A 57,671-nucleotide genomic window follows, 5' to 3' on the forward strand; every position below is an offset into this window, starting at 1 on the left:
GAATATAATTTTCAAGCGTTTCACTGCGAGCACCCGGCCGTGCTGCCGATAAAGCATCAGCCGCTGCAACTAAAACCGCAATTACCGATGTCGGTTCTTCATCCCCATGATGGGAAGCAATGCTGTTGATGACAACAGGGTGTTCTTTATACTTCGTTGCCAGCTCCACGCCGATTTCAACATGGCTTCCTTCTACTTCGTGGTCAATGGCTTTTCCGATGTCGTGCAGAAGCCCTGCACGTCTTGCAAGGATTTGATCCTCACCTAATTCGGCAGCCATCAATCCGGTTAAAAAGGCAACCTCTATTGAATGCTTCAGCACGTTCTGGCCATAGCTCGTTCGAAATTTCAATCTGCCTAAAATTTTGATCAAATCCGGATGAAGACCGTGAACGCCTACTTCAAATGTCGTTTGTTCTCCGATTTCCCTAATATGCTCGTCCACTTCCCGCCGCGATTTTTCCACCATTTCTTCAATTCGCGCTGGATGAATGCGCCCGTCTTGAACAAGCTTGTCAAGCGCAATTCTTGCTGTTTCACGGCGAATCGGATCAAATCCTGATAAAATAACCGCTTCCGGTGTATCGTCGATGATGAGGTCGATCCCTGTCAACGTTTCAAGAGTGCGGATATTTCTTCCTTCTCTGCCGATAATTCTGCCTTTCATTTCGTCATTTGGCAAATTCACAACAGAAACGGTCGTTTCAGCCACATGATCTGCTGCACAGCGCTGTATAGCAAGGGAAAGAATTGCCTTTGCTTTTTTGTCTGCTTCTTCTTTCGCCTTTGTTTCTGCTTCTTTCACCATTACAGCAATATCATGAGAAAGTTCCTTTTCCACTCGTTCAAGGATGATTTGTTTCGCCTCTTCACGCGATAAACCCGAAATGCGTTCAAGCTCTATTTGTCCTTCTTGCACCATCTTTTCCACTTTGCTTTCCATCTCTTCAATATGCTGTTGTCTTTCATTTAGAGAATCTTCTTTTTTATCTAGCATCGCCTCACGCTTATCTAATGATTCATCTTTTCGATCGAGATTCTCCTCTTTTTGCATTAAACGGTTTTCTTGTTTTTGAAGTTCATTTCTTCTTTCGCGAATTTCTTTTTCTACTTCCAAACGAAGCTTATGAATTTCATCCTTTGCTTCCAGAAGCGCTTCTTTTTTCGTTGCTTCAGCTTCACGCTTAGCATCTTCAAGAATTTGTTCCGCGGCGTTTTTTGCACCCGCTATTTTCGCTTCAGCAATGGATTTTCGAACAAAATAACCAACAACTGCACCGACGATTAGGCCAAGCAAAATGGAGATGATTTCAATGAGTTCCATTCTTTCACCTCCTCTTGCTATGAACTTGTCACAAAGAAAGTGTCGGCATTACACATTTACTCTCCCGATAACATTTTCCAAAAAAATATGTTAAATATATTGCAAAAATGAAAAAATATACATATCCATTTTAAATGTGGGAATAACCCTTGTCAAGTTTTCATCTTGTCGAACAAAGGATGGGGCTTTTTTTGACCAAAAAAATAAGACCGGCTACTTCGCCAGCCTTACGCTAAGATGTGCGTACATTATTCATCCAAAAGCTCGAACGTTTCCTGCCCCTCTTGCACAGGTTCATTCGTTTCAAGGCCATATGCCTTGCGAATTTCTTGCTGAATGGCATCGCGAATATCCGGATTTTCGCGCAAAAATTGCTTTGCATTTTCTCTTCCTTGTCCTAAACGCTCCTCTTGGTAAGAATACCACGAACCGCTTTTTTGTATAATATCCAATTCCGTTCCCAGGTCGATGATTTCTCCTTCTTTTGAAATCCCTTCCCCGTACATGATATCAACTTCTGCCGTTCTAAAAGGAGGCGCTACTTTGTTTTTGACAACTTTAATTTTCGTTTTGTTTCCTACCATATCATTTCCTTGTTTCAGCTGTTCAGCTCTGCGCACTTCAAGGCGGACAGATGAGTAAAATTTCAGCGCGCGTCCCCCTGGAGTTGTCTCGGGATTTCCGAACATGACGCCCACTTTTTCCCTTATTTGATTAATAAAAATCGCAATGGTTTTCGACTTGCTGATGGCTCCTGAAAGCTTCCGAAGCGCTTGCGACATAAGACGCGCCTGCAATCCGACATGCGCATCGCCCATTTCGCCTTCAATTTCCGCTTTTGGGACGAGTGCTGCGACCGAGTCAATGACAATGATGTCGACTGCACCGCTGCGAACGAGAGCTTCTGCAATCTCAAGAGCCTGCTCGCCGGTATCGGGCTGCGACAAAAGCAGTTCATCAATATTAACACCTAAATTTTGCGCATAGACAGGGTCGAGCGCATGTTCCGCATCGATGAACGCTGCTTGCCCGCCTAGAGCTTGAACTTCAGCAATGGCATGAAGGGCCACTGTCGTTTTACCGGAGCTTTCCGGTCCATATATTTCAATAATCCGACCTCGAGGATATCCGCCGACGCCAAGAGCTGCATCCAATGCCAGCGATCCGCTTGGAACTGTTGAAACTTTTCGCTCAGCTTGTTCTCCAAGCTTCATTATCGAACCTTTTCCGAATTGTTTTTCAATCTGTTTTAACGCCATTTCCAAGGCAGCTTGACGATCATGATTCAATACAATTTCCTCCTTAAAAAATTGATAGCTTCAAAATAAATATACCGTGTTTTTTCCTGTTTGCCAAGAAAAAAGGGAACATTTATTCGTTTTTTAATTTTCATTATATAAAAATTAAAAAACCGGATGAAGACGCTCATAACCGGTTTTCCATTTCCTTTATTACATTCATTACATAGTAGCAGCCATAATTTGCCGTTCTGTGCCTGATCCCTTCCCGAGTACCGGAAAGATGAAGCTCAAAGACTGCTGTCGGCCGATCGTCGAATTGAATGCCGATATAGACAGTTCCAACTTCTTTTCCTTCAGAAGGATCAGGTCCTGCCACTCCCGTAAAGCTGATGCCGATATTGCTGCCGGTCAATTTTTTTATATTTTCCGCCATTTCTTTCGCACATTCAGAGCTAACGGCTCCTTTTGTTTTCAACGTTTCTTCCGACACGCCAAGAACATGCTGCTTCACTTCGTTTGTATAGCAGACAATTCCTCCAAGCACAATATTCGAAGCGCCCGGAAAATGGGTCAGCTGTTCGGAAAAAAGACCGCCCGTCAAACTTTCTGCAGCCGAAATAGTATATTGCTTTTCTTTTAAAAGCTTCATAAGCTGCTCTTGGATCGAAGTTTCACCGTGTCCATAAAAATATCGGCCGACACGGCTTAAAATCTTTTTTTCTGTTTCGTCAATCAGCTTCAGCGCAGTCGACTCATCTTCATGTTTTGCTGTCAGGCGCAATGTTACTTCGCCGTCTTTTGCCAGCGGCGCGATGGTCGGATTTGTTTGCTGATCAATCAGATCCTCTATATCTGTTTCAAGCTGAGATTCACCGATGCCAAAGAAACGAAGCACACGCGAGATGATTTTTTCTTTTAACCCGTAATGATATTGCAAAAACGGCACACCGTAGTTGATAAACATCGGCTTCATTTCTTTCGGAACACCCGGCATGAGCAAATATATAATTCCGTTCGCCTCTAACGCCATTCCTGGCGCCATTCCGTAATGATTTGGTAAAACAGTAGAACCTTCCAAAACTAATGCTTGTTTCCGATTGTTTTCCGACATTGTCCGTTTCGTCCGTTTAAAAAAATCCTCAATGTTTTTCATCGCCGCCTCGTCGATCACGAGGCGTTTATTCAAAATACGTGCAATCGTTTCTTTCGTCAAATCATCTTTTGTCGGGCCGAGCCCGCCGGTAAAAATGATGCAATTCGACCGTTTTTTTGCCGTTTTGATCGCATGCTCTAGCCTCTCAGCATTGTCTCCAACGACCGTATGATAAAAAACATTAACACCTATTTCAGCAAGCTTTTTTGATATAAATTGGGCGTTTGTGTTGGCGATCTGTCCAAGCAACAGTTCTGAACCGACAGCAATAATTTCAGCATTCACATTCATACAATATCCTCCACATGGTTATTTCGAATTGACAAACGCGTGTTTGTTTTTCATGAAATAGTCCCATCCAGATAAAATGGTAAAAAAGAGCGCAACCCACAAAGCAATGTCTGCAAATGGAAACGAAATCCATTCAAAAGGTATATTATGTAAAAGCAAAGCGGAAATAGCCACGATCTGCGTCCATGTTTTTATTTTGCCGAGCATGTTAGCTGCTACGACTTCTCCTTCACCAGCCAGAACTAAACGCAATCCGGTTACGGCAAATTCACGGCTGATGATCAGAATGACAATCCAAGACGGAGCAGCACCTATTTCCACCAATATGATAAGAGCTGAAGAAACGAGCAATTTATCGGCAAGAGGATCTAAAAACTTTCCTAAATTTGTCACAAGTCCAAGCTTGCGTGCATAATATCCATCAATCCAATCGGTCGTCGAAGCTAAAATAAAAATGAGGGCACCAACGACATGATTGACAGGAATAACTACTTCACCGACCGACCAATTTCCCCAGTTAAAATCGCCCAGCATCACAATCATAAATATTGGAATTAGCATAATTCTTGATACAGTGATTCGATTAGGCAAATTCATTTTGTACCTCCACTAGCATAAAGTAAGAAAGAATAAGCCATCTCGTACGATGACTTATTCATTCTTGTTATTTAAAATGATAATATCCTGCCGAACCATTTTATTCGGATCCGTTTCATAAGAAACGGCTTCTCCATTCACTTGAATGGTCGTAAATCGAGCATCGCCTATAACGATTTTTGCTTCTTCTTCCGCTGTTACATCAACCGTTTTCTGCTCATTTTGTCGCATCATTCCTGCAAAAAACGATTTTCCTTTTCCGTTCTTCACTTCTATCCACGAATTCCCATTGGTTGAAATATCGATCACCAATTTGTCCGCATTGGACAATTCATATACGGTTTCTTTCCCTCTTACTTCTTTTACCGTCAATGTTTGCTTCGTTTCATTTTCGGCGTTCTCATCTTTTTTCTCCTCTTGTTCTGTTTCTTCAACCGAACGGTCTTTTTCATCGACAATATTATTTTGCTCTTTTTTCTCAGGCTCCACGCCAGAGGTTTCTATTTTGACGGATTTTGTATCGTCCTCCGTCTGAACGCCTTCATCTGTGCTTCCACGCTGGGAAAGCACCCAAACGATAATCGCCACCAAAATAATAACAGCGATGACGGCAAGCTTCGGTAACAGCTCTAAAAATTTGGAAGCCGGCTTTGGAAGCTCTTTATGCGTTTGAACGCGGGACAATTTCTCAGGTATCTCATCATATGTACTTGGTATTTCATTTTTATACTGTTCAAATAAAACATCCGGATCAAGGTCAACCGCTTCCGCGTATTGTTTAATAAACGCACGCACATAAAAATTCCCCGGCATGATCGAGTAGTTTCCTTCCTCAATGCCGATTAAATAGCGCTTTTGAATTTTAGTTATTTCCTGCAAGTCATCGAGTGAAATGTTTTTTTCCAGCCTAGCTTGTCTCAGATGGTTACCTAACTCGCTCAAAACGCACCCACCTTTCTAAAAATCAAATCCATTATAAATTGAGTGGCCAAACGGCTGATGATTATTTTCTACAACGTCATACGTAATTTCTTCATCAGGGTGATGTCTTAGTTCAATAATGTAGTCGAAATCATCCAAAGTATATTCGGAGCTCTGAACGAAAATATCTGGATGCTCCACGACTTTCGTTGCCGGAAGCTGCATCACTTCCCGAACTAATTGCAAATGCTGTTCAGAGCCTCTTTTCATCGTGACGATTCCATCTAAAATAAACACGTTATCTGTCCGGTATTCATCAGCAATCAGCCTTTCCCGGACAGTTTGCTTCAGCATGGTTGAAGAGAGAAAAAGCCATCTTTTATTCGCACAGACGCTCGCCGCTACGATCGATTCTGTTTTTCCGACACGCGGCATTCCGCGTATGCCGATTAATTTATGACCGTCTTGTTTAAAGAGCTCGGCCATAAAATCAACGAGAATACCAAGCTCATCGCGAACAAAACGGAACGTCTTTTTATCATCTGCATCCCGTTGAATATAAAAGCCATGACGGACAGCAAGACGATCTCTCAGCTTAGGCTGCCGCAATTTTGTCACTGTTATGTTGTCCATCGTATTCAGAATAGATTCAAGCCTTTTAATTTGTTCAATCGTTTCGCAGCGCAGAAGCATCCCGCGGCGCATATCATCAACGCCGTTAATCGTAACGATATTAATGTTCAGCATACCGAGCAAAGACGAAACATCTCCCAGCAGCCCCGGCCGGTTTTTTTGAATTTTATATTCTAAATACCATTCAGTTTTTTCCACCTTCAAAGACCCCCAAATAACACACCTATAAATTTATAATAAATCATTTTAGATAAAGAAGAAAGGATAATTGCAAGGAAAAAATAAAGGGCATCTTGGTCATTTCACCAAGTGCCCTAACTTGACAGTAATAAATGAAAAACATCCTAATGGACGCTGTCATTTTGAACAAGTTTCACCATCATGTTGGCGATTGCATGTTGCTCCTCTTTTGAAGCGACACTCCACAGATCGTGAAGAATTTTTTCTTCAGGGTTTTTCGGCTCCACTTGCTTTGCTAAATAATCACCGATTTCATACGCTAAATTGGAAATAACCTCTTGGGACAATCCGCCTCTTTCTGCTTGCTGAAGGCGATCCGCCAAAAAATCTTTCCATTGATTCCAATTTTCCAATACTGACATATGTTCCCCTCCTTTATCGTTTAATCAATTTTTATTTTCCCTTGATCATGCAGTTTTTATACGGAGAGGGAATCAGCAGTACCATCCTCCATTGACAGAAATGACCTGACCTGTAATGTAGGAAGCTTGCTCGCTAATAAGGAATAAAACAACATTCGCCACTTCTTCAGGCTTTCCATTTCTTTCAAGGGGGATGCTGTTTTTAATATCTTCCAATTCTTCAGGAGAGAATCGATCATTCATACTTGTATCGATCATGCCTGGCGCAACGGCGTTGACGCGAATATTGGAAGGCGCTAATTCCTTCGCTAGTGCTTTCACAAAGGAAATTTGCCCCCCTTTTGCCATGGAATACAAAGCTTCACAGCTCGCTCCTGTCTGCCCCCATATAGAGGAGATAAAAAGAATGCTTCCTTTTTGTTTTCTTATCATTCCACTGACTACTTTTTGAGTAATAAAAAAGGGTGACGTGAGATGAAGCTGTATAATTTTTTGATAATCTTCCATCAAAACGTCTTGAATCAGTCCGTAGTGGGAAATACCGTTAGCAAAAATAAGAGCATCTATAGAAGATGGAATGTTTTCAAGTAATTGTTCCGTCCCGCTTTCCGATGACAAATCCGCATAAACTGGAATAATCTGATCATATAACTTCATTGCTTCTTTTAACGGTTCAATGTTTCGAAAGTATTGAGCATAAATTTGATATCCTTCCTGAGCCAATTTTTCTACAACCGCTTTTCCGATTCCTCCGCTGGCTCCAGTTACTAACGCTGTTTTCAAGATTTCCCCTCCGCAATATTATGATTTCGGCAAAACTTGGAAAACTGTTAAATAATCTTCATCAATCGCTTCTTTTAAAACTGCTTCAATCGTGTCCATGTTTACATTTTCTAAAGCTTGCACAACATCGAACAGATTCATTTCGTTAAATTGATACCGGGTAAATTGATTGGCGATAAATTCAGGAGAATTAAAAGCCCTTAAAAAAGAGCCGATTTTTTTCTTTTTGGCGGCTTCCAGCTGCTCATCGGTAAATAACGATTGCTTGCTTTTCATAAGAGCTTCTTTTATATATTCACTCAGCTCATCCGGCCGGTCGGTATCGCCGCCGACCATAGCAAAACCGAAGCTGTACTCCTCTGTATAATCGAAGCTGAACGTATCATCAATGAGCCCTTTTTCATACAATTCCAAATAAAGCTTTGAGCTTTTGCCAAAAAGCATTTCTAAAATTAAATTCATGGAAAGCTCATGCGTAAGCAGCTCTTCCCCTTTTCGGAAAGGATGTTTTGCCTTTAAGCCGACTAAGCATTTCGACGACTTGACATTCATATAAATTTTTTCACTCGTTTTAAACACTTCATCTCTTTCCTGTACTTGTTCACGAACAATATTGGTTGGCTTTTTAAAATCTTTTTTTGCCTGATTCTCTTCCACTTGCTTGATAATTTTTTCCGGTTGAACAGGCCCGATCACAAACAGGAGCATGTTGCTGGGATGGTAAAACGTTTCGTAGCATTCATAAAGCTGCTCTTTTGTAATTTGATTTATCGAATCAATTGTGCCGGCAATGTCAATCCGTACTGGATGGCTTTCATACATGTTTTGGATGAGTCCAAAATAAAGCCGCCAATCAGGATTGTCTTGGTACATGTTGATTTCTTGACCTATAATGCCTTTTTCTTTTTCAACGGATTGGTCAGTAAAATAAGGACTTTGGACAAAATCTACTAACGTTTCTAAATTTTTTTCAACATTTGCCGTGCTGGAAAAAAGATATGCCGTTCTCGTGAAGGATGTAAATGCATTGGCCGATGCCCCTTGTTCACTAAACTGTTGAAATACGTCCCCATCCTTTTTTTCAAAAAGCTTATGTTCCAAAAAGTGAGCAATGCCGTCCGGGACGTGAACGATTTCCTCTTTTCCAATTGGAACGAATTTATTGTCAATAGAACCGTATTTAGTGGTGAATGTCGCATACGTTTTATGAATCCCTTGTTTTGGAAGGACATAAACATCTAATCCATTTTCCATTTTCTTATAATAATACGTTTCTTTCAGTTGATCGAATGTAATTTCTTTTATCATAAAGATCCGCCCCCTTTCAAAAAATAAACCGTATCCAGTTGAATTTTTTCAGCAAGCTGGACGATTTCGTCTTTTTGGACCTTTTCTACCCCTTCGATCCATTCTTCAATAGTTCGGTTTGTTTTCGCAACAACATTGTGGTACAGCACTTCCGTCATTCCGTAAGGGGTATCGATTGTTTCCAGCAACTGATTTTTGATCACCGCTTTCGTTTGTTCCAATTCTTTATCTGTAAAATCTCCTTTTTTCATCGCTTCCATTTGTTCATGAATAATCGTGAGAGCGCGTTCGTAGTTCTTCATTTCAATTCCTGACATCACCATTAACAAGCCTTTATGGCTTTCCACTCTCGAGGAAGCATAATAAGCAAGACTGTTCTTTTCGCGAACGTTTAGAAACAGCTTCGAATGCGGAAATCCCCCAAAAATGCCGTTAAACACTTGCAATGCGTAATAATCATGATCACTATATGTTGTGTGCGTGCGGTATCCGATGTTCAATTTCCCTTGGGTAATGTCTTGTTCTTCGATAACTTCGTTAACCTTCTCAATTTTTTTTTCAACACTTTCAGCCCTAGCTTGTTGATTGGATTTTGTTAAACGGAAATATTTCCTGACAATATCAGCCACTTGTTCGTTTTCAATATCCCCGATCACAAATAAATCGACTTCATCATGCTGCAGCATGTTTGTATAATAATCTGTCAGCTGTTGAGGAGAAATTTGATCGATATGCTCTTTCTCTCCGTTGACATGCAGACGGTACGGCTCAGTTTTGCACATTTCTTGGATTAAACGTAAATTCGCATAACGCATTTTATCGTCATAAACCGCTTGAATGCGCTGTTTTAATGTCCGCTTTTCTTGTTCGATAATGCTTTGATTGAACACCCCTTCTTGCAGAGGAGGCGAAAGAAGTACTTCGGACAACAATTCGATCCCTTTTTCCAATAAAGGTGTCTTATCTTTTAAAAATTTTTCATTCGGGATTTCCATCCGGAACGTAATGATATGGTTTTCTCCCTTTTTGGCTAAATCGACTTGCAGTGTTGCACCGTACAAATCATCCAAATATTTCCTTAATTCAGTTGTGGATGGGTAGGATGCTGTACCTCTTTGCAAAACATGGGGAAGCAAAGCTCGAATGGTTACATCCTTTTCCGATAGCGGCGCCTTTAACCTTAAAATAAGTGAATTTGTTTTAAAAGCATTTGATGAAACGGTATGCAGCTGAATCCCGTTTATTTCGCTTACTTGCTCTTGTAAAAAACCCATTCTATCCCTCCTAAGCCTGAAAGCTTTCTATATGATATTGTTTCCAATCATGAAAAAACACGTTATTAGTAATTATATCAATCATAGGATATTGAAGGAAATCATAACAAAATGAAATACTATTTAAAGTTTACATAATTAAATTACTGTTAATTATTCAACAAAAAGCAGGGATGCCTCTAGCCAGATCAGCTGACTTATGACATCCTTCTTATGTATAAAATATGGGTATACTATACGATAACATGCAGGAATTAAAAAGTCTTTAGCAGATTCTCGGAGAAAACACACTATTGATCGTTGCCCAATACTTTTTTGTGTGTTTCAGTTTATTGTTCAATTTTAAGTAAAAAAATACCATATACTGAAAAAGACAACAGATAATGAATTCTGTTGTCTTTCATCATTATTTTTCAGGCACAGCTTTTAAAACAACCTTTATGTTCTTTTCTGTTGCCTTTTGTCCGCTGCAGCAGAGCGAGCCAATGCTTGAAGATCGTCCTTGTCGGCAAGCTCTCTTGAAAATTCAATACTTTTGCCGTCTGACTTCAAATTTTTTGGCACTTGCGGCAGCTTAGCTTTGTTTTTATCACGCGCTTTTTGCTTATGTGCTCTTCCCATTTTGCGCACCTCCGCAAAGAGGGTGTAGACAGTTGCTTTCACAACATGTCCTATCCATTAGGGTGACAAGTTCGGAGCATTTTATAATTGGCATTTTTATGCTTTAATGGCTTTCATGTTTTTCTGAAAAGCCTCCCGCTCTGTCAGCCATTTTAAACGCTCTCGAATAAGTGACTTCTTGGGCGCTGCTCAAACTGCTTTTTGCTTTTTTACGTTTCGCATCTTTTGCCATCCATCGATCTCTCACTTTCTAGTAAATGTAGTTTTAGTATGCCCGTTATTAAAATTTTTTTTGCATGAAAAACACGAAAATTTTTATGACAAACGTTCCTCCAGCTCTTCTTTAGAAATCAACACTTGGCGCGGCTTGCTTCCCTCATAAGGTCCGACTACTCCTCTCTCTTCCATGGCGTCAATTAATCTCGCAGCTCTTGAGTAGCCGATTCTAAATCTTCTTTGCAGCATGGATACACTTGCACTTTGCATGTCCACAACTAGTTGAACCGCTTCATTATATAATTCATCATCAACATCTCCATGATCCTCGGAATCTTCGTTTGGAATCATTTCTTCTTGATATTGCGCCTTTTGTTGTGAAATGACGTAATTCACGACTTTTTCCACTTCTTCATCTGATAAAAACGCTCCTTGAACACGAATCGGCTTTGATGATCCGACTGGCAAAAACAGCATATCTCCTCTTCCGAGCAGTTTCTCAGCTCCCCCCATATCCAAAATAGTGCGTGAATCGGTTTGGGAGGACACACTAAAGGCAATTCTCGATGGAATATTGGCTTTTATGACTCCTGTAATTACATCAACAGACGGACGTTGAGTCGCAATAATTAAATGAATGCCAGCAGCACGGGCCATTTGCGACAAGCGTGTAATCGAATCTTCTACATCAGAAGAAGCCACCATCATTAAATCAGCAAGCTCATCCACGATGACGACAATAAAAGGAAGCTCAGGCTGCTTCTCTTTTGACAGCGAATTTTGCCTTCTGATCATTTCATTATATCCTTCAATATTGCGCGTTCCAGTATGTGAAAACAGCTCGTATCTTCTTTCCATTTCATTTACTACTTTTTGCAATGCGAGCGACGCTTTTTTCGGATTTGTCACAACAGGAGCCAATAGATGCGGAATCCCATTGTAAACACTTAATTCGACCATTTTTGGATCGATCATCATCATTTTCACTTCATGAGGCTTCGCCCTCATCAAAATGCTTGTAATAATCCCGTTAATGCAGACGCTTTTTCCGCTGCCTGTTGCACCTGCGACAAGCAGATGCGGCATTTTGTTCAGTTCAGCCAGCACCGCTTCTCCAGTTATATCACGTCCTAAGCCGATCAGCAGCTTGGAATCAGGGCGATCGTTCATTTTGGATTCCAGCACCTCGCGCAATGACACCATCGCAATTTCTGAATTCGGCACCTCAATTCCAATTGCAGACTTTCCCGGAATCGGCGCTTCAATCCGAATATCTTTTGCTGCTAAAGCCAGCGCCAGGTCATCGCTTAAACTGACAATTTTGCTTACCTTCACCCCGACATCCGGGTACACTTCATATTTTGTTACAGCAGGCCCTAAATGTACTTGGGTAACCTTTGCCTTCACTCCAAAGCTTTGGAAAGTGCGCTCTAGTTTTCTCGCATTATCGTAAATATTCCGCTTATCGGCATGCTGACCGCTGTATTTTGGAAGAGACAGCAAATCAATCGGAGGCAATTTATAATCTTTGTTTTCTATCTCCTGAAAGGCGATCGGCTCATCCTTTTCTTCAAACGTAATTTGTTCCTGCTTTAAATTATTTTCGGGCTCTTTTTTATCATTTGTCATGATTTCCGGATGGTCTGTAAAACTGGAAATAATCGGTTCAGATGTATTTTCTTCTAAATGTTCATCTTCTTGTTCTTGATCGTCTTCAGCCTGAACCTTATTGGAGCGATGCTTCTTTTGCTTTTTCTTTTGTTTTTTTACTAAGGAAAATAAGTTCTTCATATCATCCACAAAGGCAAAAAATTGTTTTTTGAAAATCCGGCCGATGGACTCAACAATTTTGGAGAGGCTGTTTCCGAGTGATTTTCCGGAAATTAAGATGCAACCAATTATGATCAAGACAATGGAAATAATTCGAGTGCCCCCTGAAGAAAATAAATAGTATGATGCAGCAAAAAAAACGGCGCCGATCATTCCTCCTCCAAGATCTTGAGCGCTTGCCTCCCCGTTTAATTCCTTTAAATACATCTCCCAAGTATTCAATATAACGCTTGGAGAAGCAAAAACTCCTCCCTTTGACAAATTTTCAAACAGCTTCATATGGCTGAGAATTAAAATTGAGCCAACTATAAGATAGATCCCGAGCCATCTTCTCGTTAAAAAATGAGGGAATGTCTTTTTCCAAAATATATATATGGAAAACCATAATAATCCTAGCAAAAAGATAATAAACCATTCTCCAGCGAAGAACCGAAAAAAGGCGACAAGCGCTTTGCCAGCAAATCCAAATTCGCTTAAAGCGATTATCGACAATGATAATAGCAGAAGCCCCGCTATTTCAAATTTTAGTTTATTTTGCCAATCCGTTTTTCTCTTTTTTCGTTTCCTTTTCACTTTTGCCACTTTAATCCCACCTATGTATTATGTAAAACAAGAACGCAGCCACTATTTGGCTGCGAACGACTGTTTGTGTCCATATTATATCATACAAACTTGAATTTAGGTATGCTAGCAACGATGTTGTCTTTAAAAGGAATGTTAGCTTCGAAAAAAAGGTACTTTTTGACCGGGGAAAACAGATTCCAATAAATAATGGTTTGGATTGGTTGAAAGCACTCTGACGATTTGGCATTGATTATCTCCCGTTTCTTCTATTAATAATGAAATGCCGTTCATCTCAATAATGTGCCTTTTTTGAAAAGCTTCTTGATCTGATGGAAAAATGAGCTCTTCAGGAACAGTCGTGTATAAAATCATTGAAGGATGTCCCCTCCTTTTCCATTCTTTCTTTCCAAAATAAGTTCGTTCAATTTTTTCATCGCGCTTCCTACACCGCCTATTTCATCGATCAAGCCGTACTTAACCGCATCTTGACCGATAACATTTGTTCCAATATCCCTTGTTAAATTTCCTTTTGAAAACATCAGCTCTTTAAATTTATCTTCTGTAATATTGGAATGCTTCGTTACAAAACTAATAACCCGCTCCTGCATTTTATCAAGATATTCAAACGTTTGCGGAACACCAATGACCAAACCGGTTAACCTTATCGGGTGAATCGTCATCGTAGCCGTTTCCGCAATAAATGAATAATCGCATGACACAGCGATGGGCACACCGATAGAATGTCCGCCGCCAAGAACGATGGATACAGTCGGTTTCGTAAGCGAAGCAAGCATTTCAGCGATCGCAAGTCCTGCTTCAACATCGCCGCCGACAGTATTTAAAATGACGAGCAGTCCTTCTATTTTCATATTTTGTTCAATCGCCACAATTTGCGGAATGATATGTTCATATTTCGTTGTTTTATTTTGAGCAGGGAGCTGTATATGTCCTTCAATTTGACCGATAATGGTCAAACAATGAATGTTTGTTTCCTGATCCATTTGCGGAATGTTTGTTTGTCCTAACTGCTGAATTTTGTCAACTACATTTTCGCTTGCCTTTTCCACTGGTTGAACAGTCGGTTGATCAGCATTTCCGTTCATCCCAATCATCCTTTCTTCTTACCGTTATGATGTTAGTATGAACGGAATCCATTTTTTCATGCGGCCAGGAAACCGTTTTAAAAATGTGAAAAAAGCAGGCTTCGTCGGCCTGCTTTTTGTCTAAACCTCCATAATAATTGGCAAAATCATCGGGCGGCGCTTCGTTTGCTCATATAAAAATTGATTCAAGACGTCGCGAATGTTTTGTTTCATTGTTGACCAATCCATTGAAACATCTTCCATACAAGACGACAGTGTGTCATGCACCATTTTCGTAGCTTTGGAAATTAAACTTTCAGACTCACGAACATACACAAACCCTCTTGATATAATTTCAGGACCAGCGACAATTTTTTTCATCTCTTTGTTTAACGTAACAACAACAATTAAAATGCCGTCCTGAGATAACAAACGCCGGTCTCTTAGCACGATATTTCCAACATCTCCTACACCAAGCCCGTCAATGAGTACATTTCCAGAAGGTACTTTTGTAACCGTTTTGGCAGATTTAGGGGTGAATTCAACCACATCTCCTTGATCGAGCAAAAAAATGTTTTCTTCGCGTATTCCGATCGATTGCGCAATTTTAGCATGCGCTATTTGCATTTTAAATTCACCATGAACGGGAATAAAGTATTTTGGTTTCATTAAATGTAGCATAAGCTTCAGCTCTTCTTGGCAGCCATGACCAGAAAAAAACGCTTTTTTATCAATCGAAACAACATTGGCTCCTGCTCGAAACAGCAAATCAATCGTTTTCGAATAAATAAGTTCTTGTCCGGGTGTTGGGGTCTGAGCAATTAAAACCGTATCATCGGAAGTTATATGATGTTGCTTGTGAATGCCTTTGGCCATTTTTGAAATTTCCGCAAGCGGATCGAATGAATCGCTTGCACATAGTAGAACAGAGTTTTGTTTTTCAAGCTTTTTTAAATGCGACACCGGAATAAACAAATCATCGTCAGCCTTTAAATACCGTAATTGTCTTGCAAGCTCAATAATTTTGGCAAACGATTTCCCTATAATTGCTATTTTTCTTCCAGTCTCAACTGCGGCATTGAAAATTTGCTGAATTCGGTAAATATTCGTCTCTGCTACAGATACAACAACTCTTCCAGGCGAATTATACATAACATCGTTGATCATTTCTCCGGCAAGAGCTTCGGAACCAGAAAAGCCGGGTCTTTCTGCATTGATACTGTCGGAAAGCAAACAAAGAACTCCGCTATTACCGATTTCCGCCATTTTACCAAAATCAAGAAAATGACTTCCGATCGAGGATTGCTCTAATTTAAAATCGCCTGTATGCACGATCGCTCCCATTGACGTATGGAAACAAACTCCCATAGAATCAGGAATATTTGAGAATGTGCGAAAAAAAGAAACCGTCACTTGAGGAAAATGTACAGGCTTTCGCATATTCACTTCGCGAAAATCAGCGGTAACAGAATATTGCTTCATTCTTTCTTTTGTCAAGGCAATTGTCCATTTCGTTCCGTAAACTGGCGCATTGATATGTTTTAAAATGTAGAAAATCGCACCGATCCGATCCAATCTGCCATTTGTTAAGAAGATGGCCCGAACCCTATCTTTACGTTCAAGCAAATATGTAATATCCGGTATCACCACATCAATTCCGAGCATCTCGTTTTCAGGATATTTCAAGCCGGCATCCACAATAAAAATATCCGAGTCGATTTCGACGATGTACAGGTTTTTTCCGACTTCCCCAACCCCTCCTAAAGCAATAAGTTGAATTTTTTCAGCTTTTTTCATAAGTGTTAGTGATCCTCCCTAAATATCCCCGTCCAAAGCACTTAGCAATATTATACCTGATGAAAGAAATGGAATACAAGTTAATTTATATCAGGCACACTTATCCGAAAAATTAAGCCGCTAGACACAGCTGTTTTGAATGGGGCAGAGTGGAATTTTTAAAATAAAAAAAGGCTAATCACGATGATCAGCCTAATTCATGGATCACAGCGGCTAATGATGTTCGCTCATCTGTTGTTAACGGAACTAACGGCAAGCGCACCGGACCAACATCCAGACCTTTTATTTGCAGCGCTGCTTTCACTGGAACAGGGTTTGGCGCCTTAAACAGTTCTTTCATTAATGGGAGAAGTCTTCGATGAAGGCTTCCGGCTTTTTTCACATCACCTGACAAAAAGGCTTGAATCATTTCTTGCATTTCATCTCCTACAACATGGGAGGCTACAGATATGACGCCATCACCGCCTATTGATAATGTCGGCAGCGTTAAGCTGTCGTCCCCAGTGTATAAAGCAAAATCATCTGGCGTTTTCTCGATAATTTTGGCCATATTATCAAGATCTCCGCTAGCTTCTTTAATCGCAACGATATTGTCAATTTCCGATAGACGAATAACCGTTTCAGGCGCGATCGAGGACGATGTTCTGCCAGGCACATTGTAAAGCATCACAGGAAGATGCGTGCTTTCTGCTATCGCTTTAAAGTGCTGATAAATCCCTTCCTGATTCGGTTTGTTGTAGTATGGAGTGACAAGCATAATCGCATCGACGCCGGTTTGTTCCGCCTTTTTTGTCAGTTCTATGGAAGCTCTTGTATTGTTTGTACCTGTCCCTGCAATCACTGGAACTCTTTTATTGACAACAGAAACGACATGTTTAAATAAAGCGAGCTTTTCTTCCGTTGTTAAAGTTGGAGATTCACCCGTTGTTCCAGCCACAACAATTGAATCTGTTCCATGATGGATTAAATATTCTACTAATTTTTCTGTTTTTTGGAAATCAATATTCCCGTTATTGTCAAACGGGGTAACCATTGCAGTTGAAATTCTTCCAAACATACCCACTTGTTCCTCACACCTTTATCGATTATTTTCCAAGATCAAACGCTTTATGAAGTGCATTAACTGCTTGAATCATTTCACTTTCCTTCACAAGCACCCAAATTGTTGTATGGCTGTCTGCCGATTGCAAAATTTGTATCCCTTCCTCCGATAAAGCAGCAACGATTTTGGAAGCGACTCCAGGGACTCCTTGAATGCCTGCTCCTACAATTGAGACTTTTGCACAATGCCGCGTGATCATCGGATCATATCCGATCTCTTTCAAAATTCCAACAGCAAGATCCGTTACATCCCCATGAACAGTATATATGACACTCTTAGGGGTAATATTAAAGAAGTCGACGCTAATTCCGCTTGTAGCCATCGCTTTAAAAATTTCTTGATGAAAACGGAAATTCCCTTCTTTTGCATCTACTTTAATTTGCGTGACATCGGAAACATGAGCTATTCCAGTAATTAAACGTTCTTTTATGTCCGCACCTAGTTTATCCTGATGGTGAGAAGTGATGATCGTTCCTTTCGATTTAGAATAAGTGGAACGAATGCGAATCGGGATTTTGGCTTGCATAGCGATTTCAACCGCACGCGGATGAATCACCTTTGCTCCTTGATAGGCCAAATTGCAAATTTCCGTATACGTCACAAATGAAAGGGGCTTTGCATCCTTAACAATACGAGGATCCGCTGTCATAACTCCTTCCACATCTGTAAAAATGTCTACATATTCTGCTTTTAAAGCTGCTCCAAGTGCTGTTGCTGAAGTGTCACTGCCGCCGCGCCCAATTGTCGTCACATCTCCATTTGCTTGTGCTCCTTGAAAGCCTGCGACAACAACGACATCATTTGTTTCTAGAAGCCCGAGCAGGCGATCACATTTCAATTCTAATATTTTAGCATTTGTATGTTCACTTGTCGTCAAAAAACCTGCCTGCGCTCCGCTTAAAGCTGCCGCTTTTATTCCTTTCCCTTTTAGCATGCTAGTAAATACGACAGAAGAGATGATTTCTCCGCAGGACAGCAACATATCCTGTTCACGTTTGGAAATGGTGTCGATCCCGCCTTCCACAAGGCTGATCAGCGTATCTGTTGCGTACGGATCTCCTTTTCTCCCCATCGCTGATACGACGACGACCACTTTTTTTTTCTCAGACAAGGCTTCCTTTATATGTTCGTACGCATGTCTTCTGCCTTGTTCATCACGGACAGACGTTCCTCCAAACTTTTGAACAACAATGCTCATGATGTTCACCTCTATAAAATAACTAAACAGAAGAGAGCTGATGGCTTCAACTCTCTTCTTTTCACCTTATACTAGTTTCAGTTTAATTAAACTTTCGGCAATTTGTACAGAGTTTAATGCTGCCCCTTTTAATAAATTGTCGGATACAACCCAAAGGTGGAAGCCGTTTGGCCGATCTAAGTCTTTGCGAATTCGGCCTACAAATGTATCGTATTTGCCTTCTGCAAAAGCAGGCATTGGATAAATTTGATTTGCCGGATCATCTTCAAGCGTAACGCCAGGCGCATCTCTTAATACATTGCGAATATCATTTACAGTAACATCGTCCCTGTCGATTTCAATGTAGACTGATTCTGAATGCCCGATGACGACCGGCAAGCGGACGCAGGTCGCTGCAACTTCCAGATCCTTCATATGCATAATTTTTTTTGTTTCATTGATCATTTTCATTTCTTCAAATGTAAATCCATTTTCCTGGAACTTATCAATTTGCGGAATTGCATTAAACGCAATTTGATAATGTTTTTCGTCACTTTTAACAGGTAAAATTTCAGGTACAAACGGCTTTCCTTCTAAAATCGCTTTAGACTGTTCTTTCAATTCCTGAATCGCTTGTGCCCCCGCACCTGATACTGCTTGATAAGTGGAAACAATGACTTTTTTCAGCCCGAACGCTTTACGGATCGGCTGCAATGCAACAACCATTTGGATCGTCGAACAATTCGGGTTGGCAATAATACCGTTATGCCATTTTATATCCTCTTCGTTCACTTCCGGTACTACGAGAGGAACGTTTTCATCCATTCTAAATGCGCTCGTATTGTCGATCACGACCGCGCCTCTTTTAGCTGCTTCCGGTGCAAGCTGCTTCGACACGCTTCCTCCAGCGCTGAAAAGAGCGATATCAACCCCTTCAAAGCTCTCCGGTTCCGCTTTTTGTACTGTGATTGGTTTTCCTTTAAATGTAGCTGTCTTTCCTGCAGATCGTTCGGATGATAAGAGCGTTAAAGTTTCCACAGGAAAATTTCTTTTTTCCAATGTTTCGATCATTCGTGTTCCTACTGCTCCAGTTGCTCCGACAACTGCTACATGAAAACCTTTTTGAGCCATTTTCTATCTATCTCCTTCCAAAATGCATCAGAGTCGAATAATCATGTATTCGTATTACGTTTAATTGTATCACAGTAGCCAAAAAAAGTGATGAGCGATTTTTCATGAAAGCGTTTTATTTGTTTGATTATTTTTTATGTTCAATAATAACCGGCTGAAGCTGTCTATGTTCAAGCGCATGTTCAACTGTTTCCACTAACCGATCCATATTCGCCACCATTGAATTCGGTTTTTGGTGGGGTGCATCTTGGCCGAACGGAACAAAGAAAATATTTTTTGCCGCCATTAGCTTCATTAAATTTACGCCATTTAACCCGAGAGCATCGTTTGTAGAAATGGCTAGTACAACGGGGCGATGGTTTCTCATAGTCGCTTTTGCAGCCATCAATACAGGAGAGTCCGTCAAGGCATTCGCCAGTTTGCTCATCGAATTGCCGGTCATCGGCGCAATGACCATGCAATCAAGAGGAATTTTCGGACCTAAAGGCTCGGCATCCACGATCGAATCAATTACTTGATTTCCAGTCGCTTCTTCAATTCTTTTGACCCATTCTTCTCCTTCCCCGAATCTAGTTGTTGTCGTCTTTACGGTCGAGGTGACAATTGGCAAAACGTTTGCTCCTTTTTCAACGAGCTTTTGAATTTGCGGAAATACCGCATCATAAGTACAATGAGAGCCTGTTAAACCAAATCCGATCCGTTTACCTTTCACTTCCATTATCCATACTCCTTTCAAGCTGATGCTGTTCAGTTAAAAGGATTGTCAACGCATTCGCCAAAATTTGGCCCGCTGTCCTCGGTGCGACAATTCCTGGAAGACCAGGTGCTAAAATGGCTTTCATACCTCTTTTTTCAGCATAGTGGAAATCGGTTCCTCCCGGCTTTGATGCTAAATCGATAATAAGAGCGTGGACAGGCATAGCTGCCAAAACATTAGAAGACAACACCAACGCTGGAACTGTATTTATGCAAATATCGATCGACGACAATTCGTCCTTCAGTTCACTCAAATGAAACGGCTTCATTCCCATTTCCGTGATCCTGGCCAAATCTTTCTGTTTGCGAGCGCCTACCTTCACATTAGCTCCTAATGCTGCAAAAGTGCGGGCAACACTCATTCCTGTCCGTCCAAATCCGATAACGGCAATGTTGGAACCATGAATGGTAAAATCAGTATGTTGAATAACGAGCATTATGGTCCCTTCTACTGTCGGAATGGAATTATATATCGCTACATCATCACGGTCCAGTATCGGTACAAGCTTTCGTTTTTCTTTTTCCATTAACTCTTCTAAATATTTTGTGCGTATCCCAGAATAAAAGATGCAATGCTCAGGAGTGGAGGCCACCATTTCTCTTGTCAGTACGATTTCTTCAGCGGAAAAAACTGCTTCGACCTGTCCTTCGCTTCCGGTTCCTGAAACAGGCAATATTACTGCGTCCATTCCTTCCAGACTAATATTATGGCTGTTTATTTTTACTGATCCTGTATACCCATGTTCAAGCTGATCAAATCCGATTAAAAATAGATTGGCATCGTGCTCTGATAGCCTTCGGATCACCTCTAGCTGCCGGGCGTCACCGCCAATTACAGCAACGTTTAAGCCAGTTAACATCCTTTTTTTCACCTTCTTTATGGCAATTCAGTTCAGTTTCGAAAACCATAATTAGCTCCCTGTTTTAAGCATATTATGTAGGCGGCAGCCGATAGGTGAATCGCATCGAAAAATTGCCAAAAAAATAAAGCCGGCTTCTTTAGCCGGCGGATCTTCATTAGTCATCAATTTTATTTAAGGAATTTTCCGGTACGTCAATAATGATCATATCTTGACCAATTTTTTTGATATGCTCCCACGGTACTCGAATATCATGTCCTTGTTTCCTTAAACCGAACCACTTTAAAGAAGGAATAATAAGCGCCGTGATTTGTCCAGTTTCCGCATTGATTTCAAAGTCTGTTTGACCGAGCACGCCTAGACGTTCCGCTCGTTTTACATCGACGATTTCTTTTCCGCTTAACTCGGATAAACGCATAGTATTGGCTCCCCTCTTTCATTATAAATATACGAACATATTCACAGGCAGAGATTGATTCGAAACTGATGAACATAGCTTTCCATACATGTATACGTTTTTGGCAAATAAAAAATGCCCGCCAATCCATCATAGCAGGCATTTTAATTCTGGAATTGCAGAAGAAAGATTCTCTTCTGGACTAATTAAAGATACAGCATATTCATCTGTAAAAATATGTTGAATAAGTTCATTGACGCTCATGATATCAACACGGTTAACCGTTTCGATAATTTCATCCAAAGATCGATGTTTGCCTAAGAGCAGCTCATTTTTGCCGTTTCTGCTCATTCTTGCATTTGTACTTTCAAGACTAAGCATTAAATTCCCTTTAATTTGTTCTTTTGAATGCATTAATTCTTTTTCAGTAATACCGCTTTTTTTCAATTTTTCAATTGTTTGAAAAATCGTTTCAAATAAAATATTCAGCTGGTTTCTTCCAGTCCCACCGTAAATTGTGAGCACTCCGCTGTCTTCATATGAAGTGTGGTAAGAGAAAATAGAATAAGCAAGCCCTTTTTCTTCCCTCACCTCTTGGAATAAGCGGCTTGACATGCTCCCGCCCAAAATATTGTTTAACACAATTAAGCTGTAAATGTCGTCATGACCGACTCTCAACCCTTTAAACCCAATGCAGAGATGCGCTTGCTCCGTCTCTTTTTTCTTGGCGATTTTTTGGTCCAAAAAAACCGGTTCCTTATATTTTTCTTTTTTATGAGACGACTTAAAATTGCCGAACCATTTCTCAACCTCTTGAATAAAGCTTTCTTGAACGTTTCCAGCTACTGAAATGACGATATTGTCAGGAGTATAGTATTTTTCCATATAGCTTTTCAACGCATCGCCGGTAAAACTAGATAAAGTTTTTTCTGTGCCTAAAATCGGATAGCCAAGTGGATGATCGCCAAACGCAGCCTGGCTTAACAAATCGTGCACAATATCGTCTGGAGTATCTTCATACATTTTGATCTCTTCTAAAACAACATTTCGTTCTTTGTTTAATTCTTCTTCTTCAAATACTGAGTTAAAAAACATATCAGCCAGCACTTCAAGTGCATAATTTGCATGCTCATCGAGCACTTTTGCATAATAGCAGGTGTATTCTTTTGAGGTGAAGGCATTCACCTGACCGCCAATTTTGTCAAAAGCTTCTGCAATTTCTCTAGCTGTTCTTTTTTCTGTTCCTTTAAAAAACATATGCTCTAAAAAATGAGAAATGCCGTTTGTTTCTTTCGTCTCGTTTCTAGAACCTGTGCCAATCCAAACTCCGATAGCAACGGAGCGAACAGTCGGAATGGATTCTAAAATGATTCTAACACCATTTTGGCATGTATATTTCTTGATCAAATTGTAACCCCCTGTTCTTCCAATCAGTCAAGACGTTTTTCATCCAGCAGACTAGAAAGTGAACCGATGGAAAGATTTTTTTCTTTAATCTTTTTAATTAATGAATCTAGACTCTCTGCGGTCGATGACGTCGGATGCATTAAGATCATGGCGCCGTTATGAATTTTTGACATCACTCGATTGATTAACGTTTCAGGCCGCGGCTTTTGCCAATCAATCGTGTCAACAGACCACATGATCGTTTCCATGTTCATATCTGCCGCTATATCTACGACCTCCTTGCGAAAGCTGCCGCTTGGAGGCGCAAACCATTTCACGTTTTTTCCTGTCGTCGCTTTGATGATTTTGTTCGTCTCTTCCATCTCTTGTCTAATTCTTGCAGACGGCAGGCGGGCCATATCTGGATGCGAGTATGAATGATTTCCAATTTCATGGCCGCTTTCTACAATCATTTTAGCCAGTTCAGGATTTTCTTTTACCCATCTTCCTTCTAAAAAAAACGTCGCTTTGACATGGTGCTTTTTTAGCACGGCCAACATTTTAGGAAGATACTCATTTCCCCATGCAACATTTATTAAAAAGGATACCATTGGCTTATCCGGATGTCCACGGTAGATCGCTTCGTTCGGCAAATCGCTTAAATGAACAGAAGGCGGAATTTGCTTGAATACAAGAAGCTTCGGATCAAAAGAACCCTTTTTCTTCATTCTCTTATACGATGCGTCAATGTCGACTGATCGCCCATTATAACCGGGCGTTTTTTTCCAAACTCTATGTATTTCAGCATTTTCCGGAGGAATTTCATACTCTTTTGCTTTGGCAACGATTTCTTGATACAACGAATCTCCGCCAGATACAGCCAATTCATGCTTTGCTTTTAATTGCTGAAGAAAGATCAATGTATAACGATTATCCAATATGACATAAGAAAAAAGTATGATCAATATAAAAATGGCTATTTTCCCTTTTTTTCGCTTCATCGCAACATCCCCTTTTTCACTTATAAAACTATGAAAAAAGGGGACAAGATAGAACTGCCAACCGCAAAAATGGAAAAGAAGCCGGGTTTTCCCTGGCTCCGGTCAAGACTTTTGCTGCTCTTTTTGGTCCCTTAAAACGGCCTTTCTTGATAAATTGACACGACCTTGTTTATCGATTTCCATCACTTTGACTAAAATTTCATCACCGACTGACACAACATCCTCCACTTTTCCTACCCGCTCTTCTGCAAGCTCAGAAATGTGGACAAGACCATCTTTTCCGTTAAACAGTTCCACGAATGCGCCGAATTTCTCGATCCGTTTAACTTTTCCTAAATACATTTGTCCGACTTCAATTTCTCTTACAATATCTTCAATAATTTTCTTCGCTTTTTTATTCATTCCTTCGTCTACGGAAGAAATGTAGATTGTGCCATCTTGTTCAATATCGATTTTTACTCCTGTTTCTTCAATGATTTTGTTAATTTGTTTTCCGCTAGGTCCAATCACGTCACGAATTTTATCCGGATTGATGACCATGGTTAAAATTTTTGGAGCATATGGCGATAATTGTTTTCTCGGTTCAGAGATTGTCGCCAGCATTGATTTCAAAATTTCAAGGCGGCCTTTGCGAGCTTGTTTTAACGCTTCTTCTAAAATTTCACGGGACAAGCCTTTAATTTTAATGTCCATTTGCAGCGCGGTGACGCCTTTTTCTGTACCAGCGACTTTAAAGTCCATATCACCAAGCGCATCTTCCATGCCTTGAATATCTGTTAAAACCGTATAGTTGTCACCAGATTTTACAAGTCCCATTGCAATTCCAGCAACAGGCGACTTAATCGGCACGCCGGCATCCATCATCGCTAAGGTGCTTGCACAAATGCTCGCTTGTGAAGTTGAACCATTTGATTCAAGCACTTCTGAAACGAGACGAATTGTGTACGGAAAATCGCGCTCGGAAGGTATGACTGGCTCAAGCGCTCTTTCTCCCAACGCTCCATGACCAATTTCCCGTCTGCCAGGCCCCCTCATCGGACCGGTTTCCCCGACACTAAATGGCGGGAAGTTGTAGTGATGCATGAACCGCTTTGATTCTTCCACGCCGAGTCCGTCAAGTATTTGTACGTCTCCTAAAGCTCCGAGCGTACAAATAGACAGGGCTTGTGTTTGGCCGCGGGTGAAAAGACCTGAACCGTGCGTGCGCGGCAAAATTCCGACGGAAGACGATAATGGACGGATTTCGTCAATTTTTCGTCCGTCAGGTCTCACTTTTTCTTCTGTAATGAGACGGCGCACTTCCTCTTTCACGAGCTTGTGCAAAATTTCTTTTACTTGCTTAATCGTTTCTTCATCTGCTTCTTCTTCCTCAAAAATTGCGACAGTCTTCTCTTTCACTTCATTAATAGCATCTTCGCGGGCGTGTTTTTCAGGCACTTGGATGGCTTGCAATAAGTCGGCAAGAGCCATTTCACGAACTCTTTTTTCAAGCTCCTCATCGATTTTATATAATTCCACTTCCATTTTTTCTTTTCCGATTTTTTCTACAATCTCTTCTTGGAATGCAATCAAACGTTTGATTTCTTCATGGCCAAACATGATTGCTTCTAAAATCGTTTCTTCAGGCACTTCATTGGCTCCTGCTTCCACCATGTTGATGGCATCTTTCGTGCCGGCTACGATTAAATGGATATCGCTTTTCTCAAGCTGTTCGACAGTTGGATTAATGATAAACTGGTCATCAAGGCGGCCGACCGTGACACCGGCAATCGGACCTTCAAACGGAATGTCCGATATTGACAGCGCGAGCGAAGATCCAAACATAGCCGCCATTTCGGAAGAACAATCTTGGTCGACGCTCATCACCATGCTGACTACTTGAACCTCATTGCGAAACCCTTCTGGAAACAGCGGGCGAATCGGTCTATCGATTAAACGGCTCGCTAAAATAGCTTTTTCACTCGGTCTACCCTCTCGTTTAATAAACCCTCCCGGGATTTTACCGACAGCATAAAGCCTTTCTTCATAATTGACCGTTAGGGGAAAGAAATCTACTCCTTTTGCTTCCTTCGAAGCGGTTGCCGTACATAAAACGACCGTATCTCCATAGCGGACTAAAACGGCGCCGTTCGCTTGCTTCGCCAGCTGGCCGATTTCAACAGTCAGCTTCCGTCCGGACCAATCTATGGAAAAAACATGTTTCTCTTGATCCATACTTGTTTTGAACCCCTCTTTCATTGACAAAGTCTATCTTCGCACATAAATTGTACAAAAATGTTATTTTTAAACTTTTCAATCTATATCGTTTTTATGTAATCTGTCATAAACTTTTTTGAATACAGTAAAAAAGCGGGAAATCTCCCGCTTCCATACAACTTAACGACGCAAACCGAGTTTATTGATGAGTTGACGGTACCGTGCAACATCTTTATTGCGCAAATACGTCAACAAATTACGGCGTTTCCCAACCATTTTCAAAAGACCTCTGCGTGAATGGTGGTCTTTTTTGTGAACGCGCAAATGCTCATTTAAAATGTTGATTTTTTCAGTTAGGATAGCAATTTGCACTTCAGGAGAACCAGTATCTGATTCATGTGTTTTAAATTGCTCAATCACTTCATTTTTCCGTTCTTGCGTTAAAGCCATCCTTGTCCACCTCCTAAATATAATCCCCGGCTACCTAGCAAGCGTCGGTGACTCGCGTTGCCACGCAGCGGTTAAAAGTTACAAGAATAAGAATACTATTTTTCCCAAGAAAAAGCAAGGAGGTTCCATTAAAAATTTTTTTCAGCCGTGATTTTATCCGATTCTGTCAGCCGCTGAAAAAAATCTTTAGCTTCCTTGATGTCCCGTTTGATTTGGGCAATTAATTCTTCCACACCAGAAAACTTTTGTTCACTGCGTATTCGTTTGAACCATTTTACGGTCACATCTATATCATAAATTTCTTCATGAAAATCAAAAATATGAACTTCTATGCTCGGCTTGTCCGGTCTTTTTTCATGAAATGTCGGCTTATAACCGATATTGCATATGCCCGCATATTCCTTCCCATTCATGCTGATTTTGACCGCATATACCCCTGTCGGAGGAGTAATGTAGGATTCGCTTAGTTCAATATTTGCGGTTGGAAAGCCGATTGTCCGCCCTCGCTTTTCTCCATGGATTACCTTTCCGGATACTTGATGAGGCCGCCCTAGAAGAGAGCATGCATAAGAAACATCACCATTTTTAATAGCGTTTCGAACGAGGGAAGAGCTGATTTTTCTTTCACCGTCTGTCAGCTTTTCAACCGTCGTATGCGTAAAGGCTCCTCTTGAATAGAAAGGCAAAGTTTCCATTGTCCCTTTTCCAAACCGGCCGAATGTAAAATCAAAACCGGCCACAACGTGAATGGCATTTAATCCGATAATATATTGATCGACAAATTGTTGAGGCTGAAGCGAGCTAAAGCTTTCTGTAAATTCGACTAAATACAATCGATCAATTCCAAGATCTTCAATAAACTTCAGTTTCTCTTGTAAAGGAGTAATATATTCTATTTGTTGAATATTTTTTTTTAAGACGATGGATGGGTGCGGATCAAATGTCATCACCGCACATTCAACATTTAATTCTTCAGCCTTCTGTTTAGCTGTTTGAATGACTTTTTGATGCCCTTTATGGACTCCATCAAAAAATCCGAGCGCCATTACCGATTTCGGCACATTTTGTTTTGCCAAATGGTGTGGATGTGTTATTTTTATCATTTTCACCGAAAGTTCCCCTTTTCTTACCTATTCATTCGTTTTTAACACCTTGACGGGTTTAAGCACATTGTTTTTTTCTGAATGCTTTTTATATATGGCAATAATTTCTCGATTATTCCATATTGCTACAACATCATTTTGTCCAATATGCTGGAAATCCTCGTTCATTTCCAACATCGCTCCGTTTTTTACTTTCTTTGCTAATGTATCATTTATTTTAATTTTCGGCAATTGATTTAATGCTTCCTCTATGGTAAGAAAACCGTTTGGCAAATCTCCCGTTTTTAAACATTGCTCGACCGCTGAAAACGTGACGCAGTCATGTAAATGAAAACGGCCGGATCTTATTCGCACCAATTCAGACATGTGAGCAGGATACCCTAATTTTTCTCCAATCATGACCGCGAGAGTTCGAATATATGTCCCTTTTGAGCAAGAGACTTGAATGGAAAAGGAAGCCGTTTTGTCATGTTGTTTTATATCGCTTAAAAGGTGCATGGCATGAATGACAACCCTTCTTTTCGGCCTTTCGACTACTTTCCCTTCACGCGCGTATTCGTATAATTTTTTTCCATTTACTTTTACTGCAGAATACATTGGCGGAATTTGTTCAATTTCTCCGCGAAAGCTTTCCAGCACTCGTTCAATTTCCTCTTTTGATGGCGGGAGCTTTACTTCTTTTACAGCAATAATGCTTCCAGAAGCATCCTCTGTTTCAGTGGCAGCTCCTAATGTTACTTCAGCGATGTATTCCTTATTCTCAGCCATTAAATATGACGAAATTTTTGTTGCCTTGCCGATGCAAATAGGGAGCACGCCTGAGACATCCGGATCTAATGTACCAGTATGCCCCGCTTTTTTCGTTCGAAACAATTTGCGCACTTTTTGGACACAATCATTTGAAGTCATTCCTCTAGGTTTATGTAAGAGAAGAACGCCGTCCACAGTCACACCTTCCTTTTGCCAGCTGCAATCATGAAAAAAGAACCCGTTACACAATTGTGAAACGGGATGCCTCAGCTTTCATGATCTCTTTCTTCTTTTTTCAATTCATGGATTAATGATTCGATTCGATTGCCATAATCAATTGTCTCGTCAAATTCAAAATGAATTTCCGGAGTTTTCCGCAGCCGAATCCGCGACCCGATTTCAGAGCGGATAAATCCTTTGGCTTTCGCCAGCGCCTTCATCGTGTTTTCCTTCTGTTCCTCATTTCCCAATACAGAAATATATACTTTAGCGATTTGCAAATCCCCTGTTAAGCGAACGTCCGTTACAGTTACAAATCCAATTCTCGGGTCTTTAATTTTTCTGCCAATAATATCGCTTAGCTCTTTTTTCATCTGTTCAGCTACTCTGTTTGCTCTTAGGCTCATTTCATCACCTCATTTGCTAAAACCAGTCAAATGTTGTAATGGTTCGTTCAATTTCAGGAAAAGAATCGATCAACTTCAATGCCTGGTTCAGTTCTTTTTCCGCGATGGCGCGGCTCGATGCAAGGCAGGCAATGCCGATTTCGGTCCGCTGCCATGCATCCTGAAAGCCGATTTCTGCAACACTGACATTAAATTTATTTTGCAGTCTTTTTATAATTCGTTGCACTACTGCACGTTTTTCTTTTAAAGAAGAAGCTTCAAAAATCATGCATTCACATGATACCATTCCGAGCATTATTTTTTAACTTCCTCCATGATGAACGCTTCAATCGTGTCGCCTTCTTTAATATCGTTAAAGTTTTTAATCGTAAGTCCGCACTCATATCCTTGAGCAACTTCTTTTACATCATCTTTAAAACGTTTTAAAGTGTCAATTTCTCCTTCAAAAATCACGACTCCGTCCCGAATTAAGCGAACGCCGCTGTCGCGTGTAACAGAACCATCTGTGACGTAGCAGCCGGCAATTGTACCGATTTTAGAAACTTTGAATGTTTGCCGCACTTCAAGGGTACCGATCACTTTTTCTTCGTATTCAGGATCAAGCATACCTTTCATGGCCGCTTCGATTTCTTCGATCACTTTATAAATGATGCGGTGAAGGCGAATGTCGACGTTTTCCGCTTCCGCTGTTCTCTTCGCATTCACATCCGGGCGAACATTAAAGCCGATCACAATAGCGTTGGAAGCAGAGGCAAGCATGATGTCATATTCCGTAATGGCACCGACACCGGTGTGAATAATTTTTACTTTTACTCCTTCAACATCGATTTTTTGAAGAGCTGATGAAAGAGCTTCAACGGAACCTTGCACATCTGCTTTGACGATTAAATTAATTTCTTTTATATCATTTTGCTTAATTTGTTCAAATAAATCATCAAGGCTTAGCTTTGTCTTTTCGCTGCGCTGCTCTTCCAGCTGTTTTTTCGCACGGGCTTCACCGATTTGACGCGCTTTTTTCTCATCTTCAAATACCATAAATCTGTCGCCGGCTAATGGAACTTCATGAAGACCGGTGATTTCAACCGGAGTGGACGGTAAAGCTTCTTTTACACGTTTTCCGACATCATTCACCATCGCACGCACCCGTCCATATGTGTTTCCGACAACAATTGGATCACCGACACGAAGCGTTCCGTTTTGAACAAGCAATGTTGCAACTGAACCTCTGCCTTTATCAAGCTTTGCTTCAACAACCGTACCGGTTGCAAGACGATTCGGATTCGCTTTTAACTCTTCCATTTCCGCAACGAGCAAGATCATTTCCAATAGTTCAGGAATTCCGTCACCTTTTAATGCCGAAATTGGCACAAATATCGTGTCGCCGCCCCAATCTTCCGGTACAAGGCCATGTTCCGTTAATTCCTGCATCACACGGTCAGGATTTGCCGTCGGCTTATCCATTTTGTTGACCGCTACAATAATCGGCACATTCGCAGCTTTTGCATGGTTAATTGCCTCAACTGTCTGCGGCATGACACCATCATCTGCAGCAACGACTAAAACGGTAATATCTGTTAATTGAGCGCCGCGGGCTCTCATTGTTGTAAACGCTGCATGGCCAGGTGTATCTAAAAATGTGATCTTTTTCCCTTCCACTTCAACCTGGTAAGCGCCGATATGCTGCGTAATGCCTCCAGCTTCGCCTTCAGCCACTTTTGTTTTTCGAATGGAATCTAAAAGAGTCGTTTTCCCATGGTCAACATGCCCCATAATTGTCACAACAGGAGGACGGCTGACAAGATCTTCTTCCTTGTCTTCGATTTCATACTTTTCAAATTCTGTTTCATCGAAAACAATTTCTTCTTCCACTTCAACGCCGTATTCAGAAGCGATCAGTTCGATAATGTCCTTCTCCAGCTCTTGGTTGATTGTTGCCATGACGCCGAGCATCATGAGCTTCTTAATGATCTCTGACGGTTCTTTATGGAGTTTGTTGGCAAGCTCAGCGACTGTTAAAGAGCCTTGATACGTAATTTTGGACGGCAATTCTTTTTTGCTTGGAGCTTCATTTTGAACCGCTTTTTTGTTTTTCTTTCCATTTTTTTTGTTTTTATGTTTCGTTTGTTGAATCGGAACGTTTTGTTTGCGTTTCTTTGGAGAAGGTTTTGTGCCTGATTTTTTCTTGTTCAATACGATATCACCATCGTCATCATATGAAATGTCATCATATGCTGCATGCTTTTCTGCCTTTTGTTTTGGTTGATGATCTTTTTGAACGTTTTTCTTAGGTTGTTCCTTTTGATATCGTCCATTGAGTTTTTCAATTGTATTGCTGTCGATCATTGACATGTGGTTTGCAACATTTATATTCATTTCTTTTAATGTATGGATTACTTCTTTGCTCGTTATATTTTGTTGTTTTGCATATTCATATACTCGCATTTTACCCATACGTTCACCCCCAAAGTAGTTATTCAAGTAGAAGCCTCAACTTCTTGGCAAAACCTTCTTCCGTCACGGCAACAACTACTCTTTCTTCCTTACCGATCGATTGCCCAAGTTCGTATCGGTTTGGGGCAATCACGAGCGGAACTTTATAAAACGAACATTTATCCGTAATTTTTTTCTTCGTGTTAGAAGAAGCATCGTCTGCCAATAAAACGAGTTTTGCACGCTTATTTCGAACCTCTTTTAAAACAAGTTCTTCTCCTGAAATCACTTTTCTTGCCCGATAGGCAAGGCCTAATAAAGATTTCCATTGTCCATTCATGGCAATGAAGGTTTCTCCTTCTCAGCTAGCTGAATTAATTCATCATATATAGATTCCGGAACAGGCGCATCTAAATGGACGGATAGCACATTTTTCTTTTTCGCCTTTAAAATGCAGTCTTTATCAAGAGTGATATAAGCACCGCGTCCATTTTTCTTTCCTGTTAAATCAACCGAAACTTCTCCTTCTTTCGAACGAACGATTCGAACAAGCTCCTTTTTGGGTCTCATTTCGCCAGTCGCCACACATTTTCTCATCGGAATTTTCTTTTGCTTTGCCACTGGTAACCACCTCTATTCGTCTTGTTCTTCTCCGTGTTCATCATCCGTATTGTCCAATTGGAATAAACTATCATGCTCTTCGCGAGGATAGATGTTCAGCTCTCTCGCTTCCGATTCGCTTTTAATATCAATTTTCCATCCGGTTAATTTGGCAGCGAGTCGCGCGTTTTGCCCTCTTTTGCCAATCGCAAGGGATAATTGATAATCAGGAACGATGACGGTTGTAGCTTTTTCCTCTTCATCGACAATAACGTCCAAAACTTTTGAAGGACTTAAAGCATTTGCAACAAATTCAACAGGATTTTTAGACCAGCGAACGATATCAATTTTTTCGCCATTCAACTCGTTTACAATTGCTTGAACACGCTGGCCTTTTGGTCCAACGCATGATCCGACCGGGTCAACTTCCGGATTGTCGGAATGAACCGAAATCTTTGATCTGTCACCTGCCTCCCGGGCGACTGATTTAATTTCCACTGTCCCGTCATATATTTCCGGAACCTCCAATTCGAATAAACGCTTCAACAGCCCCGGGTGTGTTCTGGAAACAAAAATTTGTGGTCCTTTTGTTGTTTTTTCTACTTTTGTAATGAATACTTTAATTCGGTCATGAGGTTCGTATTTTTCATTCGGCATCTGTTCCGATTGTGGGAGGAGAGCCTCTATTTTCCCTAGACTTACGTATATATATTTGGGATCAGTTCTTTGGACGATTCCGGTCATGATATCTTCTTCACGATCAATAAATTCCGAATAAATGACTCCTCTTTCGGCTTCACGAACTCGCTGCGTAACGACTTGTTTCGCAGTTTGTGCAGCTATTCGTCCAAATTCTTTCGGTGTCACTTCAATTTCAACGACATCGCCGATTTCATATTGGGGATTGATGTTCATCGCATCATGGATGGAAATTTCCAAACGGGGATCCGTTACTTCTTCCACCACTTCTTTTCTCGCAAACACCTGCATCGTACCTGTTTCGCGATTAATATCGACACGCACGTTTTGCGCTTGGTTAAAGTTGCGTTTGTATGCAGAAATGAGGGCAGCTTCAATCGCATCTATAATGACATCTTTACTAATGCCTTTTTCTTTTTCTAATACTGTCAAGGCATCTAAAAGTTGGCTGTTCATAAAATGATGTTCCTCCTCATCACTTAAATATTAAATGAAACGGCAAGTCTAGCTTTTGCAATTTTTCCCCAAGGAATTTCCACTTGTTTAGTTTTTGTTTTCACTCTTATTTCGAGTGTGGCAATCTCGCCGTCAAAATCCGTTAAAACCCCTTCAAAATGTTTTTCCCCGTTGATCGGCTCGTAAGTTTTGAGTGCGACATTTTTCCCGACAGCCTTTTCAAAATCGGCCTTTGTTTTTAAAGGGCGTTCAGCGCCTGGAGAAGATACCTCCAAGAAATAGTTGTGAGGAATCGGATCGATTTCATCCAGCTTTTCGCTCAAACGTTCGCTTACCATACCACACTCTTCAATATCGACACCATCTTCAGAATCAATAAAAAGCCGTAAATACCAATTTTTTCCCTCTTTTACATATTCAATATCTACTAGTTCCAGCTGCAAATTTTCAAGAATTGGCGATGCTAGTTCTTTGACGAGATCTGTTATAGATTGGCTCATATTTTCCTCCTTAATTTCAGCGTTTCAGAAAGGGACATCTATTTAATCGTCATAAAAAACTAGTTCCAATAGGAAAGAGTGGGTTTTTTCCCCACTCTTTCGTTAGGCTTTTTTTAGCATTTCCATAAATGAATATAACATAACCTAATCAGGTTTGCAAATTGAATCGCAAATCAGAAAAGGGAGAGCTGATTTTGCTCAGGCAGCGATGCCAAACAGCCATGATTTTCAAGATATTCCATAATCGTTTTTGAAATTTTTGTCCGCTCCTGCAGATCCTCTTTGGATAAAAATTCTCCTTCTTCTCTCGCTTTGACAATATTGATGGCCGCGTTCGTACCAAGCCCTGGTATCGAATTAAACGGTGGTATCAGGCTGTCGCCATCAATAATGAATTCTTTGGCTTGAGAGCGGTATAAATCTACTTTTTGGAATGAAAATCCACGCTCCGTCATTTCAAGCGCCATCTCCAATACGGTCAGCAAGCTCTTCTCTTTTGGAGAAGCATCGAGCCCTTTTGCACTGATCTCTTCAATTTTCGCTCTGATTGCGGTGCTACCTTTGATCATCGTTTCGATGTCAAAATCGTCCGCTCTGACTGTAAAATAAGTTGCATAGAATAGCAGAGGAAAATGTACTTTAAAATATGCAATCCGCACAGCCATTAATACATAAGCTGTCGCGTGAGCTTTTGGAAACATATATTTGATTTTTTTGCAAGATTCAATATACCAGTCTGGAACGCCGTTCTTTTTCATCTCTTCTTCCCATTCGGGAATCAAGCCTTTTCCTTTCCGAACCGACTCCATAATTTTAAAGGCTAACGACGGCTCCAATCCTTGATAGATTAAATAAACCATAATATCGTCGCGGCAGCCAATGACCTCACTTAATGTACATGTGCCGCTTTGAATCAGTTCTTGTGCGTTTCCTAGCCAAACATCTGTCCCATGGGACAATCCTGATATTTGGACAAGCTCTGAAAATGTCGTCGGTCTTGTTTCCTCCAACATTTGGCGGACAAATCGCGTGCCGAACTCTGGAATCCCCAGAGTGCCCGTTTTACAGCCAATCTGCTCCTCTGTCACGCCAAGTGATTCGGTTGAGGAAAAGATTTTCATTACTTCCGGATCATCTGTTGGAATGGTCTTCGGATCGATTCCGCTTAAATCTTGAAGCATTCTGATGACCGTCGGATCATCGTGCCCTAGTATATCAAGCTTTAATAAGTTATCGTGAATGGAGTGGAAATCAAAATGTGTCGTTTTCCAATCAGCGCTTGTATCATCTGCCGGATATTGAATTGGAGTAAAATCATATATATCCATATAATCGGGAACAACGATGATTCCTCCGGGATGCTGTCCTGTCGTCCGCTTGACCCCCGTACATCCTTTCACAAGCCGATCGACTTCTGCACTGCGGAAATGCAGATTATGATCGTTCATGTAGCCGCGGACAAATCCGAAAGCTGTCTTTTCGGCAACGGTGCCAATTGTTCCTGCACGGTACACTTTATCTTCACCAAACAGCACTTTCGTATAATTGTGTGCTCTCGGCTGATATTCACCTGAAAAATTCAAATCAATATCAGGCACCTTGTCTCCTTTAAATCCTAGAAACGTTTCAAACGGTATGTCATGCCCGTCCTTTTTATATGGTGCTCCGCATTGCGGACAATTTTTATCAGGAAGATCGTATCCGGATCCTACAGAGCCGTCATTGAAAAATTCGGAATGCTTGCATTTTGGACAAACGTAATGAGGCGGAAGAGGGTTCACCTCAGTAATTTCCGTCATCGTGGCAACAAAGGATGAGCCGACTGATCCCCTTGAACCGACCAAGTACCCGTCATCCAAAGATTTTTTTACTAGTTTGTGAGATATCAAATAAATGACGGCAAATCCGTGGCCGATAATGCTTTTCAACTCTTTTTCAAGCCTTGCTTGAACGATTTCCGGCAATGGGTCTCCGTATATTTCTTTGGCACGATTGTAGCTCATTTCCCGAATTTCTTCTTCGGCACCGTCTATTTTCGGTGTATACAGATCATCTTTAATCGGTTTTACATCACCTATGAGAGAGGCGATGTACTGGCTGTTTGTCACAACAATTTCTTTCGCTTTTTCATCGCCTAAAAAACGAAAAGCATCCAGCATTTCATTTGTTGTACGGAAATGCACATCAGGCAATGTATGGCGGTTTAAAGGATTCGCTCCCCCTTGCGAAGAAATTAAGATTTTCCGGTAAATTTTATCTTCCTTGTTTAAATAATGGACATTGCCTGTTGCCACAACCGGAATCGACAGCTTTTCCCCTAGTTTGACTATGTTTGCAATGATTTCTTTGATCGCTTGTTCATTTCGAACCTGCTCCGTCTCAATTAGAGGGTAATATACTTCCGGTGGATGCACTTCGAGAAAATCATAAAATGAAGCCATCTCTTCAACTTCTTCCGGACCTTTTTGCATCATTGCTTCAAAAATTTCTCCCTTGTCGCAGCCTGAACCAATTAAAATGCCTTCCCTATGCTTTAACAATACAGAACGGGGAATGCGCGGAACGCGATAAAAATATTGAACATGGGAAAGAGATACAAGCTTAAATAAATTTTTCAGCCCTGTTTCATTTTGCACAAGAAGCGTCGCGTGAAACGGTCTTGCCCGCTCATACGCTTTTGAATCCCCAGTCCGCTCATTCAGCTCATCATGATAAAGAATTCCTCGTTCATTTACCTCTTGCAGCAATTTTACAAGCAAATAGCCGGTTGCTTCCGCATCATAAATGGCTCTATGATGCTGTACAAGCTCTATATCAAACTTTTTGCACAATGTATTCAGGCGGTGGTTTTTTAAATTAGGATATAAATATCTTGCAAGTTCAAGAGTATCAATGACAGGGTTGTCCGCCTTTTTAACCTGCAAATATTTTTTGTAGCCTGCATTAATAAAGCCCATGTCAAAGCTTGCATTGTGGGCAACTAAAATGCTGTCGGCAGCCCATTCTTTAAATTTGTACAATACTTCATCGACGTCGGGAGCATTTTGAACCATATCATCGGTAATTCCCGTCAGTTCTATCGTTGTTGCTGAAAGCGGATGGTGAGGGTTGGCAAACGATTCAAATCGGTCGATAATTTCCCCGTTTTTTATTTTCACCGCTGCAAGTTCAATGATCGTGTCGTATACAGCCGAAAGCCCTGTTGTTTCAACGTCAAAGACAACAAAGGTATCTTCGCTTAAAAGTCTGTGCGATTCGTTATAAGCAATCGGTACACCGTCATCAACAATATTTGCTTCAAGACCGTAAATCATTTTAACGCCAAACTTTTTGCTTGCAGCATATGCCTCTGGAAAAGATTGGACAACTGCGTGATCTGTCAATGCAATCGCTTCATGGCCCCACATTTTAGCTTGTTCAACAAGATCTGTGATCGATGTGACGGCATCCATTTGGCTCATCTGCGAATGAAGGTGCAATTCCACCCTTTTCTCTCCTTCAGGTGCGGTATCAAGCCGTTTTTTCGGGTTGATTTCATTAATGTCGTTGGCAATCATGACAAGATCACGAACAAATGTATCGTTTTGAATGCTTCCGCGAACTTTCAGCCACATTCCTTTTTTGATCGATGCAAGCAATGCATTATCTTCTTTATCGCGGCCGAACATTTTGACTAAAATGGAATTGGTATAATCGGTAATTTTAAACGTGCATAACGTTCTTCCGCTTTTTAATTCCTTTGTTTCCGCCTCAAAAACATATCCTTGAATGACGACTCTCCGCTCTTCATCAAAAATGTTATCAAGAGTGCGAATTTCTTCGTCATCTTTTATTTTGTATCCGATAATAAGAGGACCTTCCTGCTTTTTAGGCTCCTGAGTTTGATTTTCCTTTCCATTTTGCTTCATTTCCATCATTGCTTGTAAAATCCGCTCTTCGTCTTCTTTTTGCTTCTGCTCCAAAAATTTTTCCCATTCTTCGTTAGATGCATCGATCACCGTGTCGATAGTCAGCTTTGGAAAGCCGTACTTCTCGTACGCCTGCTGGATGATGGGGCCGTATTTTTTCTTGATCCTTTCATTTTCCGTCTCATTTCTCGTGCGAATCATTAATTTTTGCTTTTCCAGCTTCGGCATTTGTTCTTTTAACAGGGATAATATCGGCGGAGAAACCCCCTCCATTTCTTGGAGGCAAAACTCCCAGTAGTCTTGAACGAGCTGTTCATCATATTCTTGTTTCACAGTTGTAATGTGAAACGTAACATTGGCTAAATGAGAAAATGTTTTGTTCAATCTTCTATCAAACAATTGCAGGATACGAAATGGAAGAATGTTTTCAAGCCGAAAAGAGAAATCCCATAATTTAGATTTTTTATGAACTGTTAATTTTAAGATCGCTCCGTTTTGGAAATAAGGGTAGATTTGATCATCCGTCATTTCAAGCTGTTTCAGCAAAATCTGAAACCGTTCTTTTTGCTGCTGCAAGTCTTTATCATCCATTGGTTTCCCCTCTTTCCCAAAAAGTTAATAGGGGGCTTGACCCGTTTGACAAATTATCATAAAGGCAAGACCCCCTACTCTTTACCTATGCCAGCTTCATCTGCGGCATCCAGCTTCATTAGCGGAGAAGTTTGGCAAGCTGCTCTTTTAGCTGATCAACAGAAACTTCTATACTATTTCCGCTTTTTCTTTCTTTCACTTCTACAATCCCTTCACCAGCTCTTTTTCCGATCGTTATTCTGACAGGAATGCCAATTAAATCACTGTCAGCAAATTTCACACCCGGCCGTTCAGCACGATCATCATAAAGGACTTCGTATCCTTTCGCCTGCAAATCGTGATAAATTTGCTCTGCAACCTTGACTTGTTCTTCGTTTTTCATATTAACCGGAATAAGGTGGACTTCAAACGGAGCTAATTTATTAGGCCAAATAATTCCATTTTCATCATGAAATTGCTCGACCACCGCAGACAGTAAGCGTGAAACACCGATACCATAGCATCCCATGATGATAGGGTTTGTTTTTCCCTTTTCATCTAAAAATTCTGCCTTCATCGCTTCACTGTATCTTGTGCCAAGCTTAAAGACGTGGCCGACTTCAATGCCTTTCGCGAACTTGATCCGTCCCTTTCCGTCCGGGGAAGGGTCCCCTTCCTGAATAAATCTTATATCTTCATACTTGGTAACGGTAAAATCCCGATCAGGGTTTACTCCGATATAGTGCAAATCGTTTTCATTTGCCCCGCATATTCCATTTACGACTGCCTGAACTGCATAATCTGCGACAATTTCCACTTTGTCGGATGCGCCGATCGGTCCTAAAAATCCGGGTGAAACTCCCATTACCTGCTCTGTTTCTTCAGCTGAAGCAAGTTCAACAACTGATGCCTGATAAAGGTTTTTCAGTTTCACGTCATTGACCTCATGATCACCGCGGACAAGAACAAGAACGAACTTTTCATCTACTTTAAATAAAACGGATTTTATTAATTTTTCCTTCGGAACTTGGAAAAACTGCGCCACTTCTTCAATGGATTTTTTGTTTGGCGTTTCTTTTTTTTCAAGCTCCATGAGCGGTTCGTCAACCTTTTCATAAGATGCAACTACCGGAGCCATTTCAATATTTGCTGCATAATCGGACGAATCAGAATATGCGATCGTATCTTCTCCGATTTCCGAAAGCACCATAAATTCATGAGTATCTTTACCGCCCATTGCTCCCGAATCAGCGATGACTGCGCGAAAGTTCAACCCACATCGAGTAAAGATGCGTCTGTATGCTTCTCGAACCTGTTCGTACACTTCATCTAAGCTTTCCTGTGTAGCATGAAAAGAGTAAGCATCTTTCATAATGAACTCTCGTCCCCGCAAAAGACCGAACCGCGGACGCTTTTCATCCCGGAACTTCGTTTGAATTTGATAAAGGGTGAGCGGCAGACGTTTATAAGATTTGATCTCATCTTTTACCAAACTTGTTATAACTTCTTCATGAGTCGGACCTAAAGCAAAATCACGTTCATGACGGTCTTTCAATCTCATTAATTCTGATCCGTATGAATACCAGCGGCCAGACTCCTGCCAAAGTTCTGCTTGCTGCAAAGCCGGCATCAGCAGCTCCACCGCTCCGATCCGGTTCATTTCCTCTCTGATAATATTTTCAATTTTGGTTAACACTCTATGAGCAAGAGGCAGATACGAATAAACACCGCTAGCTGTCTGCCGAATGTATCCGGCACGCAACAGCAGCTGGTGGCTTTTAACTTCCGCATCTGCTGGATTTTCTCTCATTGTGGGTATAAATGACTGACTCTGTTTCATTTAAAGCACCTCGAATTTGATTTCTATATTATTTTTTAAAGGAAAAACTTTTGGATGTCATTCCATGTCACAACGAGCATTAACAGCATTAGAAGTGCAAATCCGATAAAGTGGACGATCCCTTCTTTTTGTCGATCAATCGGTTTTCCCCGGACCGCTTCAATGGCAAAAAACAATAAGCGTCCTCCATCTAGAGCTGGAATTGGAAGCAAGTTCATAATGCCAAGGTTAATGCTTAAGAGAGCCGTCCAGCTTAATAGGCTTGTCAAGCCTGTTTCTGCAACTTTTCCTGTCATATCATATATGCCGACAGGTCCAGAGAGCATATCAATTGAAAATTGTCCGGTTATCAGCTTCCCAACCGCAAATATTATTTCTTTCGACCATGTATAGGTCTCAACTAAGCCATATTTCAAAGAACCGAAAAATGTTTTTTCAACCGGGGAATAAACTCCTATTTGGCCGATCGTTTTGTTTTCGGATTTCACAGAATCCGGCGTTACCGTCATTTCCAATTCTTCTCCGGAACGTTCAATTGAAAAAAGAAGCTCATTCTCCGGATTTGCTCTGATCATTTCAACGACATCTTTCCACGAATTCATCGGCGTTCCTTCTATTTCTTTTACAACATCGCCTTCCCGTAATCCTGCTTGTTCAGCCGCGCTGTCAGGGACGATTTCTCCTAAAACCGGTTCATTCACGGGCACTCCTTGGCTTAAGCCGAGGTAAAACAAAACTAAAAACCCTAATAGAAAATTCATAAAAGGTCCGGCAGCAATGGCGAGCGTTCTTTGAACGAGCGTTTTTGAAGCAAATTGCCTGTTATAAGGTGCAATTTGAATTTCTTCACCGTCAACTACATAAAAGGATGTTTCGCTTACTTCAAACCTTTTTAGACCGCTGTCTTCTCCATCTTCATAGCCTGTGATAAACATTCCATGTTCCAAATCTGCTTGTTCAACTTCAATCACTTTTGCATTAGGATACTTTTCTTTTCTGTTTAAAATAATTTTTTCAACTTGTCCTTTCTGATTAAACAATAGTCCAACCTGATAGCCAGGTTTGACCTCAATCATCTCCGGGTCTTCCCCCGCCATGCGCACGAAGCCGCCGATAGGCAAAAGCCTGATCGTATAGACCGTTTCTTTTCGTTTAAACGACAAAATTTTCGGCCCAAAGCCGATTGCAAATTCACGGCATAAAATGCCTGCCCTTTTCGCCATAACTAAGTGCCCTAATTCGTGGAAAAACACCAATACGCCAAAAATAACGACAAATGCGATCACCGTGTTCACTTATTTAACCACCTCTAATTAATTAAAGATTGAACAAACTGTCTTGTCCTTCCATCCGCTTCTTGTATATCCTCCAAGGTCGGATTGAAAAGCGGAGCATGTTCTTCTAATGCCCTTTCCACAAGTTCTTCTATCTTTAAAAACGGAATTTTATCTTCCAAAAAAGCATTGACTGCCACTTCGTTCGCTGCGTTTAAAACAGCAGGCATTGTACCTCCTATTTTACCCGAATCAAAAGCAAATTTTAAGCAACGGTATCGATCAAAATCAATTTTTTCAAAATGAAGCTGTCCATATTTTGTTAAATCCAATCTTTCGCTTTCATAAGAAGGAATTCTATTTGGATATGTAAGCGCATATTGAATCGGTATTTTCATATCAGGAGTTCCAAGCTGCGCTATGATGCTGCCATCATGAAATTCGACCATCGAGTGAATGACGCTTTCTTTATGCAGCAGCACATCAATTTGGTCGTATGAAACAGAAAACAGCCAATGTGCTTCAATGACTTCAAGCCCTTTGTTCATCATCGTCGCAGAATCGATCGTTATTTTTGCGCCCATTGACCAGTTCGGATGGTTTAACGCTTCCTTAACTGTAACATGCTTTAATTCATTTCGCGATTTATCCCGAAAGCTTCCTCCTGAAGCCGTTAAAATAAGCCGTTCGACGCTTTCCTTTTTTTCCCCGTTCAAGCATTGGAAAATCGCGGAATGTTCACTGTCCACAGGAAGAATTTGCACATTGTGTTTTCGAGCATAGTCGGTCACAATTTGTCCAGCTGTAACAAGTGTTTCCTTATTCGCTAAAGCGACCGTTTTTTTCGCTTCGATCGCTTTTAGTGTTGGAATAAGCCCGACGCTCCCAATGACCGCATTCACTACTATCTCGCCTTTATGATAAGCAGCCGTTTCACACAGCCCGTCATGTCCGTATGTAAGCTGACAGTTAGAAGGGATGTTCAAACGAATTTGATCATAAATTTCACGATTTTTGACAGCAACAAGCTCTGGTTTAAATTCATGAACAGCCTTCAATCCAAGTTCGATATTTTCTCCAAATGACATCGCAACTAGCCTGAATGAATCCGGATTTGCTCGAATCACATCGAGAGTTTGCTGCCCAATAGATCCTGTCGCACCCAGCAAAATAATTTTTTTCACATTGTCACCCCTTGTCTACTGATCAATTGGATGAAGAAATATAAAATCGGCATAATAAAAATCAAGCTGTCAAAACGGTCAAGAACTCCCCCGTGGCCTGGAAAAATCGTTCCGGAATCCTTTGTGCCGTAATGGCGTTTAAAAGCGGACTGTACTAAATCCCCCATTTGTCCAACAATAGAAACAATGACGGACACAAAAACGGTTTGAACATATGTCGGTAAAAAATTTGCAAAATAGTGGAAAATTAATCCAACCAAAATTGCCGAGAAAATCCCTCCGAAAAATCCTTCGACTGTTTTATTAGGGCTGATTTCAGCTGATAGTTTTTTCTTTCCGAAGGCTCGGCCGATAAAGTAAGCGCCTGAATCAGTCGCCCAAATCGTTAGCAGAGCAAACAAAAGCTTGTCTAGACCTAACACTCTCATTTCAATAAAAAAATAAAATCCGACTCCCACATATATGATCGCAATGAGCGCAAATCCAACGTCATCAAAAGAAAATTGGTTTTTTGAAAACACTGTATAGATCAATAACAGGATCGCGCCAAAAAAAAGAAAGCCAGTTTTACTTATATGTATTTGATGAAGCAAATCAATATAACGGTTTGGGAAAATTAAAATCCATAAAAGGATAAAGCTGAACAAAACTGGAAATGAAAATAAATGAAATCGTTTCATTCTAAATAATTCAAACAATCCAACTGATGCAAGCACATAAATAGCAATTGTCAGCGGAAGTCCGCCAATAATGACAATTGGTACAAATAAGGCTAAAGCACAAATTGCTGTAATGATTCGTGTTTTCATTTTTTTTAGCTCCTTCTATACGCCGCCGAATCTGCGGATTCTCTGCTGATATTCGCGGATTGCCTCCAAAAAATGGTGTTCATTAAAATCCGGCCAGAGCACATCCGTAAACCAAAATTCAGTATAAGCCAGCTGCCAGAGCATAAAGTTGCTTAGCCGAATTTCTCCGCTTGTCCGAATTAACAGGTCAGGATCTTTGAGCTTTTTCGTCATTAAATAGTTGGAAAACAATTGTTCATCTATGTCATCTATATGTAGTTTTCCATCTTCGCGGTCTCTTAATATTTTTTTTACTGCTTCAACAATTTCTGTTCTGCTGCCATAGTTCAACGCAAAATTTAAAATCAGCCCGGTGTTTTGCTTCGTTTCATTCACAGCTTTCTTCACAGCATTTACCGTATAATCGGGGAGCATAGATTGATCGCCGATAACCCGAACTTGCACGTTTTCCTGTATTAATTCCGGCAAAAAAGTCGATAAAAATTCGACCGGAAGGCGCATTAAATAATTAACCTCATCTTTTGGCCTTTTCCAATTTTCTGTTGAAAACGCATATAAGGTCAAAACTTTGATGCCGATATCGCTCGCTAATTTCGTAATTTTTTTAACTACTTTCATTCCTTCCCGATGGCCGGCCATCCTAGGCAGCGATCTTTTTTTCGCCCATCTTCCGTTTCCGTCCATGATGATGGCCACATGTTCCGGTATTTCATTTACTAAAATGTTTTCTTTCGCCACCAAGTTTTTGGAACCTTTGCTGCTCTTTTTTTTATAAGGAAAATTAAACATAAGAATCCTCCACCGAGAATAATATGACATTAAAAAATGTAGCAAATCCTCTTGAACAAAAAAACCCCCTGTGAGAAAAGAGGGTTTTTAGCACATTTCTATTGTACATTCATTTTGTTTAAACTTCCATGATTTCTTTTTCTTTTTCTTTTGTTGCGGAATCAATTTTTTTAATGTATTCATCCGTCAGTTTTTGTACATCATCTTGAAAACCGCGCAGTTCATCTTCTGTAATGTCGCCCGCTTTTTCTAATTTTTTTAATTCATCATTTGCATCTCTGCGAATGTTTCGCACAGCAACTTTTGCATCCTCTGAATATTTGCGAACTACTTTTGTCAGTTCTTTTCTTCGCTCTTCCGTCAATGGAGGAATGGCAATGCGGATGACGGATCCGTCCGATGTCGGCGTTAATCCAAGATCAGATTTTAAAATCGCTTTTTCAACCTCACCGATTGTCGATTTGTCATAAGGCTGAACAACAAGCAAACGTGCTTCTGGCGTGGAAATCGATGCCAATTGATTTACAGGAGTTGGAACTCCGTAATAGTCGACCTGAATTTTATCAAGCAAAGACGCGTTTGCCCGGCCTGCACGAACACCTGCTAATTCACGTTTGAAAGCTGATAAAGCTTTTTCCATTTTTTCTTTCGCTTGTGAAAGAACTTGTTTAGACATGTTTATTTCCCCCTTACAATTGTTCCAATATTTTCTCCTAAAACAGCACGTTTAATGTTGCCTTCTTCCATAATCGAGAAAACAATTAAAGGAATATTATTGTCCATGCATAATGAAGAAGCTGTTGAATCCATGACAGCCAACCCGTCTTTTAATAAATCTAAATAAGATAACTCATCATATTTTACCGCTGAGGCGTCCTTTTTTGGATCTGCGCTATATACACCATCTACATTATTTTTCGCCATTAAAATGACATCTGCTTCGATTTCAGCGGCTCTTAACGCAGCCGTTGTGTCTGTTGAGAAATAAGGATTTCCTGTTCCTGCTGCGAAAATGACTACTCTTTTCTTCTCCAAATGGCGAATGGCTTTTCTTCTTATGTACGGTTCTGCGACTTGTCGCATTTCAATTGAAGTTTGCACTCGGGTAGGAATGCCGAGTCCTTCCAAACTATCTTGTAAAGCTAAAGAATTCATAACAGTCGCCAGCATTCCCATATAGTCTGCTGTTGCCCGATCCATCCCCATCTCGCTGCCGATTTTGCCTCTCCAAATGTTTCCGCCGCCAACAACTACTGCGACTTCTACACCCATTTCAGCAATTTCCTTTACTTGTCTGGCAATTGACTGTATGACGGAAGGATTAATTCCAAAGCCTTGAGCTCCAGCAAGCGCCTCTCCACTTAATTTCAGCACGATACGATGATATTTTGGCGTACTCATATTAACCTCCAAGCTATTTCTTGACGCTATATATAGAAAAGTTGAAACAAAGGGTTTTCAAAAAGAGGGAACACTCGCTTGTGTTCCCTTCTTAACGTTTTCATGACTTTTATTTCTTAATTTGATTCATAACTTCTTCAGCAAAATTTTCTTGACGCTTTTCAATTCCTTCTCCAACTTCATAGCGAACAAACGCTTTTACGTTTGCGTTTTGTGCTTTGACGAAATCGCGTACTTTTTGATCAGGATTTTTTACAAAATTTTGCTCTAAAAGGCAAATTTCCTCAAAAAATTTGCCGAGGCGGCCTTCAACCATTTTTTCTACAATGTTTGCAGGTTTTCCTTCTTGAAGAGCTTGTTTTTTAAGAACTTCGCGTTCGTGCTCCACTTCAGCCTGAGGAACATCTTCACGAGAAATATAACGCGGATTAACCGCTGCGATATGCATTGCTACATCTTTTGCAGCAGATTCATCATTTGTGCCTTCAAGCACCGTTAATACTGCAATGCGTCCGCCCATGTGCAAGTAAGCGCCGAAGACATCTTGATCATTTTTCTCGACAACTTCAAAACGGCGTAATGTAATGTTTTCGCCAATTTTAGCAATAGCAGCATGGATGTATTCTTCCACTGTTGAACCGTTTTCCATTTTGGAAGCCAATGCGTCTTTTAAATCAGCTGGTTTGCTTGCCAGCAAGTGTTTAGCCAAATCTTCAATTAATTGTTTAAAAGAATCATTTTTGGCAACGAAGTCTGTTTCGGAATTCACTTCCAAAATAACAGCTGTATTGCCGTCAGTTTTGATCAATGTCAAGCCTTCTGCAGCGATTCGGTCAGCTTTTTTCGCAGCTTTCGCTATGCCTTTTTCACGAAGATAATCTATTGCTTTGTCCATATCACCATTTGTTTCAGTCAATGCCTTTTTGCAGTCCATCATGCCTGCACCGGTTTTTTCCCGAAGCTCTTTTACCATTTGAGCAGTAATTGCCATAAAAGTTCCTCCTTCAATTCGTATGCTTAAAAAAGGTGATAAAAGGCTAAAATCCCCTCTTATCACCTTTTGTCATTTAGGCAGTTGTAGTTTCTTCGCCTTGTTTGCCTTCTAAAACAGCATCTGCTATTTTGGAAGTTAACAATTTGACGGCGCGGATTGCATCATCATTTGCAGGGATTACATAATCGATCTCATCCGGATCGCAGTTTGTGTCAACGATGCCGATAATCGGAATATTTAATTTGCGAGCTTCCGATACAGCGATGCGCTCTTTGCGAGGATCGATAATATAAACAGCATCAGGCAGCTGTTTCATTTCCTTAATGCCGCCTAAAAATTTCTCAAGGCGTTCCAATTCTTTTTTCAAACGAACTACTTCTTTTTTCGGCAATACATCAAATGTGCCGTCTTCTTGCATTTTTTCAATTTCTTTTAAACGAGCAATTCGTTTTTGAATTGTAGCAAAGTTCGTTAATGTTCCTCCCAGCCAGCGCTGATTGACGTAAAACATTCCTGCGCGTTCTGCTTCTTCTTTAACAGATTCCTGCGCCTGCTTCTTCGTACCAACGAATAAAATGTTGCCTCCATTTGCAGCTAACTCTCTTGCAAATTGATACGCTTCCTCAACTTTTTTTACTGTTTTTTGAAGGTCAATGATGTAAATTCCGTTCCGTTCAGTGAAAATATAGCGTTTCATTTTCGGATTCCAACGGCGTGTTTGATGACCGAAATGAACACCAGCTTCTAATAATTGTTTCATTGAAATAACTGACATTTTCATTCCTCCTAATGGTTTTTCATCCTCCGCCCGCTTCATTTTTAAGCATGACTGCACAAAACAGCACCGATGCTTAAATCAACAGACGTGTGTATTAGCACCAAAAACAAATATAACATATGGAAGTTTGGCAATCAAGAAAGAATTCAATCGTTTTGTTGAAATTTCATGACGAGTTCAATTTCTGTTTTGCCGACATGTAATGTTTGTGCGATTTCGTCTATAGTATATCCTTTCTCTAATAATTGGAATACTTGTTTATGCAAATTTTTTCTTTTATCTTTAGGCTCTTCTATAAGCTCTGCATCCTTGTCGATAGGCTCTACATCCGCGCTCGTGTCTTTCTGGATTGTGCTCACTTCCACCTTGTCTTCCAGCTGCGCAACTAATTTTTCGAGATCAAAAGAACCGGGCTTGGCGCTGTTTTGCTCGAGCTGTTCAAGAAATTGTTTGTTTTCTTCTTTTAATTCCAATAAAAACATCGCGAGCGAATCTTCTGCTTCTTTTAATAATTGTTCCTGCTTTTCTTCTATTTTTTTTACATTTTGATAGCGTGTATAAAGGAGAATGATAAAGTAAAACGAAACGATGTGCAAAACAAAGCTCAGTAAAAGAAATACCGCCATGTTTCAACCTCATTTAATTGTATTCTTTTTAAGATAAAAGCTTAACGAGCGTTCCTTTTAATTTATATAATGCTTTCGAATGAATTTGCGAAATTCTCGAAGTGGACAAATTCAGCACGTTTCCTATCTCTGTTAATGTTAGCTCTTCTTTATAAAACAAGCTTAATACGAGCTGCTCCTTATCGTTTAATTGTGAGATCAATTTTGTTAAATGCTCAAATAATTCCTCTTTTAACAGATGCTCTTCCGGAGTTAATGTTTTATCATCCTTAAGGACAATATTCATCTGTTCCCCTTCTTCTTGGTCATGCAATTGTTCATCAATTGACAAGACATTGGCAAAAAAGTTTTCATTGACGACATGAACGACTTCTTCGGGTGTCATACCCAACTCTTCTGCAACTTCATTAGGCGTCACATTGCGATGATATTTTTGCTCCAATCGCTCAATGGCTGCTTCCACTTTTTTTGCTTTTTCCCGAAAACTTCTTGGAAGCCAATCTTCTTTCCTTAGTCCGTCAAGAATGGCTCCGCGTATGCGGAAGGATGCATACGTATCGAATTTTAAATCTCGTGTAGGGTCAAATTTTTCCAGTGCATCATATAATCCCATCAATCCAAAACTTATTAAATCATCTTTATCGACATTTTTTGGAAGACCCACTGAAATACGACTGACATGATAGCGGACAAGCGGCATATATTTTTTGACGAGCATGTTGCCCGCATCTTGATCACGGTGACGAAACCACTTGTCCCAGTACACCCTTTCATCATTCAGTGTCATCGATTGGACCATTGCCTTTTTCCTCCTTCTAAAATGTCAATCTCCGGCTATATTTGCTTCACTCCAAGATTGACGGTGCGAATCGTCAAAATGAATGAATTCGTATCAAATTCAATGGTTCTTCCATTTTTACCGCCAACATCTTCGCTAACGATAGGGATATTACTGCTCAACAAATGCTGTTTGACCGCTTCAACATTTCTCGGACCTATTCGCATGATTTTGGAAGATGGCCGATGCGGAAACATTTCAGCTCCTCCAGCTATTTTCGCTTTAAAAAACATGATGTTTCCTCCATAGTTTTTTAAAAGACGAATTAATTCTGTTACAGCCGTATCCGCATATTTTGCACAATTTAAAGGCTCCTTGTTTGAAAGCGAAGAATCAGGCAGCATTATATGAGCAAGTCCTGCCAATTTATTTACATCATCATAGATGACGAGTCCGACGCAAGATCCTAATCCAGTTGTTCGAATTTTCCACGGAGCTTTCACAACATTCATTTCCGAAATACCGACTTTTACAACATTTTCAAAATGCCCCATTTCACTAAACCTCTAATATGTCAAAAATTTTTTTATATGACTGTGAGTCGGGCAGAAAGAAAATATGCCCTCTTATTAATTCGGAATCTTGATGCCCTTCTTCTTTTATAACAGCATCGATGACAAGTGCTTCATCACTTTCAAGCGAAAGCTCGATCAGAGCATGACTGATAATCGCGCCGAACATATCACATTGGATGGCAGGAACGGACGGATTAACCATCAAATTGGTCATGTTCGATAAAACAGATAAATAGGATCCAATCAGGATGTTGCCGAGCTCCTGCAAAACAGAGCATTCCATTTCTTTCATAGTTGAAGCATCCTGAAGAACATAATCATTCATTAATGCTTTTGCATATTTTTTAGCCTGCGGGATCGGCAAAATGAAAAACATCGATCCAGTTATATCCTCTTGAATGCGGATGTATACAGCCGTAACCTCTGTTTCCGCACCGCCTGCTAAATCCATCACATCGTTAAAAGAGGCGACATAAACGTTCGGAACTTTCATTTCAATTTTTTTATTAAGAAGCTGGGACAGACTCGTTGCGGCATTTCCCGCTCCGATATTGGCAATTTCCTTTAATATATCGATCCTTTTGTTTGATAAATCAAACAACTTGCTCATGCTCTATTACCCTCTGATTTTCTTTGCTCAGCACTTTTTCAAGGTCAAGGAGCATAATCAGCCGTTTATCCAATTTTGTAATTCCTTTTATAAACTCGGTTTCTACTTGTTCGATGACGCTTGGAGCAGGTTCAATACTGTCTTCAGATATATCGACGACATCATTGGCAGAATCAACAATCAATCCAACTTCCATTTCATTTTGAACAGCTATAATCACTCTCGTCTGATCTGTTATTTCTTTTTCCGGCATATTCAATCTTTTTCTTAAATCTATGATCGGAGTGACAACACCGCGCAAATTGATGACTCCTTTTATATAGTCAGCTGTTTTCGGAACGCGGGTGATATGGTCAACTTTTTCAATCGATTTCACATTTTGTACAAAAACCCCGTATTCTTTGTCTTGCAGCTGAAAAACTATGACCTTCTGTTCATTAAATACACTATTTGCCATTCTCATCTTCCCCTTCCATCAAGCATTACTGGATTAATGCATTACAATCAACGATCAATGCAACTTGACCGTCTCCTAAAATTGTGGCACCTGAGATGGCGAATACATTTGTCAAATATTGTCCTAACGATTTCAAAACAATCTCTTGCTGACCGATGAAGGAATCGACAACTAAACCAGCCATTTTATCTCCTTTTTTGACAACGACGATTGAAACATAATCTTGGTCATCCTCGGCGTCCACTTCAAAAATTTCTTTTAAAAACACTAGAGGTACAATTTTTCCGCGATAATCAATCACCTTGTTTTGATGTGTCTGTAAAATATCTTCTTTTTTAATAACAAGGGATTCAATGATAGACGAAATCGGAATACCGTATTTTTCATTTCCAACTTCAATGAGCATGGCGGAAATAATCGTTAATGTCAGCGGGAGCTGGATCGAGAATAAAGATCCTTTTCCTTCTTCCGACTCAATGGTGATGCTTCCTCCGAGCGATTCGATTGTATTTTTCACTACATCAAGCCCTACACCCCGTCCAGAGACATCTGAAATTTTTTCAGCCGTTGAAAAGCCTGATGCGAAAATGAGTTCATGAATTTGTTTTTCCGTTAATGTTTCGCTTGCCTCTTTTGTAACGATTCCCCGCTCAATAGCTTTTTGCAATACCTTTTTCTGATTGATTCCTGCACCGTCATCTTCGATTTCGATAAAGACATGATTTCCGCTGTGATATGCGCTGAGCCGCAGCGTTCCTTCTTCTTTTTTGCCATATTTCAGGCGGGTTTCAGGCGTTTCAATCCCATGGTCGATCGCATTTCGGATTAGATGCACAAGCGGATCGCCAATTTCATCAATGACGGTCCGATCCAATTCGGTTTCAGCGCCAGTGACAACTAAATTGATTTTTTTATTTAAATCGCGGGCGAGATTTCTCACCATTCTCGGGAAGCGGTTAAAAACGGTTTCGATTGGGATCATGCGCATATTTAAAATAATGTTTTGCAAATCAGCTGAAACTCTGGACATTTTCTCAACCGTTTCTTTCAGCTCCGAGTGATTTAATTCTTTTGATATTTGCTCTAAACGCCCTTTGTCGATGACTAATTCTTCAAACAAGTTCATTAAAATATCGAGGCGCTCAATGTTGACGCGGATCGTCTTTTGCTGGTTTTTCTTCTGTTTTTGGCTAGTGTCTTTCGAGCTGTCCTTCTGCTGACGGCTTTGCTTGCTGGAAACAGTAGTTTGTTTGCTAGCAGCAGTTTGTTGGCTGGCATTAGATTGTATGCTGGAAACAGACTGCTGTACTCTTTCAGTACTTGGCTTTTCTACATTCACTTTTTCAACTAGTACTTCTTCAACCTCTGAAATTTTCAATAGGCTGTTCCGGATAAAGTCCTTATCTTCCTTCGTAATGTAGGCAACCGAAAAATTGTTGTCAAACTTTTCTTCTTCGAGTAAATCAACAGAAGGCGATGATTTGACCACTTCCCCGTGCTTCTCAAGCAATTCAAAAACCATAAATGCTCTCGCTGCTTTTAAGATGCAGTCTTCTCGAAGCCGAATGTTGATTTCGTATACTTGAAATCCTTGTTCAATTGATTGAAGAATGACCGTCCTGTCATATTCATCAAACTTCAGTTTTTTCACATCCTGCACTTGTTCTCTTGATGTTTCATTTTCAGCTGTCTCATCTTCAATTTGTTCTCCGCTTTCAATCGCTTGCAGTTTTTTCACAATGGCCGAAACATCTTTTTTGCCGTCTCCTCCATCCGCAATCGATAAAACAATTTCCTCCAAATTCTCCAATGCTTCAAAAAGGACATCCATAATTTCAGGCGTTACTTCTAATTTTTGATTGCGAATGGCGTCAAACACATTTTCTATTTTATGTGTTAAATCGGCTAAATCTTCAAACCCCATCGTTGCGCCCATTCCTTTTAATGTATGGGCGGAGCGAAAAATTTCGTTCACAATTCCTAAATCATCCGGATTTTGTTCAAGCTCCAAAAGCTTTTCGTTGCACGACTGCAAATGTTCTTTACTTTCTTCAATAAAAATGTCCAAATATTGATTCATTTCCATGGCAGCACACTCCTTGGATTTAGATCAGCTTTTGAATTAAATACGGAATTTCCATTAAATCTTCCACGTAATCAACCACATTCGCTTGGATGGCGGATTTTGGCATCCCAAATATAATGGAGGTTTTTTCGGACTGTGCGATCCCTGTCGCATCTGTCCTTTCTTTTAATGCTTTCAATCCTTTTGTCCCGTCAGAACCCATTCCCGTTAAAATACAAGCAATCGTTTGATAATATTTTAAATTCGATAAAGATTCAAACAGTACATCTACTGAAGGTCTGTGCCCTCTCTTTTTTTCCGATTGATCCAGTTCAATGAATAAATTCCCTTGTTTTTCTATTACTTTCATATGGCTGCCTCCAGGCGCTATGTATGCTACCCCATTTCTGACGATTTCTTGATGCTCGCCTTCCTTTACTTCGATGTTTGACATTTCATTTAATCGTTCAGCCAACGATTTTGTAAATCCTGGCGGCATATGCTGTACGATGAAAATCGGCGAATTCAGGTTTTTCGGGAAGCATGGAACGATTTTTTGAAGGGTGCTCGGTCCGCCAGTAGAAGTTCCAATGGCAATTAAAGATTTTTTTCGCTGTCGATGGCTCTTTTCTTTCATCATCTCCTTTCGAGGAAATGTGTCGATCTCTTTTTTTAACATCTGAACTTTTTCTTTTGCCCGTTTTGCTGCTAGAACTTTTGCAATTAATTCTTCTTTCACTTTAAATATGTCAAGAGATATGGAGCCGGAAGGTTTCGGGATAAAATCAAACGCTCCGAAAGCTAAAGATTTTATCGTGTTTTCGGCTCCTTCTTTCGTCGAACTTGAAAGCATAATGACTGGTCTTGGAAACTTGTCCATGATAATCTGCAAAGTATCAAGCCCGTTTAAAACCGGCATTTCAATATCTAACGTCACAACATCAGGATCAAGCTCTGCGATCTTTTCAATTCCTTCTTTTCCATTTTTAGCTGTGCCAATCACATCGATGGAAGGACTCTCTAAAAGCAAATCGGAAATCAACTTTCTCATAAATGCCGAATCATCAATAACCAAAACCTTTACACGACTCAAAAACATCACCTACTTGAAAACAAAGATCTAAGAGAATGAATAAATCCTTTTCTTTTTATTTTACCATTTAAGTACATCTCTGTTATATTTTCTAGTGCTTTCGATATAGGAGCATTCGGAAAACGCAAAATAAACGGAATTTGTTCCATGACTGATTTCTGCACATGATCATCCTCCGGCAAACTGCCGAGCAAATCAATTGTTTTATGTAAAAAACGCTCTGCAGTGGTTCTAATTTTTTCCCATGTTTCTTTCGCTTCAATGTTTTTCTTGAATCGATTGACAACTACTTTCATCACCTTTTCTTGATCGAACTGGTGAATGAGCTTTATCGCACTGTAGGCGTCCATAATCGATGTCGGTTCAGGCGTCGTAATGACGATAATTTCGTCCACTGCAAGCAAAAATTTCAAGCTGTCTTTCGAAATTCCTGCCCCCATATCAAATAAGATGGTGTCGTATTTCTCTATTATTCTTTCAAGCTCGTAAAGAAAAAATTGAAACTCTGCTTCATCGATTGTGACAATATTGGAAAGGCTCATTCCTCCTGACAAATACTGCAAATTTAAAGGACCTTTTTTGATAATTTGTTCAATTCCAATGCGGTTTTTCAGCAAATCGACAATTGATCTTTCTTGATACTGCTGTCCAAGCAAAAGATCGATGTTTGCCATCCCAATATCGCAATCTACCAGCAGTACACGGTCGTTTCGTTTTTTGATCAAGTTTAAAGCGAAATTTAAAACGAAATTCGATTTGCCGACTCCCCCTTTTCCGCTAATCACAGCCACTGTTTTTGCATGACGGTTAGGCGGAGAGTCTTTTATCACCGAATATTTGTTTTGTTGAACAATCTTTCTGAGTTGTTCTGCTTGATCCATATCCTGCTACCCCATTAAATATTGAATAAAAGTTTCATGATCCAGCTTATGAATGTCGTCTGGAACATCTTGACCGTCAGTCATATATCCGGCACCAATCTTTGTTTTGTAGACGATGTTATACATAGCTCCATAAGAGGAGGTTTCGTCATGTTTAGTAAAAATAAATTGATGAATCGGCAAATGAGAAAATTGGTTATAAACTTTTTCCATATCTTCAAATTTTGAAGTTAAAGAAAATACTAAAAATGTTTCCATTTCATCCTGAAAGTCAATGGTTTCGCTTAAATCTTGCACATATTGCTGCTCAAGGAAGTTCCGGCCCGCTGTGTCAATAAAAACGATGTCGCAGTCATTCAGCTTCTTTTTCCCTTCCTGAAAATCAAATGAGTTATAACAAACTTCAAGCGGGGCATTTAAAATTTCGGCATATGTTTTTAATTGATCGATCGCAGCAATTCGATAAGTGTCCGTCGTAAGAAATCCGATTTTTTTCTTGTAATTTATTTTGCAGATTGCGGCAAGCTTTGCCAATGTCGTCGTTTTTCCAACACCGGTTGGTCCTACAACATTCACAAATTTTTTTGAAAAAGTAATGCCGTGAAAAGGAATGTCCGAAATTCTCTTTTTTAACTCTTTCTTCAATTGAAATTCCAGTTGTTCGTTTGTCAGCTTTTTTTGATGAATCAAATACGTTTCCAGTATAGATGCGATCACATCCTGTTTAATCGGTTGCAGCAAACCTAACGAATCGATTTTTTGTTCGATCTCTTTTAGGTCAGGATGAATAACAGTACTGTTTACGGACATGGATTGAACGAGATCCTTCAGTTTTTTTATTTCATTCAATACAGGAGCCATCTCTAATTGCTGGTCCGTTTGATGTTCTATTTTTTCATTTTGGGACCCGCTGATCATTTCATCTTCTTCGTCAATGCCCGCCACCACTTCAATCATTTTTTTCTTAAACATTCCTAGAAATCCACCAGTATAGACGACTTTCGAATTGAGGATGACAGCATTTTGACCGAGTTGGCTGCGAATCGTCTTCATCGCCTCTTGCATAGTATGGGCTTTGAATTTTCTAATCTTCATTAAATATTCACCACTCCGACACTTTGTACTTCAATGTTTGATTCAAGTTCGTTGTATGACAATACGGGTACATCAGGCAAATATCGCTCGATCAGCTGCCGTGCATACATTCTGACAGAAGGCGAGCAGAGCAAGATTGGCGTTTGCTCTTCCATTGCCAGCTGTTCCACATTTTTGGCAATGGCTTCGACAATCCTTTGTGATACATGCGGCTCCAATGACAAAAAGGTTCCTCGTTCTGTTTGCTGCACGCCATCGGCAATGGCTTTTTCTACTTGAGCGGAGAGAGTAATGACTTTCAATGTCTCCCCTTCTTTTGCATACTGGCTTGTAATTTGTTTTGCCAGCGACTGTCTTACATATTCAGCTAAAATTTCCGGATCTGTTGTAAATTTGGCATAGTCAGCTAATGTTTCAAAAATAACCGGCAAATTTCGAATAGAAATTTTTTCTTTAAGCAGTTTCGCCAAAACTTTTTGAATATCTCCTATAGAAAGTGGATTCGGCGTAACTTCTTCCACTAATATCGGGTATGTTTCTTTTAAATGATCGACAAGCTGTTTTGTTTCGTGTCGTCCAAGCAATTCATGAGCATGCCTCCGGATCGTTTCCGTAATGTGAGTAGAAACAACGCTAGGAGGATCGACGACCGTATATCCTGCCAATTCAGCTTGTTCTTTTAAATGTTCGCTGATCCATTTTGCAGGAAGTCCAAACGAAGGCTCAATTGTGTCAATCCCTTCAATCGAATCATTATCCATTCCTGGCGCCATCGCCAAATAATGATCGAGCATAATTTCACCTTTCGCCGCTTCGTTTCCTTTAATTTTTAATCTGTATTCATTCGGCTTTAATTGGATATTATCCCGTATTCGGACGACAGGAATGACAAGGCCCAATTCTACGGCAAGCTGCCTTCTGATCATTACGATCCGATCCAACAGGTCTCCCCCTTGTCCGCTATCAGCAAGAGGAATTAAACCATATCCGAATTCAAATTCAATTGGATCCATCGATAAAAGATTCATCACTTGCTCCGGACTTTTCGCTTCGTTCATTTCCACTTCTTCTTCAACAATCTCTTCGTCTTTTTCAATTTGTTTCTTCGTACGATTCATCGCAAATGCTAAGAAAGCAAACATGAGAGCGATCGGAGTTGTTACGATCGGACCAATCGGAGTAACAATACCTAAAATAAAGATGATTCCTGCGGTAACATACAGCAGCTTTGGAAATGCTAAAAGCTGGTTCGTAATGTCTTGTCCTAAATTTCCGTCAGAAGCAGCTCTCGTGACAACAATCCCTGTTGCCGTTGAGATTAATAAAGCTGGAATTTGGCTGACTAATCCATCTCCAACTGTAAGAAGCGTGAATTTTGAAACAGCTTCTTGAAAAGAAAGCCCCTGCTGGATCATGCCGATGATAATTCCGAAAATAATATTGATCAGCACAATTATGACACCAGCAATCGCATCTCCTTTTACAAATTTGCTTGCTCCGTCCATTGCGCCATAAAAATCTGCTTCTCTTGCAATCGTTTCTCTCCGTTTTTTTGCCTCGTCTTCCGAGATGATTCCCGCATTCAAGTCTGCATCAATACTCATCTGCTTACCGGGCATGGCATCAAGCGTAAAGCGGGCTGCCACTTCTGCTACCCGTTCAGATCCTTTTGTAATGACAACAAATTGAATAATAACTAAAATGATAAATACGACAAAACCAACAAGGATATTTCCACCGACAACAAAAGTTCCAAACGTTTCCACGACTGTTCCCGCTTCTCCATTAGCTAAAATCGAACGCGTTGTGGAAACGTTTAAGCCGAGTCGATATAACGTTAACAAAAGCAAAAGAGAAGGAAAGATTGAAAATTGTAAAGGCTTTTCAATGTTCATGGATGTAAGGAGGACGAGCAAGGCAAGAGATATATTAATGATAATCAATATGCTCAGCAGCCATGAAGGCAGCGGGATGATAAGCATGGCAACAATTAAAATGACAGCTACTATAACCGATAAATCTCTTGCTGACATGATACTTCCTCCTAGCAAAATTGTTACACTTTTTGTTTTTGACGATAAACATAA

The 57,671-nt window shown here is 40.4% G+C and carries 56 protein-coding genes (2 of these 56 cut by a window edge); all 56 read right to left on the reverse strand.

Annotated features, from left to right (window positions below; translation table 11 throughout):
• Positions 1-1,324, reverse strand: partial view of a ribonuclease Y gene (gene rny / locus NSQ41_RS10670; RefSeq protein WP_063386730.1) — the 5' portion only. 236 nt of this gene lie to the left of the window's left edge; only the first 1,324 of its 1,560 coding nucleotides appear in the window; it begins with the start codon at positions 1,322-1,324; the stop codon falls past the left edge of the window.
• A gap of 248 nt (positions 1,325-1,572) precedes the next feature.
• Positions 1,573-2,583 carry a recombinase RecA gene (recA, locus tag NSQ41_RS10675; protein WP_063386751.1) on the reverse strand — a complete coding sequence of 337 codons (1,011 nt, stop codon included), beginning with the start codon at positions 2,581-2,583 and terminating at the stop codon, positions 1,573-1,575.
• A 166-nt stretch (positions 2,584-2,749) separates the two neighbouring features.
• A complete protein-coding gene (locus NSQ41_RS10680; protein WP_339211616.1) occupies positions 2,750-4,003 on the reverse strand; it encodes a competence/damage-inducible protein A in 1,254 nt (417 codons plus the stop codon).
• 24 nt (positions 4,004-4,027) lie between these two features.
• On the reverse strand, positions 4,028-4,606 hold the full coding sequence (gene pgsA, locus NSQ41_RS10685; RefSeq protein ID WP_327862729.1) for a CDP-diacylglycerol--glycerol-3-phosphate 3-phosphatidyltransferase: 579 nt from the start codon (positions 4,604-4,606) through the stop codon (positions 4,028-4,030).
• A gap of 54 nt (positions 4,607-4,660) precedes the next feature.
• A complete protein-coding gene (locus NSQ41_RS10690) occupies positions 4,661-5,548 on the reverse strand; it encodes a RodZ domain-containing protein (RefSeq protein ID WP_339209899.1) in 888 nt (295 codons plus the stop codon).
• A gap of 15 nt (positions 5,549-5,563) precedes the next feature.
• A complete protein-coding gene (locus tag NSQ41_RS10695) occupies positions 5,564-6,358 on the reverse strand; it encodes a YmfK family protein (RefSeq protein ID WP_066246441.1) in 795 nt (264 codons plus the stop codon).
• 146 nt (positions 6,359-6,504) lie between these two features.
• Positions 6,505-6,762 (reverse strand): DUF3243 domain-containing protein, encoded by a 258-nt coding sequence (locus NSQ41_RS10700; protein WP_339209900.1) that lies wholly within the window; start codon positions 6,760-6,762, stop codon positions 6,505-6,507.
• Between the two features lie 72 nt (positions 6,763-6,834).
• A complete protein-coding gene (locus tag NSQ41_RS10705) occupies positions 6,835-7,545 on the reverse strand; it encodes an SDR family oxidoreductase (RefSeq protein WP_339209901.1) in 711 nt (236 codons plus the stop codon).
• Between the two features lie 18 nt (positions 7,546-7,563).
• A complete protein-coding gene (locus NSQ41_RS10710; RefSeq protein WP_339209902.1) occupies positions 7,564-8,853 on the reverse strand; it encodes a pitrilysin family protein in 1,290 nt (429 codons plus the stop codon).
• A complete protein-coding gene (locus NSQ41_RS10715; RefSeq protein ID WP_063386723.1) occupies positions 8,850-10,127 on the reverse strand; it encodes a pitrilysin family protein in 1,278 nt (425 codons plus the stop codon). The genes NSQ41_RS10710 and NSQ41_RS10715 overlap by 4 nt, the downstream gene beginning before the upstream one ends.
• Positions 10,128-10,565: 438 nt before the next feature.
• The gene (locus tag NSQ41_RS10720) at positions 10,566-10,748 is read right to left on the reverse strand and encodes a YfhD family protein (RefSeq protein WP_063386722.1); all 183 of its coding nucleotides are present in this window, start codon (positions 10,746-10,748) and stop codon (positions 10,566-10,568) included.
• Between the two features lie 103 nt (positions 10,749-10,851).
• Positions 10,852-10,980: a YfhE family protein gene (locus tag NSQ41_RS10725; protein ID WP_311066216.1), complete on the reverse strand. Its 129-nt coding sequence runs from the start codon at positions 10,978-10,980 to the stop codon at positions 10,852-10,854.
• Positions 10,981-11,063: 83 nt separating this feature from the next.
• Positions 11,064-13,376 (reverse strand): DNA translocase FtsK, encoded by a 2,313-nt coding sequence (locus tag NSQ41_RS10730; protein ID WP_339209903.1) that lies wholly within the window; start codon positions 13,374-13,376, stop codon positions 11,064-11,066.
• Between the two features lie 135 nt (positions 13,377-13,511).
• On the reverse strand, positions 13,512-13,730 hold the full coding sequence (locus tag NSQ41_RS10735) for a YlzJ-like family protein (protein ID WP_063386720.1): 219 nt from the start codon (positions 13,728-13,730) through the stop codon (positions 13,512-13,514).
• On the reverse strand, positions 13,727-14,461 hold the full coding sequence (locus NSQ41_RS10740) for a ClpP family protease (RefSeq protein WP_339209904.1): 735 nt from the start codon (positions 14,459-14,461) through the stop codon (positions 13,727-13,729). The genes NSQ41_RS10735 and NSQ41_RS10740 overlap by 4 nt, the downstream gene beginning before the upstream one ends.
• 120 nt (positions 14,462-14,581) lie before the next feature.
• A complete protein-coding gene (locus tag NSQ41_RS10745) occupies positions 14,582-16,237 on the reverse strand; it encodes a ribonuclease J (RefSeq protein ID WP_063386718.1) in 1,656 nt (551 codons plus the stop codon).
• A 187-nt stretch (positions 16,238-16,424) separates the two neighbouring features.
• On the reverse strand, positions 16,425-17,300 hold the full coding sequence (gene dapA / locus NSQ41_RS10750; RefSeq protein ID WP_117016776.1) for a 4-hydroxy-tetrahydrodipicolinate synthase: 876 nt from the start codon (positions 17,298-17,300) through the stop codon (positions 16,425-16,427).
• A 22-nt stretch (positions 17,301-17,322) separates the two neighbouring features.
• Positions 17,323-18,537, reverse strand: a complete 1,215-nt coding sequence (gene dapG / locus NSQ41_RS10755) for an aspartate kinase (RefSeq protein ID WP_339196507.1) — start codon at positions 18,535-18,537, stop codon at positions 17,323-17,325.
• Positions 18,538-18,603: 66 nt separating this feature from the next.
• A complete protein-coding gene (asd, locus tag NSQ41_RS10760) occupies positions 18,604-19,647 on the reverse strand; it encodes an aspartate-semialdehyde dehydrogenase (RefSeq protein ID WP_063386716.1) in 1,044 nt (347 codons plus the stop codon).
• A 127-nt stretch (positions 19,648-19,774) separates the two neighbouring features.
• Positions 19,775-20,365 (reverse strand): dipicolinate synthase subunit B, encoded by a 591-nt coding sequence (locus tag NSQ41_RS10765; protein ID WP_063386715.1) that lies wholly within the window; start codon positions 20,363-20,365, stop codon positions 19,775-19,777.
• Positions 20,349-21,263 (reverse strand): dipicolinic acid synthetase subunit A, encoded by a 915-nt coding sequence (gene dpaA / locus NSQ41_RS10770; protein WP_066246456.1) that lies wholly within the window; start codon positions 21,261-21,263, stop codon positions 20,349-20,351. The genes NSQ41_RS10765 and dpaA overlap by 17 nt, the downstream gene beginning before the upstream one ends.
• A 157-nt stretch (positions 21,264-21,420) precedes the next feature.
• Positions 21,421-21,681, reverse strand: coding sequence for a YlmC/YmxH family sporulation protein (locus tag NSQ41_RS10775; RefSeq protein ID WP_063386713.1), 261 nt, complete (start codon positions 21,679-21,681; stop codon positions 21,421-21,423).
• Positions 21,682-21,810: 129 nt separating this feature from the next.
• A complete protein-coding gene (locus NSQ41_RS10780) occupies positions 21,811-23,067 on the reverse strand; it encodes a pitrilysin family protein (protein WP_066246458.1) in 1,257 nt (418 codons plus the stop codon).
• Positions 23,068-23,090: 23 nt separating this feature from the next.
• Complete coding sequence (locus NSQ41_RS10785; RefSeq protein WP_066246460.1) at positions 23,091-24,047, reverse strand: polysaccharide deacetylase family protein; 957 nt, start codon at positions 24,045-24,047, stop codon at positions 23,091-23,093.
• Between the two features lie 102 nt (positions 24,048-24,149).
• A complete protein-coding gene (gene pnp / locus NSQ41_RS10790) occupies positions 24,150-26,261 on the reverse strand; it encodes a polyribonucleotide nucleotidyltransferase (protein ID WP_063386710.1) in 2,112 nt (703 codons plus the stop codon).
• Positions 26,262-26,423: 162 nt separating this feature from the next.
• The gene (gene rpsO / locus NSQ41_RS10795; RefSeq protein ID WP_063386709.1) at positions 26,424-26,693 is read right to left on the reverse strand and encodes a 30S ribosomal protein S15; all 270 of its coding nucleotides are present in this window, start codon (positions 26,691-26,693) and stop codon (positions 26,424-26,426) included.
• A 128-nt stretch (positions 26,694-26,821) separates the two neighbouring features.
• The gene (gene ribF, locus NSQ41_RS10800) at positions 26,822-27,802 is read right to left on the reverse strand and encodes a bifunctional riboflavin kinase/FAD synthetase (protein ID WP_339196516.1); all 981 of its coding nucleotides are present in this window, start codon (positions 27,800-27,802) and stop codon (positions 26,822-26,824) included.
• Positions 27,803-27,823: 21 nt separating this feature from the next.
• On the reverse strand, positions 27,824-28,705 hold the full coding sequence (truB, locus tag NSQ41_RS10805; RefSeq protein WP_339200013.1) for a tRNA pseudouridine(55) synthase TruB: 882 nt from the start codon (positions 28,703-28,705) through the stop codon (positions 27,824-27,826).
• 107 nt (positions 28,706-28,812) lie between these two features.
• Positions 28,813-29,172: a 30S ribosome-binding factor RbfA gene (gene rbfA, locus NSQ41_RS10810; RefSeq protein WP_063386706.1), complete on the reverse strand. Its 360-nt coding sequence runs from the start codon at positions 29,170-29,172 to the stop codon at positions 28,813-28,815.
• A gap of 16 nt (positions 29,173-29,188) precedes the next feature.
• Positions 29,189-29,467, reverse strand: coding sequence for a DUF503 family protein (locus NSQ41_RS10815; protein WP_063386705.1), 279 nt, complete (start codon positions 29,465-29,467; stop codon positions 29,189-29,191).
• Positions 29,467-31,623, reverse strand: a complete 2,157-nt coding sequence (gene infB / locus NSQ41_RS10820; protein WP_339209906.1) for a translation initiation factor IF-2 — start codon at positions 31,621-31,623, stop codon at positions 29,467-29,469. The genes NSQ41_RS10815 and infB overlap by 1 nt, the downstream gene beginning before the upstream one ends.
• A gap of 19 nt (positions 31,624-31,642) precedes the next feature.
• Entirely contained in the window at positions 31,643-31,942 is a 300-nt protein-coding gene (locus tag NSQ41_RS10825) for a YlxQ family RNA-binding protein (protein WP_066246469.1), read from the reverse strand.
• Positions 31,939-32,223, reverse strand: coding sequence for a YlxR family protein (locus NSQ41_RS10830; RefSeq protein WP_063386702.1), 285 nt, complete (start codon positions 32,221-32,223; stop codon positions 31,939-31,941). Before NSQ41_RS10830 ends, NSQ41_RS10825 begins: the two co-directional genes overlap by 4 nt.
• A 12-nt stretch (positions 32,224-32,235) precedes the next feature.
• Entirely contained in the window at positions 32,236-33,357 is a 1,122-nt protein-coding gene (gene nusA / locus NSQ41_RS10835; RefSeq protein ID WP_094246027.1) for a transcription termination factor NusA, read from the reverse strand.
• Positions 33,358-33,380: 23 nt separating this feature from the next.
• Complete coding sequence (rimP, locus tag NSQ41_RS10840) at positions 33,381-33,857, reverse strand: ribosome maturation factor RimP (protein ID WP_063386700.1); 477 nt, start codon at positions 33,855-33,857, stop codon at positions 33,381-33,383.
• A gap of 173 nt (positions 33,858-34,030) precedes the next feature.
• The gene (locus tag NSQ41_RS10845) at positions 34,031-38,356 is read right to left on the reverse strand and encodes a PolC-type DNA polymerase III (RefSeq protein ID WP_339209907.1); all 4,326 of its coding nucleotides are present in this window, start codon (positions 38,354-38,356) and stop codon (positions 34,031-34,033) included.
• Between the two features lie 118 nt (positions 38,357-38,474).
• On the reverse strand, positions 38,475-40,175 hold the full coding sequence (locus NSQ41_RS10850) for a proline--tRNA ligase (RefSeq protein WP_339196522.1): 1,701 nt from the start codon (positions 40,173-40,175) through the stop codon (positions 38,475-38,477).
• A gap of 35 nt (positions 40,176-40,210) precedes the next feature.
• The gene (gene rseP, locus NSQ41_RS10855) at positions 40,211-41,470 is read right to left on the reverse strand and encodes an RIP metalloprotease RseP (RefSeq protein WP_063386697.1); all 1,260 of its coding nucleotides are present in this window, start codon (positions 41,468-41,470) and stop codon (positions 40,211-40,213) included.
• A gap of 14 nt (positions 41,471-41,484) precedes the next feature.
• Positions 41,485-42,633 (reverse strand): 1-deoxy-D-xylulose-5-phosphate reductoisomerase, encoded by a 1,149-nt coding sequence (dxr, locus tag NSQ41_RS10860; RefSeq protein WP_063386696.1) that lies wholly within the window; start codon positions 42,631-42,633, stop codon positions 41,485-41,487.
• Positions 42,630-43,442: a phosphatidate cytidylyltransferase gene (locus NSQ41_RS10865; RefSeq protein ID WP_063386695.1), complete on the reverse strand. Its 813-nt coding sequence runs from the start codon at positions 43,440-43,442 to the stop codon at positions 42,630-42,632. The genes dxr and NSQ41_RS10865 overlap by 4 nt, the downstream gene beginning before the upstream one ends.
• 15 nt (positions 43,443-43,457) lie before the next feature.
• Complete coding sequence (locus NSQ41_RS10870; RefSeq protein ID WP_063386694.1) at positions 43,458-44,231, reverse strand: isoprenyl transferase; 774 nt, start codon at positions 44,229-44,231, stop codon at positions 43,458-43,460.
• Between the two features lie 118 nt (positions 44,232-44,349).
• The gene (frr, locus tag NSQ41_RS10875; RefSeq protein WP_063386693.1) at positions 44,350-44,907 is read right to left on the reverse strand and encodes a ribosome recycling factor; all 558 of its coding nucleotides are present in this window, start codon (positions 44,905-44,907) and stop codon (positions 44,350-44,352) included.
• 2 nt (positions 44,908-44,909) lie between these two features.
• Positions 44,910-45,632: a UMP kinase gene (gene pyrH, locus NSQ41_RS10880; RefSeq protein ID WP_063386692.1), complete on the reverse strand. Its 723-nt coding sequence runs from the start codon at positions 45,630-45,632 to the stop codon at positions 44,910-44,912.
• 109 nt (positions 45,633-45,741) lie between these two features.
• Positions 45,742-46,623, reverse strand: a complete 882-nt coding sequence (gene tsf, locus NSQ41_RS10885) for a translation elongation factor Ts (protein WP_063386691.1) — start codon at positions 46,621-46,623, stop codon at positions 45,742-45,744.
• 76 nt (positions 46,624-46,699) lie between these two features.
• On the reverse strand, positions 46,700-47,401 hold the full coding sequence (rpsB, locus tag NSQ41_RS10890; RefSeq protein ID WP_063386690.1) for a 30S ribosomal protein S2: 702 nt from the start codon (positions 47,399-47,401) through the stop codon (positions 46,700-46,702).
• Between the two features lie 149 nt (positions 47,402-47,550).
• Complete coding sequence (locus NSQ41_RS10895) at positions 47,551-48,030, reverse strand: hypothetical protein (protein ID WP_339209908.1); 480 nt, start codon at positions 48,028-48,030, stop codon at positions 47,551-47,553.
• 28 nt (positions 48,031-48,058) lie between these two features.
• Positions 48,059-48,829, reverse strand: a complete 771-nt coding sequence (locus tag NSQ41_RS10900) for a FliA/WhiG family RNA polymerase sigma factor (protein ID WP_063386688.1) — start codon at positions 48,827-48,829, stop codon at positions 48,059-48,061.
• A gap of 35 nt (positions 48,830-48,864) precedes the next feature.
• Positions 48,865-49,362: a chemotaxis protein CheD gene (locus tag NSQ41_RS10905; RefSeq protein ID WP_063386687.1), complete on the reverse strand. Its 498-nt coding sequence runs from the start codon at positions 49,360-49,362 to the stop codon at positions 48,865-48,867.
• A gap of 4 nt (positions 49,363-49,366) precedes the next feature.
• A complete protein-coding gene (locus NSQ41_RS10910) occupies positions 49,367-49,993 on the reverse strand; it encodes a chemotaxis protein CheC (RefSeq protein ID WP_066246481.1) in 627 nt (208 codons plus the stop codon).
• The gene (locus NSQ41_RS10915) at positions 49,977-50,450 is read right to left on the reverse strand and encodes a chemotaxis protein CheW (RefSeq protein ID WP_063386685.1); all 474 of its coding nucleotides are present in this window, start codon (positions 50,448-50,450) and stop codon (positions 49,977-49,979) included. The genes NSQ41_RS10910 and NSQ41_RS10915 overlap by 17 nt, the downstream gene beginning before the upstream one ends.
• A 25-nt stretch (positions 50,451-50,475) precedes the next feature.
• A complete protein-coding gene (locus NSQ41_RS10920; RefSeq protein WP_063386684.1) occupies positions 50,476-52,536 on the reverse strand; it encodes a chemotaxis protein CheA in 2,061 nt (686 codons plus the stop codon).
• A gap of 19 nt (positions 52,537-52,555) precedes the next feature.
• The gene (locus NSQ41_RS10925) at positions 52,556-53,608 is read right to left on the reverse strand and encodes a chemotaxis response regulator protein-glutamate methylesterase (RefSeq protein ID WP_063386683.1); all 1,053 of its coding nucleotides are present in this window, start codon (positions 53,606-53,608) and stop codon (positions 52,556-52,558) included.
• Between the two features lie 5 nt (positions 53,609-53,613).
• Positions 53,614-54,489: a MinD/ParA family protein gene (locus NSQ41_RS10930; RefSeq protein WP_339196530.1), complete on the reverse strand. Its 876-nt coding sequence runs from the start codon at positions 54,487-54,489 to the stop codon at positions 53,614-53,616.
• Positions 54,490-54,495: 6 nt separating this feature from the next.
• Positions 54,496-55,584, reverse strand: a complete 1,089-nt coding sequence (gene flhF / locus NSQ41_RS10935) for a flagellar biosynthesis protein FlhF (RefSeq protein ID WP_339196533.1) — start codon at positions 55,582-55,584, stop codon at positions 54,496-54,498.
• Entirely contained in the window at positions 55,584-57,617 is a 2,034-nt protein-coding gene (flhA, locus tag NSQ41_RS10940) for a flagellar biosynthesis protein FlhA (protein WP_066246489.1), read from the reverse strand. Before flhA ends, flhF begins: the two co-directional genes overlap by 1 nt.
• Before the next feature lie 23 nt (positions 57,618-57,640).
• A protein-coding gene (gene flhB / locus NSQ41_RS10945; protein WP_063386679.1) for a flagellar biosynthesis protein FlhB crosses the window boundary here: on the reverse strand, positions 57,641-57,671 show its end. 1,052 nt of this gene lie beyond the right edge of the window; only the last 31 of its 1,083 coding nucleotides appear in the window; the start codon falls outside the window, past its right edge; the stop codon is at positions 57,641-57,643.

Origin of the sequence: Aeribacillus sp. FSL K6-8210 (assembly GCF_037963925.1) — a bacterium.
Lineage (GTDB): Bacteria > Bacillota > Bacilli > Bacillales > Aeribacillaceae > Aeribacillus > Aeribacillus composti.

Excerpts from the sequence above, each read along its gene's own strand:
- recA (WP_063386751.1), bottom strand. The coding sequence starts at position 2,583 with ATGGCGTTAAAACAGATTGAAAAACAATTCGGAAAAGGTTCGATAATG.
- pgsA (WP_327862729.1), bottom strand. The coding sequence starts at position 4,606 with ATGAATTTGCCTAATCGAATCACTGTATCAAGAATTATGCTAATTCCA.
- NSQ41_RS10700 (WP_339209900.1), bottom strand. The coding sequence starts at position 6,762 with ATGTCAGTATTGGAAAATTGGAATCAATGGAAAGATTTTTTGGCGGAT.
- NSQ41_RS10710 (WP_339209902.1), bottom strand. The coding sequence starts at position 8,853 with ATGATAAAAGAAATTACATTCGATCAACTGAAAGAAACGTATTATTAT.
- NSQ41_RS10715 (WP_063386723.1), bottom strand. The coding sequence starts at position 10,127 with ATGGGTTTTTTACAAGAGCAAGTAAGCGAAATAAACGGGATTCAGCTG.
- NSQ41_RS10720 (WP_063386722.1), bottom strand. The coding sequence starts at position 10,748 with ATGGGAAGAGCACATAAGCAAAAAGCGCGTGATAAAAACAAAGCTAAG.
- NSQ41_RS10725 (WP_311066216.1), bottom strand. The coding sequence starts at position 10,980 with ATGGCAAAAGATGCGAAACGTAAAAAAGCAAAAAGCAGTTTGAGCAGC.
- NSQ41_RS10735 (WP_063386720.1), bottom strand. The coding sequence starts at position 13,730 with ATGATTTTATACACGACTGTTCCTGAAGAGCTCATTTTTCCATCAGAT.
- NSQ41_RS10740 (WP_339209904.1), bottom strand. The coding sequence starts at position 14,461 with ATGAACGGAAATGCTGATCAACCGACTGTTCAACCAGTGGAAAAGGCA.
- NSQ41_RS10745 (WP_063386718.1), bottom strand. The coding sequence starts at position 16,237 with ATGAAAAAAGCTGAAAAAATTCAACTTATTGCTTTAGGAGGGGTTGGG.
- dapG (WP_339196507.1), bottom strand. The coding sequence starts at position 18,537 with ATGAGCATTGTTGTTCAAAAGTTTGGAGGAACGTCTGTCCGTGATGAA.
- asd (WP_063386716.1), bottom strand. The coding sequence starts at position 19,647 with ATGGCTCAAAAAGGTTTTCATGTAGCAGTTGTCGGAGCAACTGGAGCA.
- NSQ41_RS10765 (WP_063386715.1), bottom strand. The coding sequence starts at position 20,365 with ATGGAAGTGAAAGGTAAACGGATCGGATTTGGTTTAACAGGCTCTCAT.
- dpaA (WP_066246456.1), bottom strand. The coding sequence starts at position 21,263 with ATGTTAACTGGCTTAAACGTTGCTGTAATTGGCGGTGACGCCCGGCAG.
- NSQ41_RS10775 (WP_063386713.1), bottom strand. The coding sequence starts at position 21,681 with ATGCGTTTATCCGAGTTAAGCGGAAAAGAAATCGTCGATGTAAAACGA.
- NSQ41_RS10785 (WP_066246460.1), bottom strand. The coding sequence starts at position 24,047 with ATGAAGCGAAAAAAAGGGAAAATAGCCATTTTTATATTGATCATACTT.
- pnp (WP_063386710.1), bottom strand. The coding sequence starts at position 26,261 with ATGGATCAAGAGAAACATGTTTTTTCCATAGATTGGTCCGGACGGAAG.
- rpsO (WP_063386709.1), bottom strand. The coding sequence starts at position 26,693 with ATGGCTTTAACGCAAGAACGGAAAAATGAAGTGATTGAGCAATTTAAA.
- truB (WP_339200013.1), bottom strand. The coding sequence starts at position 28,705 with ATGACTTCAAATGATTGTGTCCAAAAAGTGCGCAAATTGTTTCGAACG.
- rbfA (WP_063386706.1), bottom strand. The coding sequence starts at position 29,172 with ATGAGCCTAAGAGCAAACAGAGTAGCTGAACAGATGAAAAAAGAGCTA.
- NSQ41_RS10815 (WP_063386705.1), bottom strand. The coding sequence starts at position 29,467 with ATGCTCGGAATGGTATCATGTGAATGCATGATTTTTGAAGCTTCTTCT.
- infB (WP_339209906.1), bottom strand. The coding sequence starts at position 31,623 with ATGGGTAAAATGCGAGTATATGAATATGCAAAACAACAAAATATAACG.
- NSQ41_RS10825 (WP_066246469.1), bottom strand. The coding sequence starts at position 31,942 with ATGAATGGACAATGGAAATCTTTATTAGGCCTTGCCTATCGGGCAAGA.
- nusA (WP_094246027.1), bottom strand. The coding sequence starts at position 33,357 with ATGAACAGCCAACTTTTAGATGCCTTGACAGTATTAGAAAAAGAAAAA.
- rimP (WP_063386700.1), bottom strand. The coding sequence starts at position 33,857 with ATGAGCCAATCTATAACAGATCTCGTCAAAGAACTAGCATCGCCAATT.
- NSQ41_RS10845 (WP_339209907.1), bottom strand. The coding sequence starts at position 38,356 with ATGGATGATAAAGACTTGCAGCAGCAAAAAGAACGGTTTCAGATTTTG.
- NSQ41_RS10850 (WP_339196522.1), bottom strand. The coding sequence starts at position 40,175 with ATGAAACAGAGTCAGTCATTTATACCCACAATGAGAGAAAATCCAGCA.
- NSQ41_RS10865 (WP_063386695.1), bottom strand. The coding sequence starts at position 43,442 with ATGAAAACACGAATCATTACAGCAATTTGTGCTTTAGCCTTATTTGTA.
- NSQ41_RS10870 (WP_063386694.1), bottom strand. The coding sequence starts at position 44,231 with ATGTTTAATTTTCCTTATAAAAAAAAGAGCAGCAAAGGTTCCAAAAAC.
- frr (WP_063386693.1), bottom strand. The coding sequence starts at position 44,907 with ATGTCTAAACAAGTTCTTTCACAAGCGAAAGAAAAAATGGAAAAAGCT.
- pyrH (WP_063386692.1), bottom strand. The coding sequence starts at position 45,632 with ATGAGTACGCCAAAATATCATCGTATCGTGCTGAAATTAAGTGGAGAG.
- tsf (WP_063386691.1), bottom strand. The coding sequence starts at position 46,623 with ATGGCAATTACTGCTCAAATGGTAAAAGAGCTTCGGGAAAAAACCGGT.
- rpsB (WP_063386690.1), bottom strand. The coding sequence starts at position 47,401 with ATGTCAGTTATTTCAATGAAACAATTATTAGAAGCTGGTGTTCATTTC.
- NSQ41_RS10895 (WP_339209908.1), bottom strand. The coding sequence starts at position 48,030 with ATGGCGGTATTTCTTTTACTGAGCTTTGTTTTGCACATCGTTTCGTTT.
- NSQ41_RS10900 (WP_063386688.1), bottom strand. The coding sequence starts at position 48,829 with ATGGTCCAATCGATGACACTGAATGATGAAAGGGTGTACTGGGACAAG.
- NSQ41_RS10905 (WP_063386687.1), bottom strand. The coding sequence starts at position 49,362 with ATGGGGCATTTTGAAAATGTTGTAAAAGTCGGTATTTCGGAAATGAAT.
- NSQ41_RS10910 (WP_066246481.1), bottom strand. The coding sequence starts at position 49,993 with ATGAGCAAGTTGTTTGATTTATCAAACAAAAGGATCGATATATTAAAG.
- NSQ41_RS10915 (WP_063386685.1), bottom strand. The coding sequence starts at position 50,450 with ATGGCAAATAGTGTATTTAATGAACAGAAGGTCATAGTTTTTCAGCTG.
- NSQ41_RS10920 (WP_063386684.1), bottom strand. The coding sequence starts at position 52,536 with ATGGAAATGAATCAATATTTGGACATTTTTATTGAAGAAAGTAAAGAA.
- NSQ41_RS10930 (WP_339196530.1), bottom strand. The coding sequence starts at position 54,489 with ATGGATCAAGCAGAACAACTCAGAAAGATTGTTCAACAAAACAAATAT.
- flhF (WP_339196533.1), bottom strand. The coding sequence starts at position 55,584 with ATGAAGATTAGAAAATTCAAAGCCCATACTATGCAAGAGGCGATGAAG.
- flhA (WP_066246489.1), bottom strand. The coding sequence starts at position 57,617 with ATGTCAGCAAGAGATTTATCGGTTATAGTAGCTGTCATTTTAATTGTT.